Annotated in this window: 50 protein-coding genes and 3 pseudogenes; 24 read left to right on the top strand and 29 right to left on the bottom strand. The window is 73.7% G+C overall.

Annotated features, from left to right (window positions below; translation table 11 throughout):
* Positions 1–181: 181 nt before the first annotated feature.
* From P3H78_RS11480 to P3H78_RS11495, 4 genes are all read right to left on the bottom strand, one after another.
* Complete coding sequence (locus tag P3H78_RS11480; RefSeq protein WP_276108810.1) at positions 182–1018, bottom strand: undecaprenyl-diphosphate phosphatase; 837 nt, start codon at positions 1016–1018, stop codon at positions 182–184.
* 75 nt (positions 1019–1093) lie between these two features.
* On the bottom strand, positions 1094–1468 hold the full coding sequence (crcB, locus tag P3H78_RS11485) for a fluoride efflux transporter CrcB (protein ID WP_276108811.1): 375 nt from the start codon (positions 1466–1468) through the stop codon (positions 1094–1096).
* Positions 1465–1827 carry a DUF190 domain-containing protein gene (locus P3H78_RS11490; RefSeq protein ID WP_276108812.1) on the bottom strand — a complete coding sequence of 121 codons (363 nt, stop codon included), beginning with the start codon at positions 1825–1827 and terminating at the stop codon, positions 1465–1467. Before P3H78_RS11490 ends, crcB begins: the two co-directional genes overlap by 4 nt.
* Complete coding sequence (locus P3H78_RS11495; protein WP_276108813.1) at positions 1824–2285, bottom strand: fluoride efflux transporter FluC; 462 nt, start codon at positions 2283–2285, stop codon at positions 1824–1826. The genes P3H78_RS11490 and P3H78_RS11495 overlap by 4 nt, the downstream gene beginning before the upstream one ends.
* Positions 2286–2613: 328 nt before the next feature.
* On the opposite strand from P3H78_RS11495, the gene P3H78_RS11500 reads away from it, so the two are divergent.
* Positions 2614–2958, top strand: a complete 345-nt coding sequence (locus P3H78_RS11500; protein WP_276108814.1) for a VOC family protein — start codon at positions 2614–2616, stop codon at positions 2956–2958.
* Positions 2959–3046: 88 nt separating this feature from the next.
* On the top strand, positions 3047–3436 hold the full coding sequence (locus P3H78_RS11505) for a MarR family winged helix-turn-helix transcriptional regulator (RefSeq protein WP_276108815.1): 390 nt from the start codon (positions 3047–3049) through the stop codon (positions 3434–3436).
* A gap of 87 nt (positions 3437–3523) precedes the next feature.
* On the opposite strand, the gene P3H78_RS11510 is transcribed toward P3H78_RS11505, so the two are convergent.
* The 6 genes from P3H78_RS11510 to P3H78_RS11535 form a co-directional block, all read right to left on the bottom strand.
* Positions 3524–3931 carry an SseB family protein gene (locus P3H78_RS11510; protein WP_276108816.1) on the bottom strand — a complete coding sequence of 136 codons (408 nt, stop codon included), beginning with the start codon at positions 3929–3931 and terminating at the stop codon, positions 3524–3526.
* 198 nt (positions 3932–4129) lie between these two features.
* Positions 4130–4270, bottom strand: a complete 141-nt coding sequence (locus P3H78_RS11515; RefSeq protein ID WP_276108817.1) for a hypothetical protein — start codon at positions 4268–4270, stop codon at positions 4130–4132.
* A gap of 267 nt (positions 4271–4537) precedes the next feature.
* A complete protein-coding gene (locus tag P3H78_RS11520; RefSeq protein ID WP_276109220.1) occupies positions 4538–5641 on the bottom strand; it encodes a PP2C family protein-serine/threonine phosphatase in 1104 nt (367 codons plus the stop codon).
* A gap of 128 nt (positions 5642–5769) precedes the next feature.
* Complete coding sequence (locus tag P3H78_RS11525; RefSeq protein ID WP_276108818.1) at positions 5770–6495, bottom strand: GNAT family N-acetyltransferase; 726 nt, start codon at positions 6493–6495, stop codon at positions 5770–5772.
* A 289-nt stretch (positions 6496–6784) separates the two neighbouring features.
* Positions 6785–8302, bottom strand: coding sequence for a glycerol kinase GlpK (gene glpK, locus P3H78_RS11530; protein ID WP_276108819.1), 1518 nt, complete (start codon positions 8300–8302; stop codon positions 6785–6787).
* A gap of 41 nt (positions 8303–8343) precedes the next feature.
* The gene (locus P3H78_RS11535) at positions 8344–9111 is read right to left on the bottom strand and encodes an IclR family transcriptional regulator (RefSeq protein WP_276108820.1); all 768 of its coding nucleotides are present in this window, start codon (positions 9109–9111) and stop codon (positions 8344–8346) included.
* Positions 9112–9257: 146 nt separating this feature from the next.
* Here P3H78_RS11535 and P3H78_RS11540 point away from each other — a divergent pair, with 146 nt between their 5' ends.
* The 3 genes from P3H78_RS11540 to P3H78_RS11550 all read left to right on the top strand — a co-directional run bounded on the left by P3H78_RS11540 (position 9258) and on the right by P3H78_RS11550 (position 12500).
* Positions 9258–9683 (top strand): ATP-binding protein, encoded by a 426-nt coding sequence (locus P3H78_RS11540; RefSeq protein WP_276108821.1) that lies wholly within the window; start codon positions 9258–9260, stop codon positions 9681–9683.
* Between the two features lie 106 nt (positions 9684–9789).
* A complete protein-coding gene (locus tag P3H78_RS11545; protein WP_276108822.1) occupies positions 9790–11244 on the top strand; it encodes a purine-cytosine permease family protein in 1455 nt (484 codons plus the stop codon).
* A gap of 101 nt (positions 11245–11345) precedes the next feature.
* A complete protein-coding gene (locus P3H78_RS11550; protein ID WP_276108823.1) occupies positions 11346–12500 on the top strand; it encodes a Gfo/Idh/MocA family protein in 1155 nt (384 codons plus the stop codon).
* A gap of 19 nt (positions 12501–12519) precedes the next feature.
* Here the strand turns inward: P3H78_RS11550 and P3H78_RS11555 are convergent.
* Positions 12520–13018, bottom strand: a pseudogene (locus tag P3H78_RS11555) (GNAT family N-acetyltransferase).
* A 153-nt stretch (positions 13019–13171) separates the two neighbouring features.
* Between P3H78_RS11555 and P3H78_RS11560 the strand changes: the two are divergent.
* Positions 13172–13972: a thioesterase family protein gene (locus P3H78_RS11560; protein ID WP_276108824.1), complete on the top strand. Its 801-nt coding sequence runs from the start codon at positions 13172–13174 to the stop codon at positions 13970–13972.
* An 88-nt stretch (positions 13973–14060) separates the two neighbouring features.
* Entirely contained in the window at positions 14061–15086 is a 1026-nt protein-coding gene (locus tag P3H78_RS11565; RefSeq protein ID WP_276108825.1) for an alcohol dehydrogenase catalytic domain-containing protein, read from the top strand.
* 21 nt (positions 15087–15107) lie between these two features.
* On the opposite strand, the gene P3H78_RS11570 is transcribed toward P3H78_RS11565, so the two are convergent.
* Together P3H78_RS11570 and P3H78_RS11575 are read right to left on the bottom strand one after the other, a co-directional pair.
* Positions 15108–15887, bottom strand: coding sequence for an alpha/beta fold hydrolase (locus P3H78_RS11570; protein WP_276108826.1), 780 nt, complete (start codon positions 15885–15887; stop codon positions 15108–15110).
* Positions 15888–15913: 26 nt separating this feature from the next.
* Positions 15914–17017 carry an AMP-binding protein gene (locus P3H78_RS11575; RefSeq protein WP_313884403.1) on the bottom strand — a complete coding sequence of 368 codons (1104 nt, stop codon included), beginning with the start codon at positions 17015–17017 and terminating at the stop codon, positions 15914–15916.
* Between the two features lie 530 nt (positions 17018–17547).
* On the opposite strand from P3H78_RS11575, the gene P3H78_RS11580 reads away from it, so the two are divergent.
* The 5 genes from P3H78_RS11580 to sbnA are packed head-to-tail and all read left to right on the top strand — an operon-like array spanning position 17548 to position 26643.
* Positions 17548–20151 carry a Pls/PosA family non-ribosomal peptide synthetase gene (locus tag P3H78_RS11580; RefSeq protein ID WP_276108827.1) on the top strand — a complete coding sequence of 868 codons (2604 nt, stop codon included), beginning with the start codon at positions 17548–17550 and terminating at the stop codon, positions 20149–20151.
* A gap of 14 nt (positions 20152–20165) precedes the next feature.
* Positions 20166–23423, top strand: a complete 3258-nt coding sequence (locus P3H78_RS11585) for a non-ribosomal peptide synthetase (protein ID WP_276109222.1) — start codon at positions 20166–20168, stop codon at positions 23421–23423.
* Positions 23424–23482: 59 nt separating this feature from the next.
* Positions 23483–24487 carry a TauD/TfdA family dioxygenase gene (locus tag P3H78_RS11590; protein ID WP_276108828.1) on the top strand — a complete coding sequence of 335 codons (1005 nt, stop codon included), beginning with the start codon at positions 23483–23485 and terminating at the stop codon, positions 24485–24487.
* The gene (sbnB, locus tag P3H78_RS11595; protein WP_276108829.1) at positions 24484–25563 is read left to right on the top strand and encodes a 2,3-diaminopropionate biosynthesis protein SbnB; all 1080 of its coding nucleotides are present in this window, start codon (positions 24484–24486) and stop codon (positions 25561–25563) included. The genes P3H78_RS11590 and sbnB overlap by 4 nt, the downstream gene beginning before the upstream one ends.
* 36 nt (positions 25564–25599) lie before the next feature.
* Positions 25600–26643 (top strand): 2,3-diaminopropionate biosynthesis protein SbnA, encoded by a 1044-nt coding sequence (gene sbnA, locus P3H78_RS11600; RefSeq protein WP_276108830.1) that lies wholly within the window; start codon positions 25600–25602, stop codon positions 26641–26643.
* A gap of 58 nt (positions 26644–26701) precedes the next feature.
* Here the strand turns inward: sbnA and P3H78_RS11605 are convergent, their stop codons facing one another.
* The 7 genes from P3H78_RS11605 to P3H78_RS11635 form a co-directional block, all read right to left on the bottom strand.
* A complete protein-coding gene (locus tag P3H78_RS11605; protein WP_276108831.1) occupies positions 26702–27382 on the bottom strand; it encodes a lysoplasmalogenase family protein in 681 nt (226 codons plus the stop codon).
* Position 27383: 1 nt separating this feature from the next.
* On the bottom strand, positions 27384–28217 hold the full coding sequence (locus P3H78_RS11610; protein WP_276108832.1) for a sterol desaturase family protein: 834 nt from the start codon (positions 28215–28217) through the stop codon (positions 27384–27386).
* Between the two features lies 1 nt (position 28218).
* Entirely contained in the window at positions 28219–28938 is a 720-nt protein-coding gene (locus P3H78_RS11615; protein ID WP_276108833.1) for a FadR/GntR family transcriptional regulator, read from the bottom strand.
* Between the two features lie 138 nt (positions 28939–29076).
* The gene (locus P3H78_RS11620; protein WP_276108834.1) at positions 29077–29694 is read right to left on the bottom strand and encodes a fasciclin domain-containing protein; all 618 of its coding nucleotides are present in this window, start codon (positions 29692–29694) and stop codon (positions 29077–29079) included.
* Positions 29695–30098: 404 nt separating this feature from the next.
* Complete coding sequence (locus P3H78_RS11625; RefSeq protein WP_276108835.1) at positions 30099–30356, bottom strand: hypothetical protein; 258 nt, start codon at positions 30354–30356, stop codon at positions 30099–30101.
* Positions 30343–30675, bottom strand: a complete 333-nt coding sequence (locus P3H78_RS11630) for a DUF6400 family protein (RefSeq protein ID WP_276108836.1) — start codon at positions 30673–30675, stop codon at positions 30343–30345. Before P3H78_RS11630 ends, P3H78_RS11625 begins: the two co-directional genes overlap by 14 nt.
* Before the next feature lie 334 nt (positions 30676–31009).
* A complete protein-coding gene (locus P3H78_RS11635) occupies positions 31010–31219 on the bottom strand; it encodes a TetR/AcrR family transcriptional regulator C-terminal domain-containing protein (protein ID WP_276108837.1) in 210 nt (69 codons plus the stop codon).
* Positions 31220–31935: 716 nt separating this feature from the next.
* Between P3H78_RS11635 and P3H78_RS11640 the strand changes: the two genes are divergently transcribed.
* A complete protein-coding gene (locus tag P3H78_RS11640) occupies positions 31936–32772 on the top strand; it encodes a hypothetical protein (RefSeq protein WP_276108838.1) in 837 nt (278 codons plus the stop codon).
* Entirely contained in the window at positions 32769–34250 is a 1482-nt protein-coding gene (locus P3H78_RS11645; RefSeq protein ID WP_276108839.1) for an NADH-quinone oxidoreductase subunit NuoF family protein, read from the top strand. The genes P3H78_RS11640 and P3H78_RS11645 overlap by 4 nt, the downstream gene beginning before the upstream one ends.
* Here P3H78_RS11645 and P3H78_RS11650 read toward each other — a convergent pair.
* Together P3H78_RS11650 and P3H78_RS11655 are read right to left on the bottom strand one after the other, a co-directional pair.
* Positions 34204–35026: pseudogene (locus tag P3H78_RS11650) on the bottom strand (class I SAM-dependent methyltransferase). The gene P3H78_RS11645 and the pseudogene P3H78_RS11650 overlap by 47 nt on opposite strands.
* Positions 35027–35179: 153 nt before the next feature.
* A complete protein-coding gene (locus P3H78_RS11655; protein ID WP_276108840.1) occupies positions 35180–35413 on the bottom strand; it encodes a hypothetical protein in 234 nt (77 codons plus the stop codon).
* 257 nt (positions 35414–35670) lie between these two features.
* Between P3H78_RS11655 and P3H78_RS11660 the strand changes: the two are divergent.
* The 5 genes and pseudogenes from P3H78_RS11660 to P3H78_RS11680 all read left to right on the top strand — a co-directional run.
* Positions 35671–35862: pseudogene (locus P3H78_RS11660) on the top strand (EamA family transporter); the annotation flags it as partial.
* A gap of 127 nt (positions 35863–35989) precedes the next feature.
* A complete protein-coding gene (locus P3H78_RS11665) occupies positions 35990–36544 on the top strand; it encodes an EamA family transporter (RefSeq protein ID WP_276108841.1) in 555 nt (184 codons plus the stop codon).
* 590 nt (positions 36545–37134) lie between these two features.
* Positions 37135–37671, top strand: a complete 537-nt coding sequence (locus tag P3H78_RS11670) for a hypothetical protein (protein WP_276108842.1) — start codon at positions 37135–37137, stop codon at positions 37669–37671.
* Positions 37672–38057: 386 nt separating this feature from the next.
* Positions 38058–40139, top strand: coding sequence for a SpoIIE family protein phosphatase (locus P3H78_RS11675; RefSeq protein WP_276108843.1), 2082 nt, complete (start codon positions 38058–38060; stop codon positions 40137–40139).
* Positions 40140–40187: 48 nt separating this feature from the next.
* The gene (locus P3H78_RS11680; protein WP_276108844.1) at positions 40188–41123 is read left to right on the top strand and encodes an NADP-dependent oxidoreductase; all 936 of its coding nucleotides are present in this window, start codon (positions 40188–40190) and stop codon (positions 41121–41123) included.
* Between the two features lie 87 nt (positions 41124–41210).
* Here P3H78_RS11680 and P3H78_RS11685 read toward each other — a convergent pair whose 3' ends face one another.
* Positions 41211–41705: a nucleoside deaminase gene (locus P3H78_RS11685; protein ID WP_276108845.1), complete on the bottom strand. Its 495-nt coding sequence runs from the start codon at positions 41703–41705 to the stop codon at positions 41211–41213.
* A 351-nt stretch (positions 41706–42056) separates the two neighbouring features.
* Here P3H78_RS11685 and P3H78_RS11690 point away from each other — a divergent pair, with 351 nt between their 5' ends.
* From P3H78_RS11690 to P3H78_RS11700, 3 genes are read left to right on the top strand one after another with little or no spacing between them, the layout of a single operon-like run.
* Entirely contained in the window at positions 42057–42998 is a 942-nt protein-coding gene (locus P3H78_RS11690) for an ABC transporter ATP-binding protein (RefSeq protein WP_276108846.1), read from the top strand.
* Positions 42995–44353, top strand: a complete 1359-nt coding sequence (locus P3H78_RS11695; protein ID WP_276108847.1) for an ABC transporter permease — start codon at positions 42995–42997, stop codon at positions 44351–44353. Before P3H78_RS11690 ends, P3H78_RS11695 begins: the two co-directional genes overlap by 4 nt.
* Before the next feature lie 4 nt (positions 44354–44357).
* Positions 44358–47111, top strand: coding sequence for a bifunctional YncE/alkaline phosphatase family protein (locus tag P3H78_RS11700; protein WP_276108848.1), 2754 nt, complete (start codon positions 44358–44360; stop codon positions 47109–47111).
* A gap of 14 nt (positions 47112–47125) precedes the next feature.
* On the opposite strand, the gene P3H78_RS33515 is transcribed toward P3H78_RS11700, so the two are convergent.
* Entirely contained in the window at positions 47126–47881 is a 756-nt protein-coding gene (locus P3H78_RS33515; protein ID WP_438827953.1) for an SbtR family transcriptional regulator, read from the bottom strand.
* 75 nt (positions 47882–47956) lie between these two features.
* Between P3H78_RS33515 and P3H78_RS11710 the strand changes: the two genes are divergently transcribed.
* The gene (locus P3H78_RS11710; protein WP_276108849.1) at positions 47957–49360 is read left to right on the top strand and encodes an MFS transporter; all 1404 of its coding nucleotides are present in this window, start codon (positions 47957–47959) and stop codon (positions 49358–49360) included.
* Between the two features lie 42 nt (positions 49361–49402).
* Here the strand turns inward: P3H78_RS11710 and P3H78_RS11715 are convergent, their stop codons facing one another.
* The 4 genes from P3H78_RS11715 to lnt all read right to left on the bottom strand — a co-directional run bounded on the left by P3H78_RS11715 (position 49403) and on the right by lnt (position 54515).
* Entirely contained in the window at positions 49403–51367 is a 1965-nt protein-coding gene (locus P3H78_RS11715) for a helix-turn-helix domain-containing protein (protein WP_276108850.1), read from the bottom strand.
* 76 nt (positions 51368–51443) lie between these two features.
* On the bottom strand, positions 51444–52244 hold the full coding sequence (locus tag P3H78_RS11720; RefSeq protein ID WP_276108851.1) for a 3-hydroxybutyrate dehydrogenase: 801 nt from the start codon (positions 52242–52244) through the stop codon (positions 51444–51446).
* Between the two features lie 54 nt (positions 52245–52298).
* A complete protein-coding gene (locus P3H78_RS11725; RefSeq protein WP_276108852.1) occupies positions 52299–52778 on the bottom strand; it encodes an NUDIX hydrolase in 480 nt (159 codons plus the stop codon).
* 129 nt (positions 52779–52907) lie between these two features.
* Positions 52908–54515, bottom strand: coding sequence for an apolipoprotein N-acyltransferase (gene lnt / locus P3H78_RS11730; RefSeq protein ID WP_276108853.1), 1608 nt, complete (start codon positions 54513–54515; stop codon positions 52908–52910).
* A 564-nt stretch (positions 54516–55079) separates the two neighbouring features.
* Here lnt and P3H78_RS11735 point away from each other — a divergent pair.
* Positions 55080–56078, top strand: a complete 999-nt coding sequence (locus P3H78_RS11735) for an O-antigen ligase family protein (protein ID WP_276108854.1) — start codon at positions 55080–55082, stop codon at positions 56076–56078.
* Positions 56079–56223: 145 nt separating this feature from the next.
* Here P3H78_RS11735 and P3H78_RS11740 read toward each other — a convergent pair whose 3' ends face one another.
* Entirely contained in the window at positions 56224–56766 is a 543-nt protein-coding gene (locus tag P3H78_RS11740) for a hypothetical protein (protein ID WP_276108855.1), read from the bottom strand.
* Between the last annotated feature and the right edge of the window lie 24 nt (positions 56767–56790).

Below are 56790 nucleotides of genomic sequence, written 5' to 3' on the forward strand. Positions count from 1 at the left end.
GGGCCGTCCGGCCCCGGGCACGTGGCAGGGCCGGCCCCGGGCACACCGCCGGGCGCGGCCGCGCGCCTGTCCGGACGGGCATCACGCCGGCCCCCGGGCCGCCGCGGGCCCCGCCGCCGGACGAGGCCGTCGGGGGGGCCCGGGGCGGGGCCCCCCCACCCCACGGGGGCCGAAGGGGCGCTCAGCCGTTGAGCACACCCGCGCCGAGCAGGCCGAACAGGGCCAGGCCGACGACGATGCGGTAGATCACGAAGGCATTGAAGGAGTGCTTGGCGACGAACTTCAGCAGCCAGGCGATCGAGGCGTAGGCGACGACGAAGGAGACGATCGTGCCGACGGCCAGCGGGGCCGCGCCCACGCCCGCCCCGAGGGCGTCCTTGAGCTCGTAGATGCCGGCGCCGGTGAGGGCCGGGATGCCGAGGAAGAAGGAGAGGCGGGTGGCGGCGACGCGGTCCAGGTCGAGGATGAGCGCGGTGGACATGGTGGCGCCGGAGCGGGAGAAGCCGGGGAAGAGCAGCGCGAGGATCTGGGAGCAGCCGACCAGCATCGCGTCCTTGAAGGAGGTGTCGTCCTCACCGCGCTTGTGCCGGCCCATCTGGTCGGCCGCCCACATCACGCCCGAGCCGAGGATCAGGGAGCCGGCGACCACCCAGAGCGAGGCGAGCGGCCCCTCGATCAGCGGCTTGGCGGCCAGGCCGACCACCACGATCGGGATGGTCGCGGCGATCACCCACCAGGCGAACTTGTAGTCGTGGTGGTAGCGCTCCTCGCGGTGGACGAGACCGCGGCACCAGGCGGAAACGATCCGCGTGATGTCCTTGAAGAAGTACACGAGCACGGCGGCGATCGCGCCGACCTGGATGACGGCGGAGAACCCGACGACGGACGGGTCGTCGACGGGGATGTCCATGAGCCCTTCGGTGATCTTGAGGTGCCCGGTGGAGGACACGGGAAGGAACTCGGTCACCCCCTCGACGAGTCCGAGGACGACGGCCTGACCGACGGAGATGGCGCTCATGGAATCCAGTTCTGAGGAGAGTTGGTCGACAGTGCTGTAGACAGACTTACTATGCCGAGATGACGGCCCGGTGACCTACGCCCAAACGGCACCGGCGACCAGGACCCCCGCGAAGGCGGCGCCGAGCCCGGCCACCACGCTCCCGACGGCATTGGCGGCAGCGTAGAGCCCGGCACCGGTCTCGGTCAGCCTCAGGGTCTCGTACGAGAAGGTCGAGTACGTCGTCAGGGCCCCGCACAGGCCGGTGCCGAGCAGCAGTTGCAGGTGGCGGCCGGCCTCGCCCGCCGAGACGGCGCCGGTCAGCAGGCCGAGGACGAGGCACCCCGTGACGTTCACCACGAAGGTGCCCCAGGGGAAGACCGTGTCGTGCCGGGACTGCACGACACGGTCGGTGAGGTACCGCAGCGGGGCGCCGATCACGGCGCCGGCGGCCACCAGCAGCCAGTTCACGACGTCCTCCCGCCCGCCCCGCCGGACCGACCGGTGTAGCGGACGACCTCGCAGTCGTCGAGGATGACGAGCCCCTCCCCCACCAGGCCGTCCAATTCCGGCAGGAAGGCCCGCACGCGCTCCTCCGTGTCGACGATCACGATCGCGACCGGCAGGTCCTCGCTCATGGACAGCAGCCGGGAGGTGTGGATCAGGGAGGAGGCCCCGAATCCCTCGACGCCGCGGAAGACGCTGGCGCCCGCGAGTCCGGCGGCGTGCGCGCGGTGGACGATCTCCGAGTACAGGGGCTTGTGGTGCCAGGTGTCGTTCTCGCCGATGAAGACGGTCACGCGCAGGGCGCGGCCGGTGAGCCTCGTCATCCTTGCCTCCGTGCCAGGACGCGGCGGGCCGCCGTCACGGCCAGCCACACCGCCGCGAGCGCCGCGACCGGGGTCGCGGCGAGATAGGCCAGCCCGGTGGGGGCGTGGCCGGAGCCGACCAGTTTCTGGATGTCGACGGTATAGGTGGAGAACGTGGTGAACCCGCCGAGCACACCGGTGCCGAAGAAGGGGCGGACCAGCCGGTGGGCGGCCCACACGTCGGTGATCACCACCATGAACAGGCCGATCACCGCGCAGCCGGCGACGTTGGTGCAGAAGGTGGCCCAGGGGAAGCCGCCGGCCGGCGTGGGCCAGGCGAGCGAAAGGGCGTAGCGGGCGGTGGCGCCGACGGCGCCGCCGAGCGCGACCACCGCGACCACGGGGGCCTGGCCGTGCCAGGTGCTCCGCCCGGCCGGGCGCGGCCGGGCGCGCGGGCTTTCCGTTTCGGGGGCTTTCATGCCGATACGTCTCCTACTCGCCCGGACCCGGACATGCGGGGCCGCTGCCTTCGCAAGTAGGGGCCGTTGGCGGCGACGGTGCCGCGGTTCGGGTACGGCGGGCCCCACCGCCGCGCCGCGAGGTGATCGCGGCCGGGCTACAGGTTAGCGCCGGGGGTACCGCGGGGTCATCTCCGGGCAGGCGGTCAGGATCGGAGAAGCCGCAGGGCACGGGTCCGGCCTAGCGTGGACCACGGACCGGCGCACGGCGCCGGACGGGAGACGCCGGTACGCCGCCGGCGGACCCGGAAGCCTTTTCCACCGCGATCCACCGACCGAGGAGCACGCCATGACCGCCGGCCTCAAGACCATCGTCTACCCCGTGAAGGACCTGGACCGGGCCAAGGCCCTGTTCGGCGCGCTGCTGGAGGTGGAGCCGTACGCCGACGAGCCGTACTACGTCGGGTACAAGGACGCGGGCCAGGATGTCGGCCTCGACCCGAACGGGCACGCCAAGGGCATGACCGGCCCGGTGCCGTACTGGCACGTGTCCGACATCCGGGCCCGGCTGGGGGCGCTGCTCGCGGCGGGTGCCGAACTGCTGCAGGACGTGCAGGACGTCGGGGGCGGCCGGCTGATCGCCTCGGTGAAGGACGCCGACGGCAACCTGGTCGGGATGGTGCAGGACGCCTGACCCGCCGTCCCGTGCCGGCGCGGGCTGCCGTGCGCCCGCCGGGGACGACGGGACGGCCCTTTAGATGCACGCGCATTAAGCTGGACCCATGGGAGCGGAGGAGGCCGGGGTGCGGCTCGGGGAGCGGTGGCGGGACATCCTGTCGCTGCACGCCCGCACGGTGTGCGAGATCGACCGGGTGCTGCATCCGCACGGACTCGGCGCGAGCGACTTCGAGGTGCTCGACCTGCTGGTGTCCGCGTCGCCCGGCCCGAGCGGCCACTGCCGGGTGCAGGACCTCGTCGGCCGGCTGCATCTCAGCCAGAGCGCGCTGTCCCGGCTGATCGCCCGGCTGGAGAAGGACGGCCTGGTCCGGCGGTCGGTGTGCGCCGAGGACCGGCGCGGGGTGTGGGTCGCCCTCACCGGCCGGGGACGCGACCTGCACACCGAGGTGCTGCCGTTGCAGCGTGCGGTGCTGGCCCGCATGCTGGACGGCTGAGCGGCAGGGACGCGCACCGCGGCGTCCTGGGGTGTGCGGACCCGCCGCCGTCGGGCACCGTGGGCCCGCACGCCCCGGGACGCCGGCTCAGAACTGCGGCCGGGCCAGCAAGGTGCGCACGCCCTCCGAGGTGAGGGTCAGGCCGTGCGGGGAGTTGGCGTCGATGGTGAGGGACAGGTCGTCGGCGGGCCACTGGGAGGCGAGCGCCCCGAGCGGCACCAGGCGGTAGCGGGACACGTACGGCAGCAGCCCCGTCATCTCCAGTTCGGAGGTGAACACGGGCACCACCTGCGTGCCGCCCGGCTGCTCCAGGACGGGCAGCGCCACCGCCGACGGGTTGGTGGCGTCCTCCTCGCTCGCGTCGTCGGGCACGGGGATCAGCACGTCGCTGCTCGCGAGCGTGTCCAGTGCCACCGTGTCCTCGGCGTTGTCGGCGAGCACGTCCAGCGCGTGCTGCGCGGGCGTCGTCGTGTTGTCGTTGGCGGGTGTCTCCATGGCAGATTCCCTGGTCGCGGCGGTCGTGCGGCCTGCTCGGAACCCGGGCCGGGCCCGAGCACGGTTCTGCTCGCGTACCCGAACGGTCCGGGCGCAATCGTTCGGAAACGGGGAGATCCCGTGGTCGTGGCGCTCCCCCGGCACGACGGAACCCCCACGAGGGGGGTTCCTGGGACGAGGGTCCCGATGACACCTCGGTCAGTCCGGCACCGACTGATCCGGAATCACGACGTCCGACGGTGGGGGGTCCGGACGGCGCAGCAGACGCGTCTCCAGCGCGTCCATTGCGAAGAGCATCAGCATGAGTGCCACCGGGACGAGCAGAGCCAGGGCGATCACGATGCCTCCCGACGGAGCAGTGATCAAAGCTGCGCGTTGCGGCAGCCCGGTTCCCTCCCAGCGTGCGCCCGAATGGCGTACCCCGCACGCCCGAGTGCCCCGGCCGCTGCTCCGTTCGGGTGATGTGGGCCCGGGGCCGCCGGGACGTCGGCAGGGTGCCGCCCACGGACCGGGGTGACGTGCCGGGACGGGTGACGTCCGCCGGGCCCGAGCCCGCCGGTTCCGTGTCCGTGGCGCCTCCTCGTGCGGCGCCCGGGGTGCCGGCCGCTACTGCGGGAGACGGCTGATCGTCACGGCTGCGGCGTCGTCACCGAGGCGGCCCGGGGCGTGTGCGGCCAGGTCGGCGTGGAGCCGGGCCAGGAGGTCGCCCGGCGGCCGGGCGGCCCAGTCCTCGGCTCGGTCGGCCAGCGGGAAGAACGCGCCGTCGGCGTCGCGGGCCTCCAGCACGCCGTCGGTGTACAGGAGCAGGACCTCGCCGGGGCGGAAGGGGAAGGTGGCGACGGCGTAGTCCTCCAGGCTCTCGTCGCCGGGGAGCGTGCCGAGGCCGAGCGGGGGTGCGACCCGGTCGCCGGCCAGGAACCGGGCCCGCCCGTCGCCGAAGAGCACGGGCGGCGGGTGGCCGCAGTCCACGAGGTGGACGACGGGCTCGGCGTCGGGGACGTCGATCAGCAGGGCGGTGGCGAACGCCTCGTCGGTGTCGGGCGTCCCCGCGGCGCTCCACTGCCGGGACTCCCACCGCATGGCGCCGTCGAGGTGCAGGGCCAGCAGCGGCAGCGAGAGCGCGTGGTGCGCCGCCGCGCGGAAGGAGCCCAGGAGCAGCGAGGCGTTGCTGATGGCGGGGAGCCCCTTGCCGCGGACGTCGGCGATGAGCAGCCGGGTGCTGCGGGCGGTGCGGGCGGCGGCGTAGAGGTCGCCGCCCATGGTGGCCTCGTCGTCGGCGGCGAGGTAGAGGCAGGCGATCTCCAGGGGCCCGCTGCGGGTGGGCAGCGGCGGGAACAGCACTTCCTGGAGCGCCTGGGCGACGGTTCTGCTGCGGGTGAGCTGCCTCTCGCGCCTCTCCCGGAACAGGCAGAAGACGACGATCAGGGCCGAGACGAGGACCAGGGCGCTGATCTGCGCCTCGAGGTTCTCCGTGGCGATGGCGCCCCGGGCCACCCCGATGAAGATCTGGGCGCCGACGGCGAGGAGGCCGATCAGCGCGGTGAGCCGGGGGCCGGCGAACGCGGCGGTGATGGCCGGTGCGGCGACCAGCAGCGGGCCCAGGTGGATGTCGGCCGGGGCCAGCACGTCGCCGACGCAGACGGCGACGATGAGTCCGAGCGGGATCAGGACCAACGCCCGCCCGGACCGCGAACGCCGCAACTCCTGCAGGGGCACACGTCATGATCTCACCCCTCCCGCCACCCCACCACACTCCGCGGGCGGGGGCGGGGGCGCGGTGGCGGGCGCCCACCGGGCCGGTGCGGTCCGGTGGGCGTGCTCCGCGCGGCGGTGGGGGCTCAGGCCGGGACGAGCCGGCCGTCGTGGCCGTCCGTCCGGGCCGGCGAACCCCCGGCCGGGCGGATGGCGGCGGCCGTGGAACCGGCGGCGAGCCGCAGCTGGACGATCGCGCGCACGGCGGGCCACTCGTCGTCGAGGACCGAGTAGAACGCGGTGCTGCGCACGGCGCCGTCCAGGCCGCGGGAGTGGGCGCGCCGCACCCCTTCGCAGGTGAGCCCGAGCCGCTCGATCGCGGTGCACGAGCGCACGTTGCGCGCGTCGGCGCGCAGCGAGACGCGGCGCACCCGCCAGGTGTCGAAGGCATGGCTGAGCATGAGCAGCTTGGCCTCGGTGTTGATGCCGGTGCCCTGGGCGTGGGCGGCCAGCCAGGTGTTGCCGATCTCGGCGGCGTCGGGGATGGCGGTGACCGGGTCGCCGTAGGGGACGCCGGGCACGGCCGGCCACACCAGGGGGCCCTGCCAGTAGTCGAGTTCCAGGAATCGGGTGGACCCGACGACCTGCCCGTCACCGGCGCGGACCACGGCGAACGGCAGGGCCCGGCCGGCCGCCTGGTCGGCGAGGGCGCGGTCGACGTAGGTGCGGGCCGCTTCCAGGTCGTGCGGCACGGGGGTGAACGCGTAGGAGGTGCGGTCCTCGGCCCCGGCTTGGGCCAGGCCCTCTGCGTGGTGCGGAGCGAGGGGCTCCAGCCGCGTCAGGCGGCCGGTGAGAACAACGGGTACGGGCACGGGGCCTTCGGTCTTTCTGGGAAATGAGGGGGGAGGTGCCGCCTGCCACCGGTGCCCCGGTGGGGGGTGGTGGTACAGGATGCGTCAGGCGCCCCACTGGCAGAGGAACGGGGGCGTGAAGGACAGTAGACGGTCGAATGAAGCAACTCCGCAAGACCCGAGCCGGGTTCCGCGCCGTCGTGTCGCCCGGGAGCAGCACACGCGGCCGTGCGGACGGCGCGCGTCGCCGCCCAGGGCCCCCGCCGTGCGCGGTGCGCCCTGGATTCCCGGTCGCCGGGACGCGGACGCGTCAGCCGGCCGGTGGGGGCGTCCGGACCCATCCCAGGGAGCGTTCGACGGCCCGCTGCCAGCACTCGTACTCCCGGGCGCGGCGCTCGGGGTCCATGTCGGGCAGCCACTGCGCGGCGCGGTGCCAGTTGCCGCGCAGTACCTCCAGGTCGGGCCAGTAGCCCGCGGCGAGGCCCGCCGCGTAGGCCGCGCCGAGGGACACCGTCTCGGCGACCAGGGGCCGTACGACGGGGACGTCCAGCACGTCGGCGAGGAACTGCATGAGCAGGTTGTCCGAGGTCATTCCGCCGTCGACCTTGAGCTCCTTGAGGTCCAGCCCGGAGTCGGCGTTCATCGCGTCGACGACCTCGCGGGTCTGCCACCCGGTGGCCTCCAGCACGGCCCGGGCCAGATGCCCCTTGGTGATGTACGAGGTCAGTCCGACGATCACGCCGCGGGCGTCGCTGCGCCAGTGCGGGGCGAACAGGCCGGAGAAGGCGGGCACGATGTAGCAGCCTCCGTTGTCCTCGACGGTGCGGGCCAGGGTCTCGATCTCGGGCGCGGTGCTGATCAGGCCGAGCCGGTCCCGGAACCACTGGACCAGCGAGCCGCTGACCGCCATCGGTCCCTCCAGGGCGTAGACCGTGGGCTCGTTGGCGATCTTGTAGGCGACGGTGGTCAGGAGGCCGTGCCGGGAGCGGACCACGTCGGTGCCGGTGTTCATGACCAGGAAGCTGCCGGTCCCGTAGGTGCACTTGGCCTCGCCCGGCGAGAAGCAGGTCTGGCCGAAGAGGGCGGCCTGCTGGTCGCCGAGGGCGGCGGTGATGCGAACGCCGGGGAGCAGCGCGCGGGCCTCGCCGTAGCTCTCGGCCGAGGAGCGGATCTCGGGCAGCATCGCGCGCGGCACGCCGAAGAAGTCCATGAGCTCCGGGTCCCAGGTCAGGGTCCGGATGTTGATCAGCATGGTGCGACTGGCGTTGGTCGGGTCGGTGATGTGCAGGCCGCCGCCGGTGCCGCCGGTGAGGTTCCAGACCAGCCAGCTCTCCATGGTGCCGAAGAGCACCTCGCCGTCCCGGGCGCGCTGCTCCAGGCCCTCGGTGCGGTCGAAGAGCCACCGGAGGCGGGGGGCGGAGAAGTACGTCGAGGGCGGCAGGCAGCAGCGGTCGAGGAAGAACTCCTCGCCGGGCCGCTCGCGCAGTTCCTCGACCAGGGCGTCGGTGCGGGTGTCCTGCCAGACGATCGCGTGGCCCACCGGGGCGCCGGTGCGGCGGTCCCAGAGCACGGTCGTCTCGCGCTGGTTGGCGATCCCGATGGCGGCGATCTGCCCGCCGTCCGCGCCCGCCCCGGCCATCGCCTCGGGCACGATGCGCTGCACGTTGCGCCAGATCTCCAGCGCGTCGTGCTCGACCCAGCCGGGCCGGGGGAAGTGCTGCTGGTGCTCCCGCTGGGCGACCGACACCAGGCGCCCGCGGTGGTCGAACAGGATGCATCGCGTGGACGTGGTCCCCTGGTCGATGGACAGCACGTACCGTTCAGCCATGATCGGGCCTGCCTTCCGATGCGTCGCTCCGGAGTCGGGATCTACCAGCGGGCCGCCCCCAGATCTCGGGAGATGGCCCGTGCGGCCTCCCGGAGCAGGGCGATGAGGGACGACAGAGGGCGGCCCTGGGTGTCGCAGACGCGCTCCACGGCGCCGGAGATGCCGACGGCGCCCACCACGAGTCCGCCGTGCCCCCGGATGGGTGCGGCGACCCCCGCGTCGCCCATGCTCATCTCCTGCACCTCGGCGCCCCACCCGAGGTCGCGGATCTCCGCGAGCGCCCGCCGGAGGTCCTCGGGGCGGGTCAGGGTGTGCCGCGTGTACGCCTCCAGCCCCTCCTGCAGCACCGGCTCCAAGGGCGCGGCCCCGAAGGCCAGCAGGACCTTCCCGAGGGAGGAGGCGTGCAGGGGGAGCAGCGCGCCCACGTCGAGGGTCTGGAGGGTGTCGTCGGGCCGGAAGACGTGGTGGACGACGAGCACCCTGCCCTCCAGGGGGGTGCCGAGGCGGACCGCCTCACCGCTGCGGGCGGCCAGGGCGTCGGCCCAGTTGATGGAGCGGGAGCGCAGCTCGTTGACGTCGAGGTAGCTGGTACCGAGGTGCAGCAGGGCGGCTCCGAGCTGGTACTTTCCTGTGGCCTCGTCCTGCTCGACGAAGTCCACGTGCTGGAGGGTGCGCAGGATCCCGTGGGCGGTGCCCTTGGCCAGCCCCAGGGACGACGCCACCTCGCCGAGCCCCAGCCGGCGGGGGCCGCCGGCGAGCAGGCGCAGGATCGCCGCCGCCCGCTCGATGGACTGGACCGGTCCGGCCATGCAGCGATCGTAGCCCGATTTGTCCGATTCTGGACTGGCGTTCGGTAATGCCGACCCTTGTTCATTGACCCGGCGGACTTGTTTCTCTAGCGTGCGGTACCACGCCGGTCTCACGCCCGGACACGTCACCCGGAGGAGGAGGTCACATGACCGCAGCGCAGCTCGACGCCGCGCCCCGCGGGGAGGTCGACCACGTCTTCCCGCTGCCGCCCGCCCCCGGAGCCGTCTCCACCGTGCGCCACGGCGTGCGCCGGGTCCTGGGCGACTGGGACCTGCCCGCCGACACCGCCGAGGACGTGCTCCTGGTGGTGTTGGAGCTGGTCACCAACGCCCTGGTGCACGCCCTGCCGCCCGCGACGCTGCGCGTGTGGCGGGTCCTGGTCGACGGCCGGCACGGCGTCCGCGTCGAGGTGTCCGACCAGGGGCCCGCGGCCCCGCCCGCCCCGCCGGCCGCGCCCGACCCCGACGAGCACGGCCGGGGCCTCGGCATCGTCACCGCCCTGTCCGCCCGGTGCGGGGTGCGCACGCACGGCGCGGGGACGAGCCGGTGGGCGGACGTCCTCGCGGGCTGACCCGGCCGCATCCGGCGCCCCGCCTCCCCGTGCGTCCCGTGTCTTGAACCGGTCCCGACGGGGAACGAATGTGGCCACGGGGGCGGATCACCACTCGGGAGGCGCCGTGACCGCATCAGCACAGCCGCGGGTGTCCGGACTGGAGGTCCGGTCCATCGACTACGTGCCCCTGGACGAGCGGCACGGAAAGCTGTGGCACCTGGGCCCGCTGTGGTTCATGTCCAACGCGCAGATCGCCACGCTCGCGGTGGGCCTCATCAGCATCACCGGGGGCGGCAACCTGCTGTGGTCGCTGGTCGCGATCGTCGGGGGCACCGTCGTCGGGACCTTCTTCATGGCCTTCCACTCGGCCCAGGGCCCGCAGCTGGGGCTGCCCCAGATGATCCAGTCCCGACCGCAGTTCGGCTATGTCGGCGCCCTGCTGGTCTGGCTCTTCGCGTACGTGCAGTACGCCGGCTTCAACGTCTTCAACAGCATCCTCGGCGCGCAGGCCCTGCACACCACGCTGCACGGCGGGGTGAAGCTCTGGGTCGTCGTGGTCACGCTGGTGGCGCTGCTCGTCGCACTGGTCGGCTACGACGTGATCCACCGCGCGGAGCGCCTCCTGACGTACACCTTCCTGGTCGTCTTCGGGGTGTTCACCGTGGGGGTGCTGGTCACCCTGCACTATCCGGCGGGTTCCTTCGCCGTGGACGGCTTCAAGTGGACGCCGTTCCTGGCCCAGTTCGGCGTCGTGGCGGGCTACCAGATCAGCTGGGCCATCTACGTGTCGGACTACTCGCGCTACCTCCCGCCCGACGTGACGGTGCGCAAGACCTTCTACTGGACCTACTTCGGCTCCGCGCTCGGCGGCGTCTGGCTGATGGCGCTGGGCTCGCTCCTCGCCGCCTGGGCGGGCCGGGGCTTCGACACGGTCCGGTCCATCGACGCCGCCGGGGACAAGGTGTTCAGCGGGTTCGGCGCGGTGGTGCTGCTGTTCGCCGCGCTGGGCCTGGTGTCCGTCACCGCCCTGAACATGTACGGGGGTTCGCTGACCCTGATCAGCGCCATCGACTCCTTCCGCAAGGTGCGGCCGACCCTCGGGGTGCGGCTGCTGACGCTCGGGCTGACCGCGGTGTTGTCCCTGGTCGGCGCGCTGGCCGCGACGGCCCACTTCCTGGAGAACTTCAACGACTTCCTGCTGCTGGTGCTCTACCTGTTCATCCCGTGGACCGCGGTCAACCTGATGGACTACTACGTCGTGCGCCGCGGCCACTACGCGGTGGCCGAGATCTTCAACCCCCGCGGCATCTACGGCCGCTGGGGGTGGCACGGGATCGTCTCCTACGTCGTGGGCTTCGCCGTGATGGTGCCGTTCTTCTCCGTCGGCAAGCTCTACGTCGGACCCGCGGCGACGGCGCTCGGCGGGGCCGACGTCTCCCTGTTCGTGGGACTGCCGGTGTCCGCGCTGCTCTACTGGTGGCTCACCCGGTCGATCGACGTGGACGCCGAGCAGCGGCTGGCCGAGGCGGAGGCCGAGGAGCTGGAGCGGGCCGCGCACGAGCACCGCGAACCGGCCTGACCACGCCGGCGGGACGGGTGCGGCGGCTTCCTTGACACCTGGCGCGCACGGCACCCAGGGTGGCCGTCGGGGATCCTGGTTCGGTCCACGGAAAGGCTGTCATGGTGGAGACGCTCGGTGTCGCCGTGGTGGGTTTCGGCTGGATGGGACGGGTGCACACCCAGGCCTACGTCCGTCTGCCGCACCACTTCCCGCAGCCGGCCGTGCGGCCCCTCCTGGTCGCGGTCGCCGACGAGGTGCCGGGGCGGGCGGAGCAGGCGGCCGAGCAGTTCGGATTCGCCCGCGCGACCCGGGACTGGCGGGAGGTCGCGGCCGATCCCCGGGTGCGGGCCGTGAGCGTCACCGTCCCGAACCTCCTGCACCGCGAGATCGGCGTCGCGCTCGCGGGGGCGGGCAAGCACCTCTGGATCGAGAAGCCGGTCGGCCTGACCGCGGACGACGCCCGCGCGGTCGCCGCCGCGGCCGCCGCGGCGGGCGTGCAGGGCACGGTCGGCTTCAACTACCGCAACGCGCCCGCCGTGGCGGCCGCCCGCGAGCTGCTCCGCGCCGATGAGATCGGCCGGGTCACCCACGCCCGCATCCGCCTGCTCAGCGACTACGCCGCCCACCCGGAGGGGGCGCTGACCTGGCGGTACGAGCGGGCCCGCGGCGGCAGCGGGGTGCTCGCGGACCTGGCCTCGCACGGCGTGGACCTGGCCCGTCATCTGCTCGGCGAGATCGAGTCGGTGGCGGCCGACACGGCGGTCTTCGTGCCGGAGCGGGCCCGCCCGGCGGGCGCCACCGCCGGGCACAGCCGCGCCGCGGGCGGTGAGCCCGGTCCGGTGGAGAACGACGACTACGCCGGCTGCCTGCTGCGCTTCGCCTCCGGCGCCCGCGGGGTGCTGGAGGCGAGCCGGGTCTCGGTCGGCGAGCAGAACAACTACGGCTTCGAGATCCACGGCACCCGGGGCGCGCTGTTCTGGGACTTCCGCCGCATGGGCGAGCTGGGCGTCAGCCGCGGCACCGCCTACCAGGACCAGCCGGTCGGCACCGTCCACGTCGGCCCCGGGGACGGCGACTACGGAGCCTTCCAGCCGGGCGCCGCCTGTGCCATGGGCTACGACGACCTGAAGGTGATCGAGGCCCACCACTTCCTGCGCTCGATCACCGAGGGCGTCCCCTGCGGCGCCACCCTCGACGACGCGGTCGCCGCGGCGGCGGTGCTGGACGCCATGGCCCGCTCCGCCGGGGAACGCGGGTGGGTCCGGCCGGAGTAGGGCCTCCGCGGTCCGGGCGTCAGGGGGCGCGCAGGTCGGTGCGCGGGGTGACGACCCAGTGCTTGGTCCGCAGCATCCGGCCCGCGAAGGGGGTGTCCCGCTGGGCGACGAACCGGAAGCCGAGGGAGCGGGAGATGCGGTGGGAGGGCGCGTTGCCCGTGGCGGGGAAGGCGTGCACGTCGCCCCAGCGGTCCTCGTCGCGGGCCCGTTCGAGCAGCGTGCGGGCCGCCAGGCGGGTCGGCCCGCGTCCCTGGGAGGCGGGCAGCACCATCCAGCCGATCTCCGACAGGGGGCCGTCGCCGGTGTCGTGGGACCAGAGGGTCACCGTGCCGGTCCGGGTCGGGGACGGTCGTCCTGATCCAGGCGCGGTCGGCGGCCGCGTCGAGGGTGTCGCGCCGCACCTTGTCCGCCATGCCCCCGGCCGGCAGCGGGCCGCCGAGTCCGGCCGTCATCGCGGGGTCGCACCGCATCCGGACGTACGCGTCGACGTCCCCCTCCGTGACGTTGCGCAGCAGCATGCCCGCTCTCCCCGTTCCGCGCCGCCCGGGTCGGTCGGCGGCGTCGTGCGTCCCCATGATGGGGTACGGGACGGCGGCCCCGGCGGCCCCGGCCCGGCGGACCGCGTCCGGGGCGGCACCAGGACCGGCGAACACCACGATGAGAGGCACCCGTTGACCACCGACATTCCCGGCAGCTACTTCGAGCGGACCGACGACCACCGTTTCAAGCCCACGGACCGGGCGGGCGGCGCCTGGGCCTCCGACGAGATCCACTTCAGTCCGCTCGGGGGCCTCGTCGTCCACGCGATCGACCGGCACCGGGGCGACCGGGCGGACGACGGCCTGCTGCTGTCGCGCATCAGCTACGACATCCTGGGCCGCCCGGCCCTCGACGAGTGCGAGGTCCGGGTGGAGACGGTCCGGCCGGGCCGCACGATCGAACTCGTCGAGGCGGTCGTCGAGATCGGCGGGCGGGCGGTCGTCCGGGCCCGGGCCTGGCTGCTGGCCTCCCAGGACACCGGAGCCGTCGCCGGGGGTGCCGGGCCCGCACTGACGGCCCCGGACGGGCTGGCCTCCTGGCCGATGGGCTCCCAGTGGCCGGGCGGCTACATCGCCTCGCTGGACGTCCGGCCCCTCGCCCCGCCGCGGCCGGGCCGCACCACGGCGTGGGTGTCCACGCCGCTCGCCCTCGTCGCCGGGGAGCCCAGCAGCGCCCTGGCGTCCTACCTCGCGCTGGTCGACACCGCCAACGGCATCGCCGTACGGCAGCCGCCGAGCGCCTGGATGTTCCCCAACGTGGACCTGACCGTGCACCTGCACCGGCAGCCGTCCGGGCGGTGGACCGGCCTGGACACCACCGTCGTCTTCGGGCCCACCGGCCAGGGCCTCACCAGCACCGTCCTGCACGACCTCGACGGGCCCGTCGGGCACGCCCAGCAGATGCTCACGGTGCGGCCCCTCCGCGGGCAGTAGGGCGGGGCGCCGCCGGTCGGCGCGCGGGACGGGGCCGAAGCTGGTGTGCTGGGTGAGGGGCCCCTCGCACCCGTTCCGGGAGAAGCAGATGAGTACGTACCGTGTCGCCCAGGTCGCCGCCGCCGGCGGGACGTTCGAGATCGCCGAGCGCGAGGTGCCGGAGCCCGGTCCCGGCGAGGTCAGGATCGCCGTGGAAGCCTGCGGGATCTGCCACAGCGACAGCCTGTTCGTGGAGGCCGCGCTGCCGGGCGTGCGGTTCCCGCTGGTGCCGGGGCACGAGATCGCCGGGCGCGTGGAGGCCCTGGGCGAGGGCGCCGACGGCCGGAACCTGAAGGTCGGCGATCGGGTGGCGGTGGGCTGGTTCGGCGGGAGCTGCGGGTACTGCACGCCCTGCCGCGGCGGTGACTTCGTCGTCTGCCCGCGGCTGAAGGTACCGGGGTGGGCGTACGACGGGGGGTTCGCGGACCAGGTGGTGGTGCCGGCCGACGCGCCGGCGCGGATCCCCGAGACCCTCGCGGCGAGCGACGCGGCGCCGATGGCGTGCGCGGGCGTCACCACGTTCAACGGGCTGCGGCGCAGCGCGGCCCGGCCGGGCGACCTGGTCGCCGTGCTCGGCATCGGCGGCCTGGGTCATCTGGGGGTGCAGTACGCGGTGGCGATGGGCTTCGAGACGGTGGCGATCGCCCGCGGCGCCGACAAGGCCGACTTCGCCCGGCGGCTCGGGGCGCACCACTACGTCGACAGCACCGCCGGAGTGGCCGTCGCGGACGCGCTGCAGGCGCTCGGCGGGGCGCGGGCGGTGCTGGCCACGGCGGGCAGTTCGGACGCCATCACGGCGGCCGTCGACGGTCTCGGGCCCCGGGGCGAGCTGGTCGTCATCGGGGCGGCGGCGGAGCCGCTCGGCATCAGCCCGGTGCAGCTGCTGATGAGCGGCCGGGTCGTGCGCGGGCATCCGTCCGGCACCGCGCAGGACGTGGAGGACACCATGGCCTTCTCCGCCCTGCACGGCATCCGGCCGATGACCGAGGTGGTGCCGCTGGACGAGGCCGACGCGGCGTACCGGAGGATGCTGTCGGGGGCAGCCCGCTTCCGGATGGTCCTGGCGACCGGCTGACGCGCCGCCGGGGCCCGGGGGTCAGGCGCGGGCGGTGAGGAACCGGTCGAGGACGGCGGTGAGTTCGGCGGGCTTCTCCACCGGCAGCTCGTGGCCGGCGTCGACGATGCGGACCTCGGCGTCCGGGTACGCCTTCGCCATCCGGAGCATCTGCCCCACCGGCAGCTGGACGTCGTGGTAGCCGTGCACGAGAAGGGTGGGCACCCGGATCTCGCCGACCCGGTCCAGGACGTCGAAGTCCCGCATCGCGGCGTAGCACGTCATGACGACCTCGCGCGGGGTGGAGGCGGAGGCCCGCACGTGGCGGCGGATCTCCTCGCGGGGGTGGCCGGGGGCGAAGGCACGGTGGATGTTGGCGGCGACGAACAGCCGGAAGGGCACGAGCGTCGACACGGCCATCAGCAGGCCCCTCCCCCGGCTGTACGTCATCCGGGCGATGGAGTTCACCAGGACCAGGCGCTCCACCCGTCCGGGGTGCTCCAGGGCGATCGTCTGCGCGATCATGCCGCCCATGGAGTGGCCGGCCAGGACGCACCGGTCGATGCCGAGGTGGTCCAGCAGGGCCAGGAGGTCCCGGGCCGGCCCGCCGATGCTCCGCGCCCCCGCGCCGGTGCTCTCCCCGTGCCCACGCAGGTCGAGCCGGACCACCCGGCGCGCGGTGGAGAAGTGCGCCAGCTGGTGGTCCCAGCGGTGCCGGTCGGCCGTCCAGCCGTGGACGAGGACGAGGGGCGCGGCCTCGGCGTCGCGGGGGCCCTCGTCGTCGTACGTCAGTGTCGCGCCGTCGACATGGAGCTGCGGCATGGGACGCCTCCTGGGGAGCGGTCGGGTTACTGGCGAGTACGGTAGTCGGCGGCGGGGCCGTCCGTCACCGGCGTGCGCCGAGGAAGCCAGGACGTGCCCGAACACGTCCAGGGCGGCGCCCCGGCCGGGGAACGTGGAGCGTGCGACGGCCGGCGGGTGCGGGGGTCGGCGGCAGCGGACGGGGATGGAGCGCGGACCTGGGGGCGGCCGGGCCGGGCCGCCCGGCCTCCTCGTCGGGGCGGTCCGCACCCGGTCCCGGTGCTGCGGACGAACCGGGTGGGCCGGGCGGTCGAGGGGGTCGATCCGGTGCGGGCGGTGCCTCCGGGCGCGGTGCCCGGGCGGCCGCCCGCCGTCCGGACGTCAGAGCGCGGCGGGTCGTGGTACACCGGCAGCCGGCTGACGAACATCTCGAGGTCGTGGGACTCCATCGCCTCCGGCGAGTGCCCCATCCGTTCGGTGACGATCCGTTCGTTGTCCAGCAGGTTGCCGTGGGTCACCATCACGCCGCGCGGCGCGGCGGTGGAGCCGGAGGCGTACTGGAGGAAGGCGACCGAGTCGGCGGTCAGGTCCGGTTCGCACCAGGCGTCCGCCTCCGCGTCGTCGACGTCCTCGGTGGCGATGCGGGCGACGCCGTCCAGTTCGGGGATCCGGTGAGCGGACGCGTCGGGCGCGTCCAGGACCCGGCGGTCGCCGAGGACCACCCGGGCGTCCGAGTCCGCGGGCAGGCGCTGGGTGCGGATGAGGGCGCGGTGGTTCCGGGCCCTGCCCTGCGGCGGCACCCCCGGCACGGCGACGACACCCGCGGCGAGGCAGCCGAGGAAGGCCGGGACGAACTCCAGGCCGGGCGGGTACAGCAGCAGGGCACGGGACCCGGTCAGGCCCCGCTCCTGGAGCCGGGCGGCGACCGCCCGGGAGCGGCGTGCCAGCCGCGCGTAGGAGAGTTCCCGGACCTCGCCGTCCGCGTCGCCGGTGACGAGGTACCGGTAGGCGGGACCCGCGGCGCCGCCGCCACAGCGCCACCCCGGACCGGCCCCGGATCGACCTTCACGCGCGCGCCGCGCATGGACACCCCGGACCTGCCGTGGACCGATCCGCGCGCCCTCACCCGCCCCTCCACGAGCCCGGACCAGGCACCGTCCCCCGACGCCCCCACCCCCTGCGTCGTTTCGGCCACGCGCTCCGCCCCCGAGCGGCCCGCGCCGCCCGCCCCGAGGACGCCGCGCCCTGCGGGTACGGCCGGATTCCGCGGCCTGGAAAGCGACTCAAACGCATACGTTCGAAACCGGGTGCCGCTCGTTGATCGAAGTGGCACCGGCTGTCCCGTGCCGCCCCGGGGACGGGCCCTCGCCCGTCCCGGCCCCGGACCGCCCACGTCACCCACGGTTGACGGAACGACCCCCATACGGGTGATCGACTCCTCACTCCTCCGGGGGAGGGCAACGCGGAATACCGGCCTGTCCATGGTTACGGTCGATTCAACATGCCGTGTCCGAGTGGCAACCCGGTAGCGACAGCACAAGACTGAGGCCCACGGTTTCGTGATCACGCGGGAATTGCAGGATCCCGGGCCGTCGTGCTGCTCGGTCGAGCCCTTGCCGAGCGCCGGTACCGGTGCGGCCGAATCGGCCGATGCTCAGCAGGATTTTCCCGAGGAGCTCGAATGGTAGAGAAGTCTGCCGATACGTTGGTATCCGGGCCGGGCGCCTCCCCGGCCGCCGGGCGTGACGGCTCCGGCCCCGCCGCGGCGGACACCGAGCGGGAGCTCGCGACGGTGCTCGCGGACCTCCTGCACCTCGACGACGTAGCGGCCGACAGCCACTTCTTCACCGGTCTGGGCGCCAACTCGATGCTGATGGCGCAGTTCTGCGCCCGCGTCCGCAAGCGCCCCGACCTGCCGTCCTTCTCCATGAAGGACATCTACCGGCACCCGAGCGTGCGGGAACTGGCCGCGGCGCTCGCCCCCGCCGGGACCGCACCCGTGCCGGGTTCCGCCGCCGCGACGGCGACCCCGGCGGCCGCACCGCCCGCACCGGTCGTCCCCGCGAGCACGGCGGCCTACGTCCTGTGCGGAGCCGTCCAACTGCTCCTCTTCCTCGGCTATTCGTTCGTGTCCGGGCTCGCGGCCGCCCGCGGATACGAATGGGTCTCGGACGGCTCCGGCCTCATCCAGATCTATCTCCGGTCGGTGGCGGCCGTCAGCGCCGGATTCTTCGGCCTGTGCGCCTTCCCGGTCGCGGCCAAGTGGATTCTCATCGGCCGCTGGACACCCCGGGAATTCCCCGTGTGGAGTGCCGCCTATCTGCGTTTCTGGCTCGTGAAGGTACTGCTGCACGCCAATCCGATGATTCTGTTCATCGGAAATCCGCTCTACGTGCTCTACCTTCGGGCCCTCGGCGCCCGCATCGGTCCCGGCGTGACGATCCTGTCCCGCACGGTCCCGGTCTGCACCGACCTGCTGACGATCGGCGCGGGCACGGTCGTCCGCAAGGACTCCTACCTCCTGTGCTACCGGGCGCACGCGGGCCGCATCCAGACCGGGCGGGTCACCCTCGGCCGGGACGTGTTCGTCGGCGAGAAGACGGTCCTCGACATCGACTCCTCGATCGGCGACGGGGCCCAACTGGGCCATACCTCGTGCCTGTACCGCGGCCAGGCCGTCCCCGACGGGCAGCGCTGGCACGGATCTCCCGCCCAGCCGGCGGAGACCGACTACCTGAGGGTCGCACCGGCCCGGTGCGGCACCCTGCGCCGGGCCTGTTTCGCCGTGTGCGGCCTGCTGCAGATGCTGCTCCTGTACCTGCCCCTGACCGTCGGCGGCGTGTACATGCTGGTCAGCGCGATCCCAGCGTTCGGCAAGTGGCTGAGCCGGCAGGCGGACGGCATCACCTCGACGGAGTTCCTGCTCGATGCGCTGGTCGTGTCGGCGCTGCTGTTCTTCGGCTTCGTGGTCGTGGGTCTGGCCGTGCTGATGACGGTGCCCCGGCTGCTGAACCGTTTGTTCGAGCCCGACCGGGTGTATCCGCTCTACGGCTTCCGGTACGCGGCGCACCGGGCCGTGGCCCGGATGACGAACCTGAGGTTCTACGCCTGGCTCTTCGGTGACAGCTCCTACATCGTCCCGTACCTGAGCGGGCTGGGCTACGACCTGTCCCGGGTGGAGCAGACCGGGTCGAACTTCGGCACCGAGGTGGCGCACGAGACGCCGTTCCTGGTGTCGGTGGGCAGCGGGACGATGGTGGCCGACGGACTCTCGGTGCTCAACGCCGAGTACTCCAGCACCTCCTTCCGCGTCTCCCGGGCCACCATCGGGGCGCACAACTTCCTCGGCAACAACATCGCCTTCCCCGCGGGCGCGCGGACCGGCGAGAACTGCCTGCTCGCGACGAAGGTGATGGTGCCCCTCGACGGCGAGGTCCGCTCGGGGGTGGGCCTGCTCGGCTCGCCGTCCTTCGAGATCCCCCGCACGGTCGAGCGCGACACCCGCTTCGACCACCTCAGGAGCGGCGACGAGCTGCGGCTCCGGCTCACCGCGAAGAACCGTTACAACCTGCGCTCCATGGCGCTGATGCTGCTCGTGCGCTGGCTGCACGCGTTCTTCCTGACGGCGTTCGGGCTGGCCTCCCTCACCCTGTACGGCACGCTCGGGCACCTGGTGGTCGCCGGATACCTGGCGGTCACTCTCGGCTTCAGCGCCGCCTACTACGCGCTGGTCGAGCGGTGCGTCATCCGGTTCGGTTCGCTGCGCCCGGAGCTGTGCTCCATCTACGACCGGCGGTTCTGGCTGCACGAACGCCTGTGGAAGGTGCCTTCGGAGTACCTGAACCTCTTCAACGGCACCCCGTTCAAGAACCTGGTCTGGCGCATGCTGGGCGTCCGCCTCGGCCGCCGGGTGTTCGACGACGGCTGCTACATGACGGAACGCACCCTCAGCACCGTCGGGGACGACTGCACGCTCAACGCGGGCAGCAAGATCCAGTGCCACTCCCAGGAGGACGGCACCTTCAAGTCCGACCACTCCACGCTGGGCACCGGCTGCACCCTCGGGGTGGGCGCCCACGTGCACTACGGCGTGACCCTGGGCGACGGCGCCCAGCTGGCCGCCGACTCCTTCCTGATGAAGGGCGAGGAGGTCCCCCCGTACGCGCGGTGGGGCGGGAATCCCGCCGCGGAGTCGCCGGACGCCCCCGGTGAGCCCCGCGGTGTCCAGGCGGCGGTGGCCGCGGAAGCGTCCTCGGCGAACGGCGCCGCGGCGACGGCGGGTTGAGGAAGGCCATGTCGATGGGAGCGCAGGTGCAGGCGGACCGGGAGTTCTGGAGCGGCGTGCTGACGGCCGGCGGTGCCACCGCGGTCCCGCGGTGGACGCGGGAGGCCGCGGCGGGCGAGGCCGCGTACGAGGCCGTGGTGCCCGAGGACGTGGTGGCGGCCCTGCACGAGCTGGCCGGATCGCTCGGTGTGCCGGTGACCGCGGTGCTGCTGGCCGCGCACGCCCGGGTGCTGGCGGCGCTGTCGGGCGAGCAGGACGTGGTGACGGGGTACGTCCCCGACCCGGCCCAGGCTCCGCTGCCGTGCCGGATGACGGTGTCCCCCGGGGCGTGGCGCCGCCTGGTGCTCAGCGCGCACGAGGCCGAGGCCGGGGTGCTCGCGCACCGGCGGTTCCCGGTGGAGCACCTGCGGCGGGAGCTGGGCCTGGACGGGCCCTCCCACGAGGTCGTGTTCGGTCCGGCGGGATGGACGGGAGACCTGCCCGAGGACGTCGTCCTGGGAGTGGGCTGCCGGCCCGAGGGGGCGACGTTCGTGCTGCGGCTGCGCTACCGCACCGAGGTGCTGGACGCCGGGGGCGCCGTGCGGATCGCCGGCTACCACGTGGCGGCGCTGCGCGCGATGGCGGCCGGCGCCGACGCCGGGCACGCCCTGCAGAGCCTTCTGTCGCCCGAGGAGGTCCGCCATCAGCTCGAGTCGCTGACGGGGCGTCGACGGGAGCTGCCCGAGGTCCGGGTGCACACCCTGTTCGAGCAGCGGGTGCGGGCGCATCCGGAGGCGGTGGCCGCGGTGCACGGCGAGGACACGTGGACGTATGCGGAGCTGAACGCCCGGGCGAACCGGCTGGCGCGGGCCCTGCTGGCCCGGGGCGTGGGCCGCGAGGACGTGGTGGCGGTGGTCACCGAGCGGAACCTGGACTGGCTCGCCGCGGTGCTCGCGGTGTTCAAGGCCGGAGGCGTGTACCTGCCGATCGAGCCGCACTTCCCCGCCGGCCGGATCGCGGCGACCCTGTCGCGGTCCGGGTGCCGGCTGGCCGTGACCGAACCGGGCAGCACCGCGACCCTGGACGAGGCGCTGGCCGGTCTGCCGGGCGTGGCCGTGCTGCCGGTCGGCACGGCATACGCGGAGCAGGACGCGGACGGCGACCCCGGGGTCGCGGTCGCCCCTGACCAGTTGGCGTACATCTACTTCACCTCCGGCTCCACCGGGGAGCCGAAGGGTGCGATGTGCGAGCACGCGGGCATGCTCAACCATCTCCACGCCAAGATCGACGACTTGGGGATCGGACCGGGGGCGGTGGTCGCGCAGACGGCGCCGCAGTGCTTCGACATCTCGCTGTGGCAGCTGCTGGCCGCGCTGCTGGTCGACGGCCGCACCCTGCTGGTCGGGCAGGACGTGATCACCGACGTGGAACGGTTCGTCGACACCCTCGTGCAGGGGCGGGTCGGCGTGGTGCAGGTGGTGCCGTCCTATCTGGAGGTCGTGGTCTCCTACCTGGAGCGGCACCCGCGCGAACTGCCCGATCTGGCCTGTGTGTCGGTCACCGGCGAGGCGCTGAAGCGGGAGCTCGTCCAGCGCTGGTTCGCGGTGCAGCCGGGGATCCGGCTCGTCAACGCCTACGGGCTGACCGAGACGTCGGACGACACCAACCACGAGGTGATGGAGTCGGTGCCCGAACGGGTGCTGCTGGGACGCCCGATCGCCAACGTGGGCGTCCACGTCGTCGACGAGCACCTGAACCTGGTGCCGCTCGGCGCGCCGGGTCTGATCGCGTTCTCCGGGGTGTGCGTGGGCCGGGGGTACGTCAACGACCCCGAGCGGACCCGCGAGGCGTACCTGGACGACCCCTTCCGGCCCGGCGGGCGGCTCTACCTGGGCGGCGACTGGGGGCGCTGGCACCCCGACGGGAAGCTGGAGTTCCTCGGCCGGCGGGACAACCAGGTCAAGATCCGCGGCTTCCGCATCGAGATCGGCGAGATCGAGAACACCCTGCTGCGCGTGCCGGGGGTGCGGGACGGCGCGGTGGTCGTCGCCGAACTCGCGGGGCGGAGCTCCCACTTGATCGCCCACTACACCGGGCGCCGTCAGGAGACGGAGGTGCTGCGCGAGGCGCTGGGGGCCGCGCTGCCCGCGTACATGGTCCCGAGCGCCTTCCACTGGCGCGAGTCGCTGCCGCTCACGGCGAACGGGAAGGTGGACCGCAAGGCACTCACCGCACTCGCGGTGCGGACCGCGCCGGAGGCGAAGGGGGCGGGGGCCGCGGACGACTCGCCGCGCACCCCCACCGAACGGAAGCTCGCGGCCGCCTGGGCGGAGCTGCTCGGCCTGCCGCCGCACCGGATCCGCCGGCAGGACCACTTCTTCGACTCCGGCGGCACGTCCCTGACGGCGGTGCGCCTGACCATCGCCCTGGACCGCGCGGTGTCCCTCAAGGACATCACCCGCCACCCGGTGCTCGCCGACCTCGCGGTGCTCCTCGACGGCGCCCGGCGGCACCACGCCGAGCTGCTCCAGCCGCTGTCGGCGGGGGCCGGACCGGCGCGGTGCGCGCTGGTCGGCTTCCCGTACGCGGGCGGCAACGCGGTCAACTTCCAGCCGCTGGCCAGCGCCCTGGCCGGCTCCGGGATCGCGGTGCACGCCGTCGACCCGCCGGGCCACGACCTCGCCGCGGACGCCGAGCCGTTCGCGGCGATGGAGGACGTGGTGGAGCGGGTCGTCGCGGAGATCTCCGCGCGCGGCCTGACACGGGTGATGCTGTGGGGCCACTCCTCGGGCGCCGCCCCCGCCCTGGAGACGGCACGGCGGCTGCGGGCCGCCGGCGTGGAGGTGCCGCGGGTGTTCCTCGCGGCGCAGCTGCTGGGCACCGCGGCGGAGCGGCGCGCGGCCGCCACCGAACTGACCGGGATGAGCAACGCCGAGATCGCGGCCCTGCTGAGCGCGGACGCCGGCTACACCGAACTCGTCGAGCTGAACGCGCGGCACGCCGAGCACATCGGGGCCGCCTACCGCCACGACTGCGTGGCCGCGCACCGCTACTTCGCCGCCGCCCTGAACGCCCCGCCCGGGGAGAAACTGGACGCTCCGGTCACCGTGGTCGTCGCCGACGACGACCCGCTGACCGCGCGGTTCCCCGACCGCCACCAGGACTGGCGGCTGCTGGCCGAGCGGGTCGACCTGCACCGGCTCGCCGACGGCGGGCACTACTTCCTGCGCACCCGGCCCGCCGACGCGGCCGAGGCCGTCCTGGGGGCCGTCGAGCTGCTCACCCCCTCCTGACCCTCCCCGGGCCCGTGCGGTCCCCCCGGAACTCCGAGCGCACACGAAAGGAAATCCCGATGTCGTTCTCCTCCCCGGCATCCCTGCTCGAAGCGGAGCAGCAGCCGGACCGGCCCCCGATCCTGCGCGTGGAGCCCCCCGGGGACGCGGCCCGCTGGGCGGCCGAGCACCGGGCCGCGCTGCGCGCCCGGGTCGACGAGCACGGCGCACTGCTGGTACGCGGCCTGTGCCTGCGGGAACCCGCCGAGGTGGGGGCCCTGTTCGGCGGTCTCGCCGGCGAGCCGATGACGGAGCGGGAGGCGTTCGCCCCGCGGGAGAGCCTCGGCGACGGTCTGTACTCGTCCACCGCATGGCCGGCCAACCAGCCCATGTGCATGCACCACGAGCTGAGTTACGCCCGCGAGGTGCCCGGTCTGATGCTGTTCGCGTGCCTCCGGGCGCCGGACGGGGGCGGGGCGACCGGCGTGGCCGACGCGGAGGACGTGCTGGCCGCCCTGCCGGCCGCGCTGACCGAGCGGTTCGAGCGGGAGGGCTGGCTGCTCACCCGTTCCTACAACGACGAGATCGGCAGCTCGCTGGCGGAGTCGTTCGGCACCGACGACCCGGCGGCGGTGGAGCGCTACTGCCGGGAGAACGCCGTCGACTTCACCTGGCAGCCCGACGGCTCCCTGCGCACCCGGCAGCTCCGCAGCGCCGTCGTGCGGCACCCGGTGACCGGCCGGCGCTGCTGGTTCAACCAGATCGCCTTCCTCAACGAGTGGACGCTCGACCCCGAGGTGCGCGAGTACCTGGTCGACGTCTACGGCGAGGACGGGCTGCCGTTCAACACCCGCTTCGGGGACGGCTCCCCCATCGGCGAGGACGTCGTGAAGCTGCTCAACGCGACCTACGAGCAGCACACCCGGCGCGAGCCGTGGCAGGACGGCGACGTCCTGCTCGTCGACAACATCCGCACCGCACACAGCAGAGAGGCCTTCACCGGGGAGCGCCGGGTGCTGGCCGCCCTGGCCGAGCCGCGGCGCCTGGCCGACTTCTGCCCGACCCCGGAGGCACGTCAGCGATGACTTCCGTGACTTCTCCCGCTCCCCGGAGCTCCGCCGCGTCCGAGGGCCCGCCGCCGACCTTCGCGGTGATCCCCGGCGCGCAGGTGCAGCAGACCCTCGCCGGCCGCGAGCGGCAGGTCGTGGAGATGGTCGAGGCCGCCTACCGCCTGCACGGCGCGGGCGACTCGGTCAATCCCCCCTCGTACTTCCTGCGCTTCCCCGACCGTCCGTCCTCCCGCATCATCGCCCTGCCGGCCTCGCTGGGCGGGTCGGTGGGGGTGGACGGCCTGAAGTGGATCTCCAGTTTCCCGACGAACGTGGCGGCCGGGCTGCCCCGGGCGTCAGCGGTCCTCATCCTCAACGACCACGAGACCGGCTACCCGTTCGCCTGTCTGGAGAGCTCCATCATCAGCGCGACCCGGACGGCCGCGTCGGCGGCGCTGGCGGCGGACTGGCTGACCCGGGACCGCCCCCGCCCGGCCCGGGTCGGGTTCTTCGGCACCGGCCTGATCGCCCGGTACATCCACACGTTCCTGGCCGGCACCGGCTGGACGTTCGACGAGGTCGGCGTGTACGACGTGGCCGCGGACAGCGCCGCCGGGTTCCGCGGCTACCTGGAGCGGGGCGACGGCGCCGGACCGGCCGCGAAGGTCACCGTCCACGACAGCCCCGAGGACCTGATCCGCTCCAGCGACCTCGTGGTCTTCGCCACGATCGCCGGTCAGCCGCACGTCACCGACCCGGCACTGTTCCGCCACCACCCGGTGGTGCTGCACGTGTCCTTGAGGGACCTGGCGCCCGGGATCCTGCTCGAGTCGGTGAACGTCGTCGACGACGTCGACCACTGCCTGAAGGCCGACACCTCCCCCCACCTGGCGGAACAGCTCACCGGTGGCCGGGACTTCCTGGACGGCACCCTGCACGACGTGATGACGGGCCGGACCCGCCCGCCCGCCGACCGGACCGTCGTCTTCTCCCCTTTCGGCCTCGGGGTCCTGGACCTCGCCGTCGGCAAGTACGTCTACGACGAGGTGGCCCGGTCCGGGCGTCTCGGAGTCGTCGACGACTTCTTCCACGAGCTGCGCCGGTACGGCTGAGCGTCCGCTGCTCGGCCCTGGCATCAGGAGGTCAGCGTGCCCGTCATTTCCACCCCCCACGCGTTCAACGAGGGCCAGCTCTACGTGGACCTCGAGCCGACCCTCGGGTGTTCCCTCTATCTGAAGTGCGAGGGCTTCAACTTCGCCGGGTCGATCAAGTTGAAGGCCGCGGTAGAGATGGTGGAGGCCGCCGAGCGGGACGGGCTCCTGATGCCGGGGTCGGTCCTCGTGGAGTCCTCCTCCGGCAACCTCGGCGTGGCGCTCAGCATGATCGCCGCGAGCAAGGGCTACCGGTTCCTGTGCGTGACGGACTCCCGGTGCAATCTGTCGACCCGGCTGCTCATGGAGGCCCTGGGCAGCGAGGTGCACGTCATCGCGGACCTCGACGCCAACGGGGGCTTCCTCGGCGCGCGGATCGACTACGTGCGGGCGCTGTGCGCCTCCGACGAGCGGTACGTGTGGCTGAGCCAGTACACCAACCAGGGCAACTGGCAGGCGCACTACCGCCGTACGGCTCCGGAGATCGCCCGGCAGTTCCCGCAGCTGGACGTGCTGTTCGTCGGGGCGGGCACGACGGGCACCCTGATGGGCTGCGCGCGGTACTTCCGCGAGTGGCACCGGCCGGTGCGGGTCGTCGCGGTGGACGCCGTGGGGTCGGTGTCCTTCGGCGGGGAGCCGGGCCGCCGGATGATCCCGGGGCTGGGCATGAGCATGCGCCCGCCGCTGCTCGACGAGTCGTTCGTCGACGAGGTGATCAAGGTGGAGGAGGCGGACACCATCCGGATCTGCCACCGGCTCGCCCGGCGCGGTTTCCTCTTCGGCGGCTCGACGGGGACGGTGGTCAGCGGCGCGATGGACTGGCTCGCCCGGCGCGGCGGGGACGGCCTGACGGCCGTGGCCATCGCGCCGGACCTCGGCGAGCGCTACCTCGACACGATCTACCAGAGCACCTGGCTGGAGGACCTGTACGGCGCGCAGATCCTCGATCCGGACGGGGGTGCCCCGGCCGGCCCGGCGGAGCCCGAGCCGCTGCCCCGGACGACGATCCGGCGGCGGGACGCGCTGAGCGACCCGTCGTAGGGCGCGTCCGCGCATCACCGTGGGGGCGCGGCCCGGAGGCCGGGGCCCGGACCGGGCGTCACGGGTTTCCGACCGCCGGGGACGGTGCCCGCACGGCCGGCTGCGGACGGGCGGGGCCGGACTCCGGAGGGGCGGCGGCCCAGGCCCGGGCGAGCAGGAACTGCGCCGCCGCGTAGGTCGCCGTCACCAGCACCCGGCGGCCGGTGAACTCCACTCCGGCCACGCCGAGTCCGACGAGCAGGTCGGAGGCGACGAAGACGGCCCCGCCCCAGGCCGCCGCCGTCCCGAGGACCGGCGCGGTGACCGCCATGGTCACCAGGGCGAGGCTGTAGGGGGCGACCGCCCACGCCAGGGAACCCAGCCCGGGCGCCAGTGCCGCGTTCGCCGCGGCCCACACCGCCAGGGCGCCGGCGTACAGCCAGGGCCGCCGCCGCAGGTGGGCGAGGGCCCCCTCGCGGGCGAACGCGGCGACGTAGGCCAGTTGGAAGCCCAGGAAGCAGGCGGTTCCGGCGAGGAACGCGGCGGTTCCCGGCAGCAGCAGCGCCACGTCGCCCGCCGTCGCCAGCGCCAGCCCGGCGAGGACCACCGGCCGGGCCCCGCCGCCGGCACGCATCATGTGCAGCGCCAGCAGGGGCACGAGGAGCGGCTTGCTGACGTCCTCCAGGAGCGGCAGGTGCAGGGCGACGGCGGTCAGGTCCGCCAGGACGGCGAGCGCGAAGGCCAGGAGCACGGGCGGCACGTCAGGCGCCGGCCTTCGGCGCCCACCCGGGCGGGCCGAACAGGTATCCGGCCTTGTCCCGCCAGCGCGCCGTCCGGCGCATGTCCCGCCACGCCGCCGCGAACTCGTGGAAGGCGACCCGCATCGGGTTGTAGGTGTCGATGTTCTTCGTCAGCCCGTACACCACCGGCTCGCCCTCCGGTACGAAGCTGCGGAACAGCCGGTCCCACACGATGAGGATGCCGCCGTAATTGCGGTCCAGGTAGGTCGAGTTGGACGCGTGGTGCACCCGGTGGTGCGAGGGCGTGTTGAAGACGTACTCGACCGGCCGCCACAGCTTGCCGACGCGCTCGGTGTGCAGGAAGAACTGGTAGATCAGGCTGACCGACTGCTGCAGCAGGATCATCCAGGGCGGGACGCCGAGCAGCGCCAGCGGCAGCCAGAAGGGCAGCGAGGTCATCGGCGTCCAGCTCTGCCGCAGCGCCGTCGACAGGTTGAAGCGCACGCTGGAGTGGTGCACGACATGGCTGGCCCACAGCACCCGCACCCGGTGGTGGGCCCGGTGGAAGGCGTAGTAGGCGAGGTCGTCGGCGAGGAACAGCACCAGCCAGGTCGCGCCCGAGGCGGGCGACAGGTGCCAGGGGGCGAGGGTGTAGGCGGCCGCGTAGGCGACCACGGCGACCGCCTTCCACGGCAGGCCGATGACCTGGCTGCCCGCTCCCATGGACATGCTGGTGACGGTGTCGCGCAGTTCGTAGCCGCGTTCCTCGTCGTCGGGGAGGAAGCGGTAGGACAGCGCCTCCACCACGACCAGCAGGACGAAGAACGGTATGGCGTAAAAGACGGCGGGGATCATCTCAGCCCGCCCTCCTCTCGGGGACGGCGGGAACGCTGCGGGCGAGCAGGTGCCGGGCCAGCCGCTCGGCCGCCCGTTCGTCCCGCGCTGCGATGAGTTCCGCGAGCCGCACATGGGCGGCCACGTCGAGCAGTTCCTCGGTGCGTCGGTCGGGCGGGACCTCGCCGACCGCCAGGGTGCCGCCCACCAGGCTGTTGAAGGCCAGCAGGTAGGCGAGGTTGCCAGAGCCCTCGACGATCAGTCGCCACCAGGCGATGTCCGCCGCGTCGAGCGCGGTGAGGTCGGGGCCGGTGTCCGCGTAGCGCGTGGTCGCCGCGACGAGGGCCGCGGCGTGTTCGCCGGAGCAGCGGGCGGCGCACAGCCGGGCGGCGTCCGCACCGATGCACGCCCGCATCTCCAGGGCGTCCCGCTGCAGCGCCTGCGAGGCCGGCGGCAGGCCCGCGTCCGCGCCGGGCAGGTGCATGGCCAGGTCCAGGCCGGCGGTGTGCCGCCAGTCGAGCACCAGGGTGCGCCCGCCGTGGCTCACCTCCACCAGGCGGGCCTGCTGGAGGCGTTTGATGGCCTCCCGTACGGCGTGCCGGTTCACCCCGAACTCGGCGGCGAGGTCCCGCTCCGCCGCCAGGGCCGTGCCGGCCGCCGCCTCACCGCGCAGAATGCGGTCCCGGACCAGGGCGTAGACCTGGTCCGAGACGGCCTCGCGCCGAATGCGCCCCTCCGTCATGGCGCACAGCGTGGCCGGGCGGCGCCGGACTGGTCAACTGGTTGGACCAGATGCGTTGCGAAGATTTTCGCGCGGTCCGGCACCCGGCGGACGCCGTCGGGTCCGCCGGGTGCCGGGCCGGGCCGTGGGACCGCGGGGCTACTTCGGCGGTGTCAGGACCTGGTCGACGAGGAAGACGGTGGCGTTGGCCGCCTTGAGATCGCCGCAGGTGATGTTCGCGGTCTTATCGACCTTGAACATGTCCCCGGAGCCCGAGGTGGTCAGCATGGAGCCCTCGCGGGTCTTGAAGCTGCCGCTGGGCAGCTCGCTGCGGGTGATCTCCTGGTCGACCACGTGGTAGGTGAGGATCTTCTTCAGCTCGCCCGGGTTGTTCATGAGCGACTGGAGCTGGGACTTGGAGAGCTTCTTGAACGCCTCGTCGGTGGGCGCGAAGACGCTGATCTTCTTGGCGTCGTTGAGCGTCTTGTCCAGCCCGGCCTTCTTGAGCGCGGCGGCGAGCTGGGAGAGCTTCGGGTTGGCGGCGACGGCGTTCGCCACCTTCTCCCGCGCCATGGCCACGGCGCTTCCGTCGCCCTTGTTCGGCAGGGACGAGCAGCCCGGCCCGAAGGGGGTGACGGAGGAACTGGGGCTCGGGGAGCCGGGGCTCGGAGAGTCGGTCCGCGCGCTGTCGGCGAACGCATGGGGGGCCAGTCCGGCGCAGGCCAGCGGGATCGCGGCGGCGACGGCCACCGTCGTGCGGGTGCGGGTGGACTTCATGGTGCTCTCCATCCGGGCAGGGGGCGCCCGCGGCAGCACAGGGCATGTCGGGGACGCCGGCGATGTGGAGGTGACCGCGCCGCACCGTGCGGAGGCGCCGAACACGGCGGTGGCTCGCGCCGGTTGGCGGATAGGGCCCCGTCCGTCCCGGCGGGGGCGCCTGTCGGGGAAGCAGTCACCGTCGGAGTGCTGAGGATCCGGACGCGTCCCGGGGACGTGTCCGCCCACACCAGGCTCACCGATTCCCGGGTGCCCCGCATCTCAGCCCGGGCGGCGCCCCCGGACCCGGGGCCGGACATCCCGCGGAACCGCAGCTCAGGGGCCACCCGCACGCCCCATGTCTCACCGCGCTCTTACCGGCACGGCGGCCCTCGCACGGCGCGTCTGCGCCGGGGGACGCACAGTCATCGGCGCCAGGGGTTCCGGGAGGTCCGCTGCTCGCCGGCGCGGGTGGCGCCGAAGTGGGTCTCGTGGTCCCAGATGTGCGTGCAGGAGGGGCACTGCAGGTGCAGCAGGCTGCCGGTGTTGGAGAGCAGGTAGCGCCAGTGCTCGGTGCAGGTCCGGTTCTGCTCGCACGCGCCGCATCCGCGGTGGTCGTTGCAGTTCGGGCAGGCGATCCAGGCGCGGCGGCCCTTGTCGGCGTGTGGATCAAGCGGCAGCATCGTCACCTCCCCGCCTCGGGAGCACCCCGGCCGCGACCAGTTCGTCGTACACGCGCTGCTGCTCCGGACCGAGGCCGGAGTACAGCAGGTCGTACGCCTCCTCCTCGCCGCGCAGCGCCGCCACGGGGTCCCAGGTGTCGCCGAGCGCGGCCATGACGTGCGTGCGCCGCAGCATCTCGTGCCCGCTCAGGTCGACGGAGAACTCGACGAGGCCGTCGGGTCCCTCCCCCGGGGCCCCGCCGGCCGGAGAGCCGGCCGGCGCGGCGGACTCATCAGGCTTGTCCGGTTCGTCAGGAATGATGGGTTCATGGGGGGACATGCGACCGAACGTAGGCAGGCCGGCCGGCCCCGGGCAAGGGGTGGTGGGGGAAGTCACAGCAGGCCGGACGGGCATCGGGGCCGATGCGGCGGCCGTCAGTGCCGGATGCTCACAGCGAGTGCGCGGACGGTGATGCACCGGAGTCGATCCCGCCCGACGCCGGACCCGCTCGAAGCCGGCCCCGCTCGGGGCGTCCCGCGCCTCGACGGGAGTCCGACGCGACCGGGGCCGGGTTCCGCGGCGGAGTGCGGCTCGCGCCCCGCGGGCCGGGCGTGTGCCCGCGCGGGTCGCGGGCGGGCCGCCACGGGCGACTCCCGCCCCCGGCGGCAGCGGATCAGGGGGCTCCCGATGCCCGGCCGGCGTCCGGATCCGCGCCGCCGGACGGTTCGCGGGCGTAGCTCGCCGGCCCGCGCAGGATGATCTCCAGGCCGATGTCGAACCTCTCGTCGGAGGAGCCCGACGCCACCACCCCCGACAGGGCCCGCAGATGGGGGAAGTCCGCCGCGGGCAGCGACGCGAACCAGCTCCTCGTCTCGTCGGCCATCCCGTCCCGGTCGGGCCGGGCCGGGGAGGAGCGGTCGGCGTCGCGCCGGGCGGCCCGGTCCTGCCACAGCCCTCCTCCAGGACGAACCCGTCGATGTAGGTGGAGAGCAGGTCGACGGCCCCCGCCACGATCCGGTCGGGCAGTCCGGAGGTCCGCAGGATCGCGAGCAACGCCTCGACGTACGGCAGCCGGTGCTGTGGGTCGTCGACGGCATGCTCGTCCTGACCTTCCTGCTCCCCCGCCGCGCCCGCCCCGGGGAGGGCGCGGGGCACTGAGCCGAGAGTGCCCCGCGGCGGCCGGGCGGCCCGAGGGGCTGCCCGGCCGCCGCGCCTCTGGCGCCGCTCTCCAAGAGCACCGCACCCTCCCGCGCTCGTCGGCCGTACGCGCCCGTCGCGGGCTCCCGACCCGGCCGACGGCTCCCGCGCGGGTGAGTCCGCTCACGCCACCGACGACACCTACTAAGCAGAGTCGTAGACGTAGGGGCCTTACCGACACGCGGGAATCCCGCGCCCGCACCGCCTCCCACTACGACCCTGAGTCGTATCGGAATGGTTGGCACCGGGCCGGGTCACGGGCTAACGATGGGCCCTGTCGTGCAGTGGCGTCGGCGCCACACCCTTCGGCGGTGCCCCTCACCGACGCGGGCATGCGGAAGGCCGATCCGGCCTCCGCCCTGGCCCGGGGGCGTGACCCGAGCCCACGAGAGAAGGTGCCCCATGTCCAGCGTCGCCCTGCTCGTCCCTCCCGTGGTCGGCGCCGTGCCGGCCGGAGCAGCGGGCCGGACGATGGTCTTCCTGGACCACTTCGCCGGCGTCTTCACCCTGCTCTCGCTGACTGCCGTGGTGACGTGCGGGCTCGCCGCCACCGACCGGCTGCTGCTGACCCCCCGGCTGCGGGTGGCCGTGCAGGCGGTGCACCGGGCCACCGCCGTCGCGGCGCTCGGCTTCCTTGCCGTCCACATCGCGGTCAAGGTCGTCGAGCGGCACGCCGCTCCGCAGACCTCGGTGGTGCCCTTCACCCGCAATGTCGCCGTCGCGGTGAGCCTGGGCACCGTCGCCGCCGACCTGCTCGTCCTGATCACGGCCACCGGCATGCTCCGCGGCCGGTTCGCCGGCACCCGCCGCCCCTGGCTGTGGCGGGTGCTGCACTCGACGGCCTACGCGTGCTGGCCGATCTCCCTCGTGCACGGACTGACGGCGGGCCGCGCGGCACACCCGTGGGTGCTCTGGGGCTACGGCCTGTGCGCGGCCCTGGTGGCGCTCGCCCTGTTGGTCCGTGCCCTGTCCCACCTGGGCCGTCACCGGGGCCGCAGCCGGCGCCGGCGCGGTGTCAAGGCGTACCGGCCCGCCGCCGTGCGCCCCGCGCGCCTGGCCGCCCTGTCCACGCGGCCCGCCCAGCCCGGCACCGGCGCCCGCACGATCCCCCGGACCGCGGGACAGGCCGCCGCGGCCCACCGGTCCGCGCAGGCTGCCGGCGTGACCGGACAGCCGAGGCACGCAGCGGGACCGGGACCCCTGCCGCTCCGCCCGGCCCGGCCGGGGAGCAGCCGGTGAACGACATCCCGCTGAATCTGCCCGAGGTGGGGTGGCTGGACGAGCCCCGGCTGACCGCCGGCCTGGACCGCCACCAGCGCCTGGACCTCGCCGCCCACGGCCGGGTCCACCCGCCGCTCCTCCCCCGCGACAGGGACGACCTGCTCGCCCTGGCCGAGGCCGTCGGCCTGTCCGGCCGTGGCGGCGCCGGCTTCCCGTTCGCCCGCAAGGCCCGGGCCGCGCTCGCCGCCGCCGAGCGCGCCGGTGCGCCCCCGGTCGTCGTCGTGAACGGCGCGGAGGGCGAACCGTCCAGTGCCAAGGACAAGATGCTGCTGGCCCGCGTGCCGCACCTCGTCCTGGACGGCGCCTGCCTGGCCGCGGCCGCGTTCGGCGCCGAGGAGATCGTGATCGGCGTCGCCGCGGGCAGCCCCGGCGAGATATCGGTCCCGGCCGCCCTCGCGGAACGTGAGCTTCCATGCCGGGCGCGGACCGTATGCCTGCCCGAACGCTTCGTCTCCGGCGAGTCCGGGGCCCTGATCCGTGGCGTCAACGGCCTGCCGGTCGTACCGGCGCCGCTGAAGACCCGTGCGGCGGACGGCGGAGCGGCCGGGGTGCGTCGCCGTCCGACCCTGCTCTCCAACGCCGAGACCTGGGCCCAGCTCGCCCTCGCGGCCCGGCTCGGACCCGATGCCTACGCCGCCGCCGGCACCGCCGCCGAGCCCGGCACCATCCTGCTCACCGTCAACCGGCCGGGCGCCGATCCGCTGGTCGTCGAGGTTCCGGCCGGTACCCGGCTGGGTGCGGTACTGGACGCCTGCGGCCTCCACCCGGGCGCCGGCGTGCTGGTGGGCGGCTACCACGGCGCCTGGCTCCACCCGTCGGACGCCGTCGAGGCACCGCTCTCCCGCGCCGGCCTCTCCGACCTCGGCGGGGCCCTCGGCGCGGGCGCGATCGTCGCGCTCCCCACCGACACCTGCCCACTCGGCGAGACCGCCCGGGTCGCAGCGTGGCTGGCGGCCGAGTCCGCGGGCCAGTGCGGACCGTGCAAGGGCGGCCTGCCCGCCGCCGCCGAGGCCATCTCCATGCTGGCCGCGGGTGCAGCCGAGCCCGCGGTGCTCGAGGACGCCCGGCGCGCCCTCGGAGCGGCCCAGGCAGGCGGCGCCTGCTCGCACCCGGACGGCACGGCCCGCTTCCTGCTCACCGCACTGGACGTCTTCTCCAGGGACCTCGACGCCCACCTGTCCGGCTCCGGCTGCGGTCTCCCCCTGCGCGGCGTGCTGCCCCTGCCTCATACGAGGGGCGCCCGGCTGGAGGTGAACTGGTCCCGGTGCACCGGCCACGGTCTGTGCGCCGTGCTGGCCCCCGACCTCATCCGCCTCGGCCCGCACGGCCACCCCACCTCCACCACCGTCCCGGTCGCCCCGTGGCAGGAACACGACGCCCGCCGCGCGGTCAGCCAGTGCCCGGCCCTGGCGGTACGCCTCCGACGTCACGCGTGACCCTCCGGTCCTCCGGGCCGGTGGCCGACGGCGGTACCTCGACGACGAAGAACAGGAAGGCGGGCCTGGTCGAAAAGTCGTGGACGCCGTCGGGGAACAGCTCACGGGCGGCCGGGTCGGGCTGCGGTCCACTGATGACGGCCACGCGGAAACCGGCGGTGGTGAAGGCATCGGTCATCGCCTGCAACGGCCTGCGCCAGAACCTCATCGGGACGGACCGCCCGTTGAACGTCCAGTCGAAGGTGTAACTGGTGGTCGCTCAGCGGTCGGGCCGCGGATCCTGGAACGTGCAGGCCACGAAAGGGTGGTCCACCGACGCGATCAGTCGGCCACCGGGCCTGAGCACGCGCCGCAGCTCGGCCGGCGTCGGCCCCCGTCCTCCAGGCAGTGCAGCACCAGCGACGCGACCACGTCGTCGAACGCACCGTCCTCGAACGGCAGTCGGTCGCTCAGGTCGCCCCTGTGCAGGGCCACGTCGTCGCCGAGCCGCCGTTCGGCCGGCGCCGGCATCCCGGCGCCGGTGTCGATGCCGGGGACGACCGCACCGCGGTCGCGCGGTGCAGCGGACAGGGGGCCCGAGCCGCAACCGGCGTCCAGGATCCGACGGCCGGCCACGTCCCCGGCGAGGGCCACCCTCGCGGGCCGCTCGTAGTACGCGTTCACGAGGCTGTTCTCGTTCTCCGCCGCGTACGCCTCGGCGAACTGCCGTGGTCGTTCACTCGGTGCCGATCCGCAGACCGGGCGAGGCTCTCGGGCACGTCGGTCACGCGATCCATCGTCGCAGCCCGGTAGCCGCGTGATCCGCCGGACAGTCCCCAGGACCTGCCTGCCCACCGGGGTCGGGCGTCTGCCGGGGTGCCCCCGGACGCCGCCGACCGTGGCCGTCGTGCGCAGGGCGGACCTCGCCGGAAACACGCGGAGGCCGCTGATCACTGTGGCCGCGCGTCCCGGTTCCGCAAGGAGCCGACGCCGTCGACGTCGGCGAAATGGTGATAGGCGTGCGCCTGACGGCGTGCATCGCGAAGCCTGCGCCTGGTCGCCGCTTCGATCCGCCCCGCTTCGGGATCGAACGGCATTCTCCGTCGTTCCCGCCGCACCAGCACGGTCACGGCGGCGGCCAGAACGGACGCCAAGCCCCCCAGGGCCGCGATCATGTAACCCACCCGCCCACCGTCCCCCGCCATGACGTCGGATCAGAGCCGCCCGCAGCGGTGCACGCGCCGCTCGAAGCAAGGCGGTCGCCCCACGGTACTCACCGGACCGCCCGGCGTGAACGGATGCTTCCGGCATCAAGTCCCGCCCGGGTCCTGCCGCCTTCCGGCAGCGTCCCCGGCCGAGGCGGCCCTCCACTGAGTACGACCGCGCTCGCGGTGTTGTGGGGTTCGGGCTTCCTGTGGATCACGGTGGCGCTCGACGCGGGATGACGCCCTGCCACATCGCCTTCGTGCGATCCGCCCTCGGCTCGGTCGCCCTCCTCCTGCCGGCCTGCGGTTCCCGGCAGCGCCCGCCGCGATCCCATGACACGTGGGGGCGCCTCTTCGCGGCCGCGCTCTTCTGCGACCCCCTGCCGTTCCTTCTCTTCGGCATCGGTGAGCGGGCCGTCGGCTCCGGCCTGGCGGGCGTGCTGCGCGCGACGGCTCCTCTGTGGTCCGCGCTGATCGGCGCCGCCCTCGGCAGGGACTGCCGGGCATCGGCCGGATCCCCCGGGCGGCCTGCTGGTCGGGTTCGCCGGCACGGTCGTGGTCTTCGCTCCGTGGCAGGCGAACGGCCTTCCGCGCGGGGGCACGCTCGCGATGCTCGGCGCGGCGGCGCGCTACGCCGTCGGCTTCGCCTCCACGGGCAGGCGGCCGACCGGCCGCGGTTCCGACCCGCCGGCCCTCTCGGCGGCCCAGTTCCTCGCCGCCACGGCGCTCACGGTGCCGCTCCCCGCCGCCGGGGCGCGGCGCCCGCGGGCCTCGCCAGTGCGGGCGGTACTCGCCGTCACCGTCCTCGGAGTCTTCAGCACCGGTCTCACCTTCTCCCTCGGCTGCCGCCTCATCGCGGACGAGGGAGCCACCGGCACGGCCACCGTCGGGTACCTCCTGCCCGTCGTCCCGGTGTCACGGGGCTCGACGGTCCTGGACGAGCCGGTCGGCGCACGCGTGACCGTGGGGGCGGCCGTCTTCCTCGCCGGCGTGGCGGCGGCACGGTGGCGGCAACGCCCGCCGGCCCCCTCCGCCACGGCGGGCCCCCCGGACTCGCAGGACCCTGCGCACGCGACGGCCCCGAGGGAGCTCACCGCTCGCGAGCGGTGAGCGCAGTGTGCGCCCTGCACCCCGGCTCCCGCCGATCGGCCGCGAGCCCCGGCCGTGGGCGGCGGGACGTCCACCGTACGCACCGCCCTCCGGTTGGGCGGAACCTTTCTGACGACGGGTTTCCTGCTGGTCCCCTCTCCCCTCTCCCCCGCCCCGCGATCGCCGCGCCGCTCCCGTGCAGGAGGTGGCGCGGCCGACTTCCCTGACGGGCCGTGAGTCCACGTCCACACCATCGCACCTGTCGCAGGATCAGCCCGCGCACAGCGCCCCTTGGCGGCCCCTCGCGGGCCCGCGCCGGAGGGCCACCGGACGGCCGTCCGGCCGCCACCACCACCCGATCTGCTGCCACATGAGTGACCGGGCGTCAGATATCACTCCGGGAGGCTAATGGCATGTCAATGAGTAAGAAAATAGGCTTAGTTGATTTCTCCGCAACCTGCCCCAAGTCACCCGATCGGCCCATCGGCGACACCGTTCACGAGCCCGTGGATATGACATCAAATAGGACAATCAGTACGTTCAATCTCAGCACCGGTCACCAAGGCCGATTGCACGCAGAGCAGATTGCTCCCGAAGGAGAAATGAACGACATGGCCATGACCCGTTCGCACGCGTTCACCGCTGCCGTCGCCGCCGCTGCTGCCCTGACGGCGACCGGCCTCACCTACGCCGTGGCGGCCCCCGCACTGCCCGCGGCCCCCGCCGTCGCGCAGTCGGCCACCGCCCAGGCGCCCATGGGTGGCGACAACAACAACAACAACAACCAGAGCAAGGGCAACGAAGGCAACAACAACAACGACCACGGGCGCCGGGGATTCGACGAGGGCTGGATCCACATCAACGAGCGCTCCTACTCGGCGCACCCGGGCGGCTGCGTCACCGTCGTCAGCGGCCTCGGCTCGCGGAGCCTCAACGTCCGCAACGACTCGCGCCGGACCGTCGAGGTCTTCCGCGGGGCCACCTGCGACAACGGTGCCCCGATCGCCACCGTCGGCCCGCACAGCTCGAGCGACGGCGTCCACACCGGCTGCACCAGGGGCGTGAAGGTCGAGGACGGCGTCGTGGGCAGCTTCCGCGTCGTCGAGGACCGTCGCGGTGACCGAGGCGGCGAGCGGGGCGAGTACTAAACCAGTAAACCGTCCCCTCACCCAGCAACACCCAACCCCGGCCCACTCGTGGAGGGCCGGGGTTGCCCCCTGTTCACCGGCCGGGACACGGCGACCCCGAAGCGGCCGGGACGGTGGCCGGCCCGACTGCGGCTCACCGGGAGGCGTCGTCACTCTCCGTAGCACCCTCGGCCGTATCAGGGGCCGCCCGCGGATGAGCGCCCGTGCGGGGTGAGTGCACTATGGATTGGTACCGGTTGCCGACGGCCGGTGCCCTGGAGCGCGATGGGTTCCCCCAGGGCGGACCGGGGACGCGTCCCGGCTCACCGACGACACCGGTTGCCTGGGCGAATCACTCCTGCCCGGGGCTGCTGACCGGGAGGTCGGCAGGTGGAAGGAGCGAGGTGATGAGCCGAGCGGAGAGGCTCCCGGCGGAGATCGACCGCCCCGAGGACGGCGCGTCCGCCCCGAGCGGCCTGATGGATCTGCTGAACGTCGCCGCCGTGCTGCTGGAGGCCGACGGCAAGATCGACATGTGGAGCCCTCAGGCCGAGGAGCTCTTCGGCTACTCCGTCGACGAGGCTGCCGGGCAGTTCGCGGCGCAGCTCCTCATACAGCCGGAGCACCGCGACGCGGCCATCAGGCTCTTCGCCGAGGTGATGGAGACCGGCCGGGACTGGGCGGGTGCGTTCCCCGTCCGGCACCGGGACGGCAGCACCCGACTGGTCGAGTTCCGCAACATGCGGCTCCAGGACAACCTCGGTGACTACTACGCGCTGGGACTGGCCACCGACAGGTCGACGCTGCGGCAGGTGGAGCGCAACCTGGCGCTGTCCACCCGCCTGGTCACCCAGGCTCCCATCGGGCTGGCCATCCTGGACACCAGCCTGAGGTACGTGGTCGTCAACCCGGCCCTCGCCGCGATGCACGGCGTCCCCGAGGCCGACCACCTCGGCCGCAACCTCTGCGACGTCCTGGCCGGACCGGGCTTCCCGGCCGCGGAGAAGGCGATGCGCCGGGTCCTGGAGACCGGTGTCCCGGTCGTGGACCAGCACACGGTGGGCCGCACCCGCGTCGATCCGGACAACGACCGCGCCTGGGCCGTGTCGTTCTACCGGCTGGAGGACCACCACGGGCGTGCGCTGGGACTCGCCAACGTGGTGGTGGACGTGACCGACCGGTACCGGGCGGCCCAGAAGGCGGACCGGGCCCAGCAGCGCCTGCGCCTCGTGGCCGACGGCTCCGCCCGTATCGGCACCACCCTGGAGGTGGAGCGGACGGCGCAGGAGCTGGCCGACGTGGTCGTGCCCGACCTGGCCGACATGGTCGCCGTCGACATCCTGGACTCGGTCCTCCAGACGGGACGCACGGAGCTCGGCGAGGGACCGCCGGTCTTCCGGGCACTGGCGGTGAAGAGCGCCTACCCCTCCCCCGCCACCGAAGCGCTCGTACCGCCCGGCCAGCTCACGAGCTACCACCCCGACCACCCCGCGGCCCGCTGCATCCGCACCCTGCGCCCCGTACTGATCAGCCATGTGGCCGAAGGCGACCTCGCCCGGATCTCCGCCGGTCCCGAGGCGGCCCGCCTCCTGGCCCGGGCCGGCATCCACTCCGACATGGCCGTGCCCCTCATCGCCCGCGGGGAGATCATCGGCGTCATGGGGCTGGCCCGCGCCCGCAAACCCCTGCCGTTCGACGAGGACGATGTCGCCCTGGCGATCGAGCTGGCCTCGTGCGCCGCGCTGAGCATCGACAACGCCGTCCTGCACCAGCACGTCCGCAGCGCCGCCGAGACGCTCCAGCGCAGCCTGCTGCCGCATCCCTCGCCCCGGCACCCGGGTCTGGAGGTCGCCGCCCGCTACCGGCCCGCCCAGGCCTTCAACGAGGTGGGCGGAGACTGGTACGACGTCATCCCGCTCGACGGCGACCGGACCGTGCTCGCGGTCGGCGACGTCATGGGCAGCGGCATCACGGCCGCCGCCACCATGGGCCGCCTGCGCACCGCCACCTCCACCCTCGCCGACCTGGATCTCCCCCCCGCCCAGGTCCTCACGCACCTCGACAAGATCACGCAGAGTCTGGATCCCTACATCGCCACCTGTGTGTACGCGGTGTACGACCCGCACAGTGGCCGGCTGCAGGTGGCCTCCGCGGGCCACCTGCCCCCGGTCCTGGTCCAGGCCGGCCGGCCCCCCGAGCTCCTCGGCCTGCCGACGGGCACCCCGCTCGGCGTCGGCGGCGTCCCCTTCGAGACCGTCACCGTCGAGCTGCGGCCCGGCGATCAGCTGGTCCTCTACACCGACGGGCTGGTCGAGACCCGCGACGACCCCATCGACGAGCGCCTCGGCGACCTGCTGCGCCTGATGTCGCCGCCCACCCGCTCCGCCGAGGAGATGTGCGACCGGCTCCTGCAGCGGCTCCGGCACCCGTCCGGCCACGACGACGTCGCACTCCTCATCGCCCGCGCCCAGCCGCTGGCGGCCCCCTGAAGGCCCCCGGCCGGGACCGGACCGGACGCGCACCGGAGGGAACCCGCCATGAAGGCAGCAGTCATCACCCGGTACGGCGACATCGACGAGGTGGTCGGCGTCGCCGACGTCCCCACCCCCGCACTCGGACCCGAGGACGTACTGATCGAGGTACGGGCCGCGGGCGTCAACCCGATCGACCATCTGATCGTCAAGGGCTTCCTCGCTGCGGGGGAGCTCACCGGCCCTCTGGTCCTCGGCAGCGAGGCGGCCGGCGTGGTCTCCGCGACCGGCCCCGAGGTCACCCGGTTCGCCGTCGGCGACGAGGTCTTCACACGGGTGGACCCGCGGGTGGGCGGCGCCTTCGCCGAGTTCGCCACCGTCCACCAGGACCTGGTCGCGGCCAAACCCGCCTCGCTCTCCTTCGAGGAGGCCGCGTCCCTGCCGCTGGCCGGCCTGACCGCCTGGCAGGCGCTCACCGAGCAGGCGACGGTCGGCGAGGGGAGCCGCGTGCTGATCCACGGCGGGGCCGGCGGGGTCGGCTCGGTGGCGGTCCAGATCGCCAAGGCCCTGGGAGCGGAGGTGATCGCCACCGCGAGCACCGACAGTGTCGACCTGGTGCGGGACCTCGGGGCGGACCGCGTCGTGGACTACCGCACGGAGCGGTTCGACGAGTTGGTCTCGGACCTCGATGTCGTCGTGGACACCGTCGGCGGAGCGACCCAGGAGCGCTCGTTCCGGGTGCTCAAGCCCGGCGGCACCCTGGTCTCCGTCGTCCCCGTCGCCGACGCCGAGACCCGCAAGGCCGAGTGGAAGGTCGACGCGCGGAGCTTCTTCATGCGCCCGGACGGCGCACAACTGGCCCGGCTCGCCGATCTGGTGCGCGACGGCCGGCTGCGGCCGCTGGTGCAGAAGGTGTTCCCGCTCGGCGCCACCGCCGACGCGCTGACCGGCGTCCAGCACGGCGGCGCACGCGGCAAGACCGTGCTCCGCGTCTCCACCTGACCGTCCGTCCGGCCGCGCCGGGACCGTACGACCGCCCTGGGCCGCGGTCGCCCGGCCGGGGCCCGGCGGGGCAGGCATGACCGGCCGCTACCCCCAGAACCCGGCGTGCACCGCCACCGCCTCCTCGTACAGGTACGGACCGGCCACCTCCACCAGGCCGCCGCCCGCCTCGAAGACCCGGCGGCACGGCAGATCGAGCACGGGTTCTTCGGGATCCGCCCCGGCCAGGACGTTCAGCTCGCCGGCCGCGAGTGCGTACACGACCCGGCGCACGCCGCTCCAGTGAAGGGCACCGGCACACATCGCACACGGTTCCGTACTGGTGTAGACGGTGGCGTGCCTGAGCTGCCCGGGCTCCAGCAGGCGCGACGCCGACCGGACCAGGTTGGTCTCCGCGTGCCCCGTGAGGTCGCGTTCCGTCAGCACCGTGTTCTCGGCGGTGAGCAGCACGTTCCCTTGCGCGTCGGTCAGCAGCGCACCGAACGGATGGTTCCCGTGCTGCCGCCCCCGGGCCGCCAGCTCGATGGCCGCGAGCAGATGCGCCCGGTCCTGATCGGTCAACGGGTCCGGTGACTGCGTCATGACGTGCTCCTCGGGGTGGTCCTGACGAGAGGTTATACGTATGACCTCATCCTGTGCCAGAAGCTCGCGGCGCGGCGTCGCCGCGGGGCCGCACCGCTCACCCGCCGGCGCCCGGCCGGTGGACAGGCCATGGGCCGTACGCGCCGAGGAGGCGGGAGCCCTTCTCGCGGGCCCCGAGCCCGTACACACCCCGAGCGGAGGAGTGTTGTCCGGATCCGGCGCGATGTGGGCCGCTTGTACGCACGCCTTGCCGACGCCTTGACGGTCCGTTCCACGAGCGTTCAACCCGCCGTCCACGTCCGGGTCGTGTGCCGTCCCTAGGGTCGCTGCGGCTTTCGAAGGAAGGGACGCATGGACGCACACCTCGCGGTCCGGGCGCGCGGGATCACCAAGTGCTTCGGCGACGTCGTCGCACTCGACGACGTCGATCTGGACGTGGCACCGGGGCGGATCCACGGCTTGGCCGGACCGAACGGCGCGGGCAAGACGACGTTGCTCGGTCTGCTGCTGGGCCTGGCCGTGGCCGACGGCGGCGGGCTCCGGATCCTTGGTTCGCCGGCCGGGCGGGCGTTCGCCGCTCCCGACGGTGTCGCCGGCTTCGTGGACGGGCCGGGTCTCTACCCCGCGCTCACCGCCCGGCAGAACCTGGCCGCGCTGGCGGCGCTCCGCGGCCGCGACGCGCGGACGGCGGGGATCGACGAGGTGCTCGACCAGGTCGGGCTCACCGATGTCGCCGACGACCGGGCCCGCGGCTTCTCCCTGGGCATGCGTCAGCGGCTCGGGCTCGCCGCCGCCCTGCTCACCAGGCCCCGGCTGCTCGTGCTCGACGAACCCTCCAACGGCCTCGACCCGGCCGGGAAGAGGCACGTGCACGGCGTCCTCACCCGGCTCGCGGCGGACGGGACCGGCGTCGTGCTCTCGAGCCACCGCATGGACGACCTCGAGGCGCTGTGCTCGGACGTCACCATCCTCGCCACCGGGCGGGTGGTGTTCTCCGGCCCGCTCGGCAAGCTGGCCGCCGAGAACGGTGAACTCGACTACCGGGTGCGCACCTCCGACGTGAACGCCGCGCGCCGGCTGGCCGCCGGCACGGCCGGGATCCGCGTGGTCGACGGCACCGGGGCCCCGCACGACGTGGAGGCGCTCGTCGTGCGCGGGCTGGTGCCCGCCCTCGACGAACTCGTGGCGCGGCTCGTGCAGTCGGACATCGCGGTGCGCGAGCTGGCACCCGTGGTGTCGCCGCTGGAGGCCGCGTTCCTCGCCCTCACCGAACGTCAGGAGACCGGCCGATGACCGCGACCGTCGCCACGGACGGCGTCGTCGGCGCCCGTCCCGTGTCGGTTCCGCGCGCCTACCGCTTCGAACTCGTCAAGCTGGTCTCGCAGGTGCGGATCCGCCTGCTCGTCCTCGCCTGCTGGATCGCGCCGGCGCTCTTCGTCGCCGGGGTGAGCCGGCAGAGCACGCTCCCCGCCGACACCCTCTTCGGCCGCTGGATGCACGCCACGGGGTGGGCCGGACCGCTGGTCGTGCTCGGTTTCGCGGGCACCTGGGCGCTGCCGCTGCTGACCTCGGTGGTCGCGGGCGACGTGTTCGCCTCCGAGGACCGCCTCGGTACCTGGCGCCACCTGCTCGTGTCGGTCCGCTCCCCCCGGCGGATCTTCGCGGCGAAGGCACTGGCGAGCCTGACGGTCGTCGTGCTACTCGTCGCCGGGCTGGCCTGTTCCAGCACGGTCGGCGGACTCGTGTCGGTCGGCGACCAGCCGCTGGTCGGCCTCGACGCCCACCTGCTGACGCCGGAGGACGCCGCCGGCAGGGTCCTGCTCGCCTGGGGCTGCGCCCTCGCCCCGACCCTGAGCCTCGCCGCGATCGGACTGCTCGGGTCCGTCACGCTGGGGCGGTCCCCCATGGGACTGCTGCTGCCCCCGCTCGCCGCGCTCGCGATGCAGGTCGCCCAGATGCTGCCGCTGCCCGTCGCCGTGCGCCTCGCCCTGCCCGGCTACGCATTCGTCTCCTGGAACGGTCTGTTCACCAGCCCGGCACAGCTCGCCCCGCTCCTGATCGGCATCACGGTCAGCCTGGTGTGGGCCCTGCTCGCGACGGCGCTGGCGTGTCTGCTCTTCCTCCGGCGCGACTTCACCAGCCCGGCCCATGACGGCTCCGCGCGCCGCGCGGTCACCGCCGGCCTCCTGCCACTGGTCGCCGTGGCCGCCCTCACCGTCGCGGTGATCGCCGCGGCAACCCCGTCGACGGGCTCCGGGATCGGGCAGGACAAGATCCAGCGTTCCCTCGCCACGGCGTTCGCGCACCTCTACCGCATGCAGACCCGTCAGCTCCACCGTCCCGCCGTCACGGAGGCGCGCCTGCGGGTCGCGGCGGCGTGCACCAAGGGCGACGGCCAGGTCGCCCCTCGGGGAGCGGGCAACGACTGGCGTTGCGTCGTCACCTGGCACCTGCCCGGCACCGCGGTCGCAGGGACGGCCGTCTACCAGCTCGACGTCACGTCGGACGGGCGGTTCGTGGCCGACGGCGACGGGCCGAAGGCAGTGAACGGCTACTTCCTGGTGCGGACCCCGACCGGGGACGCACCGAACCCGCTGTGGCAGTTCGACGGCGACGTCGAACTGCTCGACACCACCCCGGAGGGATAATTCCATGCAGGTGACACGGCAGCGCCGTCCCCACGAGACGGAGCGGATCAGCCTGTTCGGCAGACGCGTCGGCCGCCGGACCGTGCTGGTCACGGCGGGCATCTCCGTCGCCCTCGCCGTCACGGGCACCGCCGTCGCCCAGACGTACCAGTTCGGCACCCAGCAGGTCGGCCAGGTCACCGCCGACGGCCAGGTCGTCTCGGCCGACCAGTACATCGCCCCGTACGGCAACCGCAGCGTCATCGACGACGGCAAGATCATGTCGTCCGCGGTGAGCCCGGACGGCACCCACCTCGCGGCATCGATCGCCGACGGCGACGCGTCCCTGGTCGTCATGGACCTGAAGACCGGGCAGGTGAAGCAGCGCGTCGGCAGCAACGCCCAGGACGACCTGCGCATCAAGAGCGGCACCGTCGGACAGGAGGGCCCGACGTACTCGCCCGACGGCTCGCAGCTGTGGCTGGGCCAGAGCGACGGCTACACCAGGTTCAGCGTGAACCAGGACGGCACCCTGTCCAGTCCCACGACGGTCCCGATCCCGGCCGACGGCTCCCGGCACGCGCTGGTGGGCGCGGCGGTGTTCTCGGCCGACGGCTCCACCGTGTACGCGGCGGTCAACGGCCAGAACAGGGTGGTCGCCATCGACGCGGCGACCGGGACCGTCAAGCAGAGCTGGGCCGTGGGCAACGCTCCCCGGGGCATCGCCATGGCCGGCGGCAAGCTCTACGTCAGCAACGAGGGCGGGCGTCCTGCCAAGGACGGCGACACCACGATGAACTCCTACGGCACCCGGGTGCCGTCCGCCCCGGACACGGGTGCCTCCACCTCCGGCACGGTCAGCGTCATCGACCCGGCCGACCCGGCCGCCGCCGTCAAGAGCGTGGACGTCGGCCTGCACCCGACCGCGGTGTACGCCAAGCGGGGAGCCGTGTTCGTCACCAACACCGCCGACAACAGCGTGTCGGTCATCGACGCCACCGACGACAAGGTCGTACAGACCATCGCCACCCAGCCGTGGCCCGAGGCGCGGGTCGGCTACGAGCCCGACGCGGTGACGCTCACCGACGACGGCCGTCTGCTGGTGACGCTCGGCCGTGCCGACGCGGTCGCCGTCTACCGTTACACGTCCCCGCAGCAGCCGGCCGGCTACGTCGGCCTGCTCCCGACCGACTACTTCCCCGCGGAGATCGCCGCCGTGGGCAAGAACGTCGTGGTCTCCCACACCCGTGGCATCGACGCCCGCCGCCCCGACGACGCCGGTCACGGCACCCACGACACGACATCCAGCCTGACGCAGTTCACGCTGCCGGACGACCGGGTCATCAGGTCCGAGACGGCCAAGGTCTTCCGGCAGAACGGCTGGACCCCCGGCTCGGTCGCGTCCGCCCGCGGCAGGAGCCGCTCGGAGCCGGTCCCGGTTCCGGCGCGGCTCGGCGACCCCTCGACGATCAAGCACGTCTTCCTGCTCGTCAAGGAGAACCGGACCTACGACCAGGTCTTCGGCGACCTGGCGCAGGGCGACGGCGACGCGTCGCTGACCCAGTTCGGCGAGAACGTGACGCCGAACCAGCACGCGCTGGCCCGGCAGTTCGGGCTGTACGACAACTTCTACGACATCGGCACGAACTCCGCCGAGGGCCACAACTGGCTGATGCAGGCAGACAACCCGGAGTACACCGAGTCCACGGCCGGGGAGTACGCGCGCAGCTACGACACCGAGGACGACGTGCTCGGGCACCAGAAGTCCGGCTTCATCTGGACCGGCGCGCAGGCTGCCGGGAAGTCCGTGAAGGACTTCGGCGAGTTCCAGTCGAGCGAGAGCAAGCCGTCCGGCGCGACCTGGCAGAACCTTTACTGCGACGCCAAGAACATGGACGCGACCGGGCAGAGGACCGCCTACCCCATCCAGACGGGCTCCGCGATCCCGTCGCTCAACAAGGTGTCGGTGCCCGGGTTCCCGCAGTTCGACCTCAATGTCCCGGACGTCTACAAGTACCAGATCTGGAAGCAGGACTTCGAGAAGAACGGCCCGGCGAACCTGAACATGTTCTGGTTCTCCAACGACCACACCGGCGGTCCGGCGAACGCCGCGGCCGAGGTCGCCGACAACGACCTCGCGGTCGGCAGGATGGTCGACAGGATCACGCACAGCAGGTACTGGAAGGACTCGGCGATCTTCGTCGTCGAGGACGACTCCCAGGCCGGCCTCGACCATGTCGACGGCCACCGGGCCCCGGTCCAGATCATCAGCCCCTGGGCCCGGCACGGCGGCGTGGACCACCACTACTACTCGCAGATCACGATGATCCGCACCATCGAGCAGATCCTCGGGATCCACCCGATGAACCAGAAGGACAGCGCGGCCACCCCGATGTCCGGTGCGTTCACCCGGCACGCGGACGACACGCCCTTCACGGCGGTGCCCAACCGGACATCGCTGACGCTCGGCGTGAGCCCCCAGCCCCCCTGCGGCGCGGACAGCCCGGCGCAACAGGACACCAAGGCCGCGCCCGCGCCGACGTCCGCGAAGGTGCCTGCGGCCGAGCAGAAGGTCGCGGCGCAGTGGAACACCTGGAAGTCCCACCAGCGGCTGACCGGGCCGAACGCCGTGCCCGACTACGCCAACCCCGCACAGATGAACCACTTCACGTGGTACCAGACGCACAACTGGACCAAGCCGTACCCCGGTGAGAGCCGGATCTACGCACCGAACGACGTGCCGGGCGCCTACATCCCGTCGCCGGAGTCCGACGGCTGACCCGGCATGATCGCTCATGGGTCCCCGGCCGGCGGCGACGCCGGCCGGGGACCGCGCGGCACCGCGGCCGCGCGCACGGCCACCACGAAACGAGCACCGTGACCCGACCGTGCCGGCCGAGGCAGCGATGGTCGTGCTGAGGCTGCGACCAGGACGTACCTCTGCGGCCGCGTCCTGCGGCTGCTCCCGGCGCTCGTCGGCATCGCGCCCGCGGCAACCTCGAAGAGGTGATCGGCGCATGGCGCGAGGGCGGGTTGATCGCCGAGCCGGGCGAGCACGGCGACCGGCGCAAAGGGGTCGCCGCCCTTGACGGCGCTGCGGGCCGCGCCCGCGTTCGGGGCGCGGGCGAGGAGCCGTGCACCGGCGGCGCGCAGGGGGGTGCACGAAGCGTGGAGTGCGGCTTCGGTGCCCTGGACGGCGGCTGCATCGGCACGATCACGCCCCGGTACCCGGTCGTCCGTGCGACGCAGGCCCGCAACCACAGGTACGGATGGTGTCGCGATCGACAGGACGTTCGTGCTCACCGACGCGCGGGCAGCGCACGAACGCGCTGCCGAGGGCACATCCAGGGCGAGATCGTGCTCACGCTCGCTTGACCCCGGGCGACGCCACCACCTGGGACGTCCCCACATCCAACCGGCCGCCGGAGGGGGGACGCCTCGACGGCGCTCGCTCGTTTCGACCGCTTTCATAGGACCGGTCACTCTTCGGTGAGCGGGCATGGTGGCAGCACGCACAGCTGACCCCCGAACTATGGTGTCCCACCACATGTGCCCCTGACCTGCATCTTCCTACGGTGTGCCGACACGTAAACCGTCCCCACCGCACACGAGGAAGTGGCGCACATGGCCTCCGCAGCATCTGCTCCCCCGACGCCACCGGCCCGTCCGGCCGGCCTGCCCCGCATTGTCGCCGCCAGCCTCATCGGCACCACGATCGAGTGGTACGACTTCTTCCTGTACGGCTCCGCCGCCGCACTCGTGTTCAACAAGCTGTTCTTCCCGGACTCGGATCCGCTGGTGGGGACGCTGCTGTCGTTCCTGACGTACGCGGTCGGATTCGCGGCCCGGCCGCTGGGCGCCCTGGTGTTCGGGCACTTCGGGGACCGGGTGGGGCGCAAGAAGCTCCTCGTGCTGAGCCTGCTGATGATGGGTGGCGCGACCTTCGCGATCGGGCTGCTGCCGACCCACTCGACCGTGGGCGCCCTGGCACCGGTACTGCTGACCACGCTGCGCCTGGTCCAGGGCTTCGCGCTCGGTGGCGAGTGGGGCGGGGCCGTCCTGCTGGTGTCCGAGCACGGTGACGCCCGGCGGCGCGGTTTCTGGGCCTCGTGGCCGCAGACCGGCGCTCCGGCCGGACAGCTGCTGGCCACCGGTGTGCTGTCGGTGCTGACCGCCGTCCTCTCCGACGAGGCGTTCGGCAGCTGGGGCTGGCGGATTCCGTTCCTGCTGTCCGGTGTCCTGGTGCTCGTCGGCCTGTGGATTCGCCTCTCCGTCGACGAATCGCCCGTGTTCAAGGAGGCGCTGAAGCAGGCGGAGGCACGCAAGGCCGCGCAGGCCGCCGACGAGGAGGCCGAGAAGCTGCCGCTGGTCGCCGTGCTGCGCCATCACTGGCGCGATGTGCTGGTGGCCATCGGCGCCCGTATGGCCGAGAACATCAGCTACTACGTCATCACCGCCTTCATCCTCGTCTACGCGACGACCTCCGCCGGCGTCTCCAAGGAGACCGCGCTCAACGCCGTGCTGATCGGATCCGCCGTGCACTTCGCGGCGATCCCCGCCTGGGGCGCGCTGTCGGACCGCGTCGGGCGGCGCCCCGTCTACCTGCTGGGCGCGGCCGGGGTCGGACTGTGGATGTTCCCCTTCTTCTCGCTGATCGACACCGGCAGCTTCGGCAACCTGATCCTCGCCGTGACCGTCGGCCTGGTGCTGCACGGCGCGATGTACGCGCCGCAGGCCGCCTTCTTCTCGGAGATGTTCGCGACCCGCATGCGGTACTCCGGGGCCTCCATCGGGGCGCAGTTCGCCTCGGTCGCCGCGGGTGCGCCCGCACCGCTGATCGCGACCGCCCTGCTGTCCGGCTACGGCAGCTCCACCCCCGTCTCGCTGTACGTGATCGCGGCGGCCGTGCTGACGCTGATCGCGGTCGGCGTGGCCAAGGAGACCCGCCACCGCGACCTCGCCGACGTCGAGGCGACCTCCACGGCCGACCCGGCCTCGGCGCCCGCCGCGGACCCCCGCACCGTCTGATCCCCCCGAGCCCGGCCCCCGTACGCCTCGTGCGTGCGGGGGTCAGTGCCGTGCGGGCACCGACAGGCGGTGCAGGCGCAGCGCGAGCTGTATCTCCAGGGCGCGGGCCGGTGTCTGCCAGTCGTCCCCGAGGAGCCGGCCGACGCGCTCCAGGCGCTGGGCGACCGTGTTCACATGGACGTGCAGCTCGTCCTTGGTGCGGGCCGGGCTCATGCCGCTGGCGAAGTAGGCGTCCAGGGTGTGGACCAGGTCGGTGCCGCGCCGCTCGTCGTAGTCGACGACGCGGCCTATGGTGCGGGCGACGAAACCGGTGACGTCGCGGTCACCGGCGAGCAGCAGGCCGAGGAAGCCGAAGTCGTCGGCGGCGGCTCCGTCCCCGGTGCGGCCGAGCAGGTGGAGCGCCTCCAGGCAGCGGCGTGCCTCCCCGTAGGCGGCGGCCACGGCGTCGGGGCGGGCGGTGAGCTCCTCCACGGTGGCGGAGGCACCGACGGTGACCGCCTCGTGCACGGCGGTGCCGAGGTGGCGGGCGGTGCGGCGGGCCAGCTCGGTCGCCGAGTCCCCGGCGCCCAGGGGCAGCAGCAGCACCGTGCCGCCGTCACGGGCGGCGGCCAGTCCGTGGCGGGTGGCGGCCAGGTGCGATGCGGCCGACCACAGGCGGCGGCGGGCGTCGGCCTCGTGATCCGCGTCGGCAGCCGGGGCGTCGAGCCGGGCGGCCAGGACGACCTGCGGGACGTCGAGATCGGCGCGCAGCCGGGAGGCCCGCTCGTGCAGCAGGCGCGGGTCGCGGTCGCGGGCGTCGAGGAGGTCGTCGAGCAGCTCGCCCCGGACGCGCTGCTCCGCCTCGGCGGCCGAGCGGCGGGCGAGCAGCAGCAGCGAGGTGACCATGGCGGCACGCTCCAGGGTGCGCTGGTCGACCGGGTCGAGGGCAGGGTGGCCGCGAAGCACCAGCGCCCCGAGCAGCTCGTCGCCCGCGGCGACCGCCGCGATCCAGCCGTCACCGTGGCGCACGGCGTGGCCCTCGGCCCGGGACGCCTGGAGCCCCTCGGCGGGTGCGGCGGCCGCCTCGGTGAACTCGACGGTGCCGTCCAGCACTTCGGAGACCGCGGCGGCGACGTCGTGGACGCCGCCGCCGCGCAGGACGAGCTGGGCGAGCCGGTCGTGTACGTCGGAGGCGCGCTCGATGACCGCGCTGCCGTCGCGGATGATCGCGTTGGCCCGCTCGAGTTCGGCGAGGGCCGAGCGGGTCTCGGTGAGCAGGTTGGCGCTGTCGAGGGCGGCCGCGGCGAGCGCGGCGAAGGAGCCGAGCAGGGCGACCTGCTCCCGCTCGAAGACCCGGGCCCGCCGGTCCGCGGCGAAGAGGACACCGATGACGTGCTGTCCCAGCATCAGCGGCACGCCGAGGATGGCGACCAGGCCCTCGTCGCTGACGCCGGTGTCGATGGTGCCGGTGTGCTGGAAACGGGCGTCCTTGAAGTAGTCGTCGGTGACGTAGGGGCGGGCGGTCTGGGCGACCAGGCCGCCGAGGCCCTCCCCCATGCCGAGGCGCAGCTGCTGGAAGCGGGCGGCGACCGAGCCCTCGGTGACCCGCATGTAGGTGTCCTCGCGCGCCGGGTCGTGGAGGGTGAGGTAGGCGACGTCCGTGCCGAGCAGGGAGCGGGCGCGCTGCACGATGGCCTGGAGGACCGCGTCCAGGTCGCGCAGGCCCGCCAGGTCGTGGGCGGTCTCGAACAGGGCCGACAGCTCGGCCTCGCGCCGCCGCCGCCCCTCCAGATCGGCACGGACCCGCAGGGCGAGGAACTTCGCGTGCTCCAGCGCCGCGATCCAGGCCCCGGGGCGGCCTGCGGCACGGGCGTCCCGCACCGGACGTTCGTAGGCCTCGGCGGGGGCGCCGCGGGACAGGAGCTCGAGGAAGGGCGCCTCGGCGCCGGCCGCCGTGCCGGCGGCGCCGGCGTGCGGCCCGGCCTCGGCCGCGGGACGCCCGGTGGGCTGCGCGTGATCGCTGGACATGTTCACAGGATTCCGCATCGCCCGCTCCGGCGCCGAGCCCTGTGGACAACTCGGCGGCGGAGGGGCGCGGGGCTGGTCAGTGCGCGGTCCAGCCGCCGTCCATCACCAGCGAGGTGCCGGTGACGAAGGACGCCTGCGGGCTGCACAGGTAGGCGACGGCCTCGGCGACGTCCTCCGGCTCGATCAGCCGCTTGAGCGCGCTGTCCTGCAGGAGGACCTCGGTGAGGACCCGCCCCTCGGGAATGCCGTGGGCCGCGGCCTGGTCGGCGATCTGCTTCTCCACCAGCGGGGTGCGGACGTACGCGGGGTTCACGCAGTTCGAGGTGACGCCGTGCGGGGCGCCTTCGAGGGCGGCCGTCTTCGACAGGCCCTCCAGTCCGTGCTTGGCCGCGACGTAGGCCGACTTGTAGGCCGAGGCGCGCAGACCGTGCACGGAGGAGATGTTGACGATCCGGCCCCACCCCTGGCCGTACATGTGCGGCAGGGCACCGCGGACGAGCCGGAACGGCGCCTCCAGCATCACCGTCAGCACGGTGTGGAAGACCTCGGGCGGGAACTCCTCGATCGGCCGGACGAGCTGGATCCCGGCGTTGTTCACGAGCACGTCGGTGCCCGCGGCGGCCTGTTCGGCGGCGTCGAGGTCGGTGAGGTCGAGGACGACCGGCGCGACGCTGCCCGTCAGGCCTCCGGCCTGCTCGGCGAGGTCCTGGAGGCCGGCGGCGTCCCGGTCGACGGCTCTGACCTTGGCCCCGGCGGCGGCCAGCCGCAGCGCGCAGGCGCGGCCGATGCCTGAGGCGGCGCCGGTGACGAGGGCGGTGCGGCCGCCGAGGTCGAGCGTGGGGGCGTGGGGACCCGGGAGGGCGCTGGGCGAGGTCATGGGACGACCCTAGGCACGGCCCTCTGGCCACCCCATGTGGCCGCGACCCATACTTCAGTCAAAATCCGTAGGGTCGAACCATGTGGGTGCGTCGGAGAGGGCCTGCTTGATCCGGAGGCGGCCGAATTCGTTGAGCTCGGGCAGCGCGTCCACGGCGAACCAGCCCACGTCGAGCGACTCGTCGTCGTTGACCCGCGCCTCGCCGCCGACGGCACGGCAGCGGAAGGTGATGTCCATGTACTGGCAGACGTCGCCGTTGCCGTACGTCACCGGTTCGAGGGCCTGGACCAGGACCACCCGTTCCGCGACGCAGTGCACCGCCGTCTCCTCGTGGACCTCGCGCACGGCGCAGGCGGCCGGCTGTTCGCCCGGCTCGGGGATGCCGCCGATCACCGACCACTTCCCGGTGTCGGCGCGGCGGCCGAGGAGCACGCGGCCCGCGTCGTCGAAGACGATGGCGGTGACCCCCGGGAGCCACAGCAGCTGGCGGCCCGCGGAGGCCCTGATCGTGCGGATGAAGTCTGGAGTGGCCATGCACCGACCCTAGCGGCCGGTCCCCCGCCCCCGGCGGCCGCGGCCGGGTGCACGGGGGTCACGGGCCCCGTCCGCGTGCGGCGCGGGGTCCTCGCACGTCCGGCACGGGACCCGCGCCGGAGGGATCGGCTACGCGTCCGCGGCGCGCCGCCTGCGCACGCCCGCCCCGATCGCCCAGCCCAGGCCGCCGGCGGCGACCAGGACGAGCGCGATCTCCGGCAGGATGCCCATCCGGGTGGCAGGCGTGAGAGAGGTGCGCAGGGGCACCTTCTGGACCAGGTGGCCGGCCACGAACATGCCGGTCTTCCGGGCGACCGTGCCGTCGGGCATGATCACGGCGCTGACGCCGCTGGTCACCGGGACGGTGACGGTGCGGCTGTGCTCGACCGCACGGACCCGGGACATGGCCAGCTGCTGGTAGGTCATCTCGCTGCGGTCGAAGGTCGCGTTGTTGCTCGGCACGGAGATCATCTGCGCGCCGTGGGTGACGGTGTCGCGCACGGCCCAGTCGAAGGCGGCCTCGTAGCAGGTGGCGAGGCCGATCCGGGTGCCGGCCACGGAGAACACGCCCGGCTTCGAGCCCCGGCTGAAGTCCTGCCGGACCATCGTCGTCCAGTTCTTGTTGATGTCCGCGAGCAGCGAGCGCATCGGCAGGTACTCGCCGAACGGCTGCACCTGGCGCTTGTCGTAGGTCTGGGTGGGGCCCTTCACCGGGTCCCACAGGATCTGCTCGTTGAGCAGCTTGCCGTCGCGCTCCACGACGCCGCCGACGGAGATCGGCGCGCCGACCGCCTTGGCGGCCTCGTCGATGACGGTGCGGGCGTCGGGGTTGGCGAAGGGGTCGATGTCGGAGGAGTTCTCCGGCCAGAGCACGACGTCGGGCCGCGGGGTCCGGCCCGCCTTGATCTCCGCGGCCAGCCGGAGCGTCTCGCGCACGTGGTGGTCGAGGACGGCACGCCGCTGGGCGTTGAACTCCAGGCCGGAGCGGGGCACGTTGCCCTGGATGACCGCCACGGTGGTGGTGCCGTTCTCGGCCCGGTCGCTGACCAGGGGCCGCGCGGCCACCGCCGCGGCGACGGGAACGGCCACGCTCAGCAGCGCCGCGACGGCGGCCGGCCGCCGCACGGAGCGGGTGCGGCGGCCCTCCAGCGCGAGCCGCACCACCTCGGCCAGGCCGAAGCCGCACAGCACCACCGCGAAGCCGAGGACCGGGGTGCCGCCGACGGCGGCCAGCGGCAGGAACACGCCGTCCGCCTGGCCGAAGGCGATCTTTCCCCAGGGGAAGCCACGGAAGGGCACGCGCGCGCGTACGGCCTCACCGGCGATCCAGACCGCGGCCGCCCACAGCGGCCAGGCGGGCAGCCGCGACACGGCCGCGATGCCCACGCCGACCAGGGCGACGAAGACCGCCTCCACCGCGACGAGCGCCAGCCAGGGGCCGGGGCCGACCTCGACGCCGGTCCACACCAGCAGCGGCAGCAGGAAGCCCAGGCCGAACAGGTAGCCGAGGCCGAGCGCCGCCTTCCAGCTCCTGCCCCTCAGCACCGCGCCGAACACGGCGAGGGCGGGCAGGGCCAGCCACCACAGGGGACGCGGCGGGAAACTGACGTAGAGGAGCACACCCGAGAGCGTCGCGGCGAGGGCGGGCACGAGCCGTACGAGCTTCGCGCCCCAGGGGGCGGGCGCGGACTGCGGACGCAGCCGGTCCGGCTCGACGGAAGTTGCGGTGACGGTCACCCGGGGAGTGTACGGCGACCGCGTCCGCACCCGACAGGACGGTCCGGACGGCCGGACGGCCGGACGGCGGGGGGAGCGGGGGCGGCCGGACCGGTCCCGGCCGTACGTTTCCGCACGAGACGTCCACAATCCGGTCATCAGCCGCTACGGTGTGCCGGAGCCCGAGCCGTACGGCCGTGGGGGCCGGGCGGGCCGGGTGCGTTCAGGGTCGGGCTGAGCGGGGTGCCGGGGGGCGGGGGGGGCGATCACGTGCGGACCAGAGAGAGGGCGTGCGCCGGCGGGGCGGACGGCGCACGCCGGCCGGGCGACGGACGGCGGGCCGGCGGCGGAGACCGGGCTGCGCAGGGGCAGGGGCCGGGGCAGGCCGACAGTGCGGGGCGGCCGAGTGGCCGGAGGCGCACCGGCGGCGCGGGTGACACGGACCCCGCGCGGGGATCGGGGTGTGCGCACGGCTCGGAGCGTGCGGGTGCGTCGGAGCGTCCGGACGGCTCGGAACGCACGGACGGCGACAGGCGGTCGGAGGCCGCGGACGGCGACAGACGGAACGTCTCCGACGCGGTCGGTGTGGTGGTGCTCGGGGCCTGCGCCGCCTGGTCGCTGATCGCGGGGGCCCTGCACGACGGGCGCCCCGAGGGCGTGCTGCTCGCGGTGCTGGGCACGGCGGCCGGATACGCCACGGGCCGTATCTGCGGCGCGCTGCTGCCGGTCGCCGCGTTCGGCGCCGCGGCGGCGCTGGGGCCCGTCCTCGCGGTGGCGGTTCCGGAATTGGCGCCGGGGCCGCAGTTCGCCGCGCCGCTCGGGCACGCAGGGGCCACCGCCGCCGTACTGGCCCTGTCCGCAGGCGCCGCCTGCTGCGCCGCGTGGGCCGCTTCCGCACGGGTCGCCCGGCTCGTGCTGTGGATGTCGGCCGCGGCGGTGACGGCGACCGCGGCCGCGATGGGCTCGGGCGCGGGGACGGCCTGCTGTGCCGCGGTGCTGCTGTGTTCCGCGGCGGCCGGGCGGCTGCGCGGCAGGGGGCCGGGGATCGCAGGCCTGGCGGCGTCCGCCGCCGCGGTGGCCGCGGGAGCCTGGGCCGTCGCCGCGCGGTCCCTGCCCGGCGGCCTCGCCGACGACGTGGTGGGCCTGCTGACGCCGCACCGCGTCGGCCTGTGGCGGGACGCGCTGCGCCTCGCCCACCGGGACACGGGCTCAGGAGTCGGGCCCGGCCGGTTCGGGGAGTTCGGCCCGGTGGCCGTCCCCTGGGTGCCGTCGAACGGGAAGCCGCACTCCGCGCTGCTGCAGCAGGCCGCCGAGCAGGGCGTCGTCGGTGTGCTGCTCCTGGTGGCGGCCTACGGCTGGGTGCTCCACGCACTCTGGCGCACCCGGCGGCCCGCGCCCGTGGCGCTCACGGCGGGCGCGGCGCTGACCGCGGTGGCCGTGATCGCGACGTTCGGCAACGCGCTGAGCTTCACGGCGGTGACGGTGGGGACGGGCTTGCTGGCGGGCATGGCCACTGCGCGCCCGCTGGCGGCCGAGGAGCCGGAGACGACCGCCGAGCCGGTGGCCGCGGCCCCGGCACCGTGAACGTCGTGGGACGCCCTGCCGGACGGCGGACGCAAGAGCGGACGCAAGGGGGCCGGCAGATTCGGCAACCGGGCCCTGCCCGGCCGGGCGGCCGGCTCGGGCCGCCACGAAGCGGTGGGCTCAGGCCCGTCCGGGCATGGCCGGCTCAGACCCGTCCGGGCGTCGACGGCCGCAGGCGGTCCTGGATCACCTGGACCGCGGACTCGGCGTTGTCCACCGTGATCGTGAAGGTGTGGCCGTCCCACAGGCGCAGCACCACACCTTCGCCGCGCCGTACGACGACCGCGGTGCCCTTGTCGGGGCGCCAGCGGTAGCCCCAGCCGCCCCAGTGACGCGGGGTGACGTGCGGGACGAAGTCCGCGCCCGCGACATGGGTGAGGGGGATCCGGCGGCGCGGCAGGCCGATGTGGCCGCAGCGCACCTCCAGCGACTCCGCGTCGACCTCCAGCGCCACGTGCACGAAGGCGAGGGTGCCGAAGAGGACGAGCAGACCGGCCGCGATGCAGCCGACCACCGACATCACCAGCGGGAGGACGCCCGAGGTCCAGGCGGAGTCGACCGCCAGCTCGACGCCGAGCGCCATGCAGCCGGCGCCGACGAGCGCCAGGATCCACTGGAACCGGTTCGTGGCGCGTCCGGTCCAGATCACGGAGTTCGGGGTCGTCTCGCCGCGGGGGTGGTCCCTCATGGATTCGAGGTTACTCAGGTTTCG

It is taken from the genome of Streptomyces tropicalis (assembly GCF_029269835.1).
GTDB lineage: Bacteria > Actinomycetota > Actinomycetes > Streptomycetales > Streptomycetaceae > Streptomyces > Streptomyces tropicalis.

Excerpts from the sequence above, each read along its gene's own strand:
- P3H78_RS11715 (WP_276108850.1), bottom strand. The coding sequence starts at position 51,367 with ATGTCCAGCGATCACGCGCAGCCCACCGGGCGTCCCGCGGCCGAGGCC.
- P3H78_RS11565 (WP_276108825.1), top strand. The coding sequence starts at position 14,061 with ATGAGTACGTACCGTGTCGCCCAGGTCGCCGCCGCCGGCGGGACGTTC.
- P3H78_RS11700 (WP_276108848.1), top strand. The coding sequence starts at position 44,358 with ATGCAGGTGACACGGCAGCGCCGTCCCCACGAGACGGAGCGGATCAGC.
- P3H78_RS11630 (WP_276108836.1), bottom strand. The coding sequence starts at position 30,675 with ATGTCCCCCCATGAACCCATCATTCCTGACGAACCGGACAAGCCTGAT.
- P3H78_RS11570 (WP_276108826.1), bottom strand. The coding sequence starts at position 15,887 with ATGCCGCAGCTCCATGTCGACGGCGCGACACTGACGTACGACGACGAG.
- P3H78_RS11495 (WP_276108813.1), bottom strand. The coding sequence starts at position 2,285 with ATGAAAGCCCCCGAAACGGAAAGCCCGCGCGCCCGGCCGCGCCCGGCC.
- P3H78_RS11690 (WP_276108846.1), top strand. The coding sequence starts at position 42,057 with ATGGACGCACACCTCGCGGTCCGGGCGCGCGGGATCACCAAGTGCTTC.
- P3H78_RS11710 (WP_276108849.1), top strand. The coding sequence starts at position 47,957 with ATGGCCTCCGCAGCATCTGCTCCCCCGACGCCACCGGCCCGTCCGGCC.
- P3H78_RS11510 (WP_276108816.1), bottom strand. The coding sequence starts at position 3,931 with ATGGAGACACCCGCCAACGACAACACGACGACGCCCGCGCAGCACGCG.
- P3H78_RS11585 (WP_276109222.1), top strand. The coding sequence starts at position 20,166 with ATGGGAGCGCAGGTGCAGGCGGACCGGGAGTTCTGGAGCGGCGTGCTG.
- P3H78_RS11480 (WP_276108810.1), bottom strand. The coding sequence starts at position 1,018 with ATGAGCGCCATCTCCGTCGGTCAGGCCGTCGTCCTCGGACTCGTCGAG.
- P3H78_RS11490 (WP_276108812.1), bottom strand. The coding sequence starts at position 1,827 with ATGACGAGGCTCACCGGCCGCGCCCTGCGCGTGACCGTCTTCATCGGC.
- P3H78_RS11625 (WP_276108835.1), bottom strand. The coding sequence starts at position 30,356 with ATGCTGCCGCTTGATCCACACGCCGACAAGGGCCGCCGCGCCTGGATC.
- P3H78_RS11685 (WP_276108845.1), bottom strand. The coding sequence starts at position 41,705 with ATGACGCAGTCACCGGACCCGTTGACCGATCAGGACCGGGCGCATCTG.
- P3H78_RS11615 (WP_276108833.1), bottom strand. The coding sequence starts at position 28,938 with ATGACGGAGGGGCGCATTCGGCGCGAGGCCGTCTCGGACCAGGTCTAC.
- P3H78_RS11670 (WP_276108842.1), top strand. The coding sequence starts at position 37,135 with ATGGCCATGACCCGTTCGCACGCGTTCACCGCTGCCGTCGCCGCCGCT.
- P3H78_RS11675 (WP_276108843.1), top strand. The coding sequence starts at position 38,058 with ATGAGCCGAGCGGAGAGGCTCCCGGCGGAGATCGACCGCCCCGAGGAC.
- P3H78_RS11720 (WP_276108851.1), bottom strand. The coding sequence starts at position 52,244 with ATGACCTCGCCCAGCGCCCTCCCGGGTCCCCACGCCCCCACGCTCGAC.
- P3H78_RS11540 (WP_276108821.1), top strand. The coding sequence starts at position 9,258 with ATGACCGCAGCGCAGCTCGACGCCGCGCCCCGCGGGGAGGTCGACCAC.
- P3H78_RS11500 (WP_276108814.1), top strand. The coding sequence starts at position 2,614 with ATGACCGCCGGCCTCAAGACCATCGTCTACCCCGTGAAGGACCTGGAC.
- P3H78_RS11640 (WP_276108838.1), top strand. The coding sequence starts at position 31,936 with ATGTCCAGCGTCGCCCTGCTCGTCCCTCCCGTGGTCGGCGCCGTGCCG.
- P3H78_RS11680 (WP_276108844.1), top strand. The coding sequence starts at position 40,188 with ATGAAGGCAGCAGTCATCACCCGGTACGGCGACATCGACGAGGTGGTC.
- P3H78_RS11610 (WP_276108832.1), bottom strand. The coding sequence starts at position 28,217 with ATGATCCCCGCCGTCTTTTACGCCATACCGTTCTTCGTCCTGCTGGTC.
- P3H78_RS11725 (WP_276108852.1), bottom strand. The coding sequence starts at position 52,778 with ATGGCCACTCCAGACTTCATCCGCACGATCAGGGCCTCCGCGGGCCGC.
- sbnB (WP_276108829.1), top strand. The coding sequence starts at position 24,484 with ATGACTTCCGTGACTTCTCCCGCTCCCCGGAGCTCCGCCGCGTCCGAG.
- glpK (WP_276108819.1), bottom strand. The coding sequence starts at position 8,302 with ATGGCTGAACGGTACGTGCTGTCCATCGACCAGGGGACCACGTCCACG.
- P3H78_RS11550 (WP_276108823.1), top strand. The coding sequence starts at position 11,346 with ATGGTGGAGACGCTCGGTGTCGCCGTGGTGGGTTTCGGCTGGATGGGA.
- P3H78_RS11535 (WP_276108820.1), bottom strand. The coding sequence starts at position 9,111 with ATGGCCGGACCGGTCCAGTCCATCGAGCGGGCGGCGGCGATCCTGCGC.
- P3H78_RS11590 (WP_276108828.1), top strand. The coding sequence starts at position 23,483 with ATGTCGTTCTCCTCCCCGGCATCCCTGCTCGAAGCGGAGCAGCAGCCG.
- P3H78_RS11695 (WP_276108847.1), top strand. The coding sequence starts at position 42,995 with ATGACCGCGACCGTCGCCACGGACGGCGTCGTCGGCGCCCGTCCCGTG.
- P3H78_RS11580 (WP_276108827.1), top strand. The coding sequence starts at position 17,548 with ATGGTAGAGAAGTCTGCCGATACGTTGGTATCCGGGCCGGGCGCCTCC.
- P3H78_RS11505 (WP_276108815.1), top strand. The coding sequence starts at position 3,047 with ATGGGAGCGGAGGAGGCCGGGGTGCGGCTCGGGGAGCGGTGGCGGGAC.
- P3H78_RS33515 (WP_438827953.1), bottom strand. The coding sequence starts at position 47,881 with ATGTGGTGGGACACCATAGTTCGGGGGTCAGCTGTGCGTGCTGCCACC.
- P3H78_RS11620 (WP_276108834.1), bottom strand. The coding sequence starts at position 29,694 with ATGAAGTCCACCCGCACCCGCACGACGGTGGCCGTCGCCGCCGCGATC.
- P3H78_RS11740 (WP_276108855.1), bottom strand. The coding sequence starts at position 56,766 with ATGAGGGACCACCCCCGCGGCGAGACGACCCCGAACTCCGTGATCTGG.
- P3H78_RS11635 (WP_276108837.1), bottom strand. The coding sequence starts at position 31,219 with ATGGCCGACGAGACGAGGAGCTGGTTCGCGTCGCTGCCCGCGGCGGAC.